This is a genomic window from Flectobacillus sp. BAB-3569 (genome assembly GCF_002270355.1).
Classification (GTDB): Bacteria; Bacteroidota; Bacteroidia; order Cytophagales; family Spirosomataceae; genus Flectobacillus; species Flectobacillus roseus.
Genome location: NZ_NJFZ01000005.1, coordinates 57,672 through 115,342, shown reverse-complemented (window position 1 = coordinate 115,342; position 57,671 = coordinate 57,672). Strand labels below are relative to the sequence as shown.

Annotated in this window: 46 protein-coding genes, 2 tRNA genes and 1 pseudogene (2 of these 49 cut by a window edge); 27 read left to right on the top strand and 22 right to left on the bottom strand. The window is 36.8% G+C overall.

The annotated features are described in order from the left end of the window. Both polA and BWI92_RS04265 read left to right on the top strand, forming a co-directional pair. On the top strand, window positions 1–1,876 hold the 3' portion of the coding sequence (polA, locus tag BWI92_RS04270) for a DNA polymerase I (protein ID WP_095160891.1). The gene continues 950 nt to the left of window position 1, outside the view; 1,876 of the gene's 2,826 nt are visible here — the last part of the coding sequence; its start codon lies beyond the left edge, outside the window; it ends in the stop codon at window positions 1,874–1,876. Between the two features lie 108 nt (window positions 1,877–1,984). Continuing rightward, the gene (locus BWI92_RS04265) at window positions 1,985–2,536 is read left to right on the top strand and encodes an REP-associated tyrosine transposase (RefSeq protein ID WP_095160890.1); all 552 of its coding nucleotides are present in this window, start codon (window positions 1,985–1,987) and stop codon (window positions 2,534–2,536) included. Between the two features lie 107 nt (window positions 2,537–2,643). Here BWI92_RS04265 and BWI92_RS04260 read toward each other — a convergent pair whose 3' ends face one another. Both BWI92_RS04260 and BWI92_RS04255 read right to left on the bottom strand, forming a co-directional pair. Beyond that, on the bottom strand, window positions 2,644–4,020 hold the full coding sequence (locus BWI92_RS04260) for a M20/M25/M40 family metallo-hydrolase (RefSeq protein ID WP_095161166.1): 1,377 nt from the start codon (window positions 4,018–4,020) through the stop codon (window positions 2,644–2,646). A gap of 54 nt (window positions 4,021–4,074) precedes the next feature. Continuing rightward, entirely contained in the window at window positions 4,075–4,902 is an 828-nt protein-coding gene (locus BWI92_RS04255; RefSeq protein WP_095160889.1) for a polysaccharide deacetylase family protein, read from the bottom strand. Window positions 4,903–4,974: 72 nt separating this feature from the next. Here BWI92_RS04255 and pgeF point away from each other — a divergent pair, with 72 nt between their 5' ends. Together pgeF and BWI92_RS27215 are read left to right on the top strand one after the other, a co-directional pair. Then, complete coding sequence (gene pgeF, locus BWI92_RS04250) at window positions 4,975–5,718, top strand: peptidoglycan editing factor PgeF (protein WP_095160888.1); 744 nt, start codon at window positions 4,975–4,977, stop codon at window positions 5,716–5,718. Window positions 5,719–6,138: 420 nt separating this feature from the next. Then, window positions 6,139–6,315, top strand: coding sequence for a hypothetical protein (locus tag BWI92_RS27215; protein ID WP_176464348.1), 177 nt, complete (start codon window positions 6,139–6,141; stop codon window positions 6,313–6,315). A 294-nt stretch (window positions 6,316–6,609) separates the two neighbouring features. On the opposite strand, the gene BWI92_RS04245 is transcribed toward BWI92_RS27215, so the two are convergent. From BWI92_RS04245 to BWI92_RS04225, 5 genes are all read right to left on the bottom strand, one after another. Continuing rightward, a complete protein-coding gene (locus BWI92_RS04245; RefSeq protein WP_095160887.1) occupies window positions 6,610–9,063 on the bottom strand; it encodes an outer membrane beta-barrel family protein in 2,454 nt (817 codons plus the stop codon). 425 nt (window positions 9,064–9,488) lie between these two features. Then, the gene (locus BWI92_RS04240; RefSeq protein WP_095160886.1) at window positions 9,489–10,247 is read right to left on the bottom strand and encodes a type III pantothenate kinase; all 759 of its coding nucleotides are present in this window, start codon (window positions 10,245–10,247) and stop codon (window positions 9,489–9,491) included. 156 nt (window positions 10,248–10,403) lie between these two features. Continuing rightward, complete coding sequence (nadE, locus tag BWI92_RS04235) at window positions 10,404–12,419, bottom strand: NAD(+) synthase (RefSeq protein ID WP_095160885.1); 2,016 nt, start codon at window positions 12,417–12,419, stop codon at window positions 10,404–10,406. A gap of 121 nt (window positions 12,420–12,540) precedes the next feature. Further along, the gene (locus BWI92_RS04230; RefSeq protein WP_095160884.1) at window positions 12,541–12,843 is read right to left on the bottom strand and encodes a hypothetical protein; all 303 of its coding nucleotides are present in this window, start codon (window positions 12,841–12,843) and stop codon (window positions 12,541–12,543) included. Between the two features lie 196 nt (window positions 12,844–13,039). After that, window positions 13,040–13,948: a VOC family protein gene (locus BWI92_RS04225; RefSeq protein WP_095160883.1), complete on the bottom strand. Its 909-nt coding sequence runs from the start codon at window positions 13,946–13,948 to the stop codon at window positions 13,040–13,042. Between the two features lie 1,043 nt (window positions 13,949–14,991). On the opposite strand from BWI92_RS04225, the gene BWI92_RS04220 reads away from it, so the two are divergent. The 3 genes and pseudogenes from BWI92_RS04220 to BWI92_RS04215 all read left to right on the top strand — a co-directional run bounded on the left by BWI92_RS04220 (window position 14,992) and on the right by BWI92_RS04215 (window position 19,109). Further along, window positions 14,992–17,277, top strand: a complete 2,286-nt coding sequence (locus BWI92_RS04220) for a two-component regulator propeller domain-containing protein (RefSeq protein ID WP_095160882.1) — start codon at window positions 14,992–14,994, stop codon at window positions 17,275–17,277. Next, window positions 17,250–17,759: pseudogene (locus tag BWI92_RS28055) on the top strand (histidine kinase dimerization/phospho-acceptor domain-containing protein); the annotation flags it as partial. The gene BWI92_RS04220 and the pseudogene BWI92_RS28055, both read left to right, overlap by 28 nt. Before the next feature lie 15 nt (window positions 17,760–17,774). Then, the gene (locus BWI92_RS04215; RefSeq protein WP_310588866.1) at window positions 17,775–19,109 is read left to right on the top strand and encodes a response regulator; all 1,335 of its coding nucleotides are present in this window, start codon (window positions 17,775–17,777) and stop codon (window positions 19,107–19,109) included. Window positions 19,110–19,165: 56 nt separating this feature from the next. On the opposite strand, the gene BWI92_RS04210 is transcribed toward BWI92_RS04215, so the two are convergent. Then, window positions 19,166–19,238 (bottom strand) — tRNA-Thr (locus BWI92_RS04210). Window positions 19,239–19,393: 155 nt separating this feature from the next. On the opposite strand from BWI92_RS04210, the gene BWI92_RS04205 reads away from it, so the two are divergent. Then, the gene (locus BWI92_RS04205) at window positions 19,394–20,152 is read left to right on the top strand and encodes a helix-turn-helix domain-containing protein (protein ID WP_095160880.1); all 759 of its coding nucleotides are present in this window, start codon (window positions 19,394–19,396) and stop codon (window positions 20,150–20,152) included. Window positions 20,153–20,195: 43 nt separating this feature from the next. Here BWI92_RS04205 and BWI92_RS04200 read toward each other — a convergent pair. From BWI92_RS04200 to BWI92_RS04180, 4 genes are all read right to left on the bottom strand, one after another. Then, window positions 20,196–20,268, bottom strand: a tRNA-Thr gene (locus BWI92_RS04200). Between the two features lie 245 nt (window positions 20,269–20,513). After that, entirely contained in the window at window positions 20,514–22,418 is a 1,905-nt protein-coding gene (locus tag BWI92_RS04190; RefSeq protein ID WP_095160878.1) for a DUF349 domain-containing protein, read from the bottom strand. A 317-nt stretch (window positions 22,419–22,735) separates the two neighbouring features. After that, complete coding sequence (locus tag BWI92_RS04185; protein ID WP_217903381.1) at window positions 22,736–24,127, bottom strand: methyltransferase RsmF C-terminal domain-like protein; 1,392 nt, start codon at window positions 24,125–24,127, stop codon at window positions 22,736–22,738. Window positions 24,128–24,271: 144 nt separating this feature from the next. Continuing rightward, the gene (locus tag BWI92_RS04180; protein ID WP_095160876.1) at window positions 24,272–25,594 is read right to left on the bottom strand and encodes a vanadium-dependent haloperoxidase; all 1,323 of its coding nucleotides are present in this window, start codon (window positions 25,592–25,594) and stop codon (window positions 24,272–24,274) included. A gap of 301 nt (window positions 25,595–25,895) precedes the next feature. Between BWI92_RS04180 and BWI92_RS04175 the strand changes: the two genes are divergently transcribed. Next, window positions 25,896–26,825, top strand: a complete 930-nt coding sequence (locus BWI92_RS04175) for an NAD(P)/FAD-dependent oxidoreductase (protein ID WP_095160875.1) — start codon at window positions 25,896–25,898, stop codon at window positions 26,823–26,825. A 56-nt stretch (window positions 26,826–26,881) separates the two neighbouring features. On the opposite strand, the gene BWI92_RS04170 is transcribed toward BWI92_RS04175, so the two are convergent. Then, the gene (locus tag BWI92_RS04170) at window positions 26,882–28,102 is read right to left on the bottom strand and encodes an NAD(P)/FAD-dependent oxidoreductase (RefSeq protein WP_095160874.1); all 1,221 of its coding nucleotides are present in this window, start codon (window positions 28,100–28,102) and stop codon (window positions 26,882–26,884) included. 610 nt (window positions 28,103–28,712) lie between these two features. Between BWI92_RS04170 and BWI92_RS04165 the strand changes: the two genes are divergently transcribed. The 9 genes from BWI92_RS04165 to BWI92_RS04125 all read left to right on the top strand — a co-directional run bounded on the left by BWI92_RS04165 (window position 28,713) and on the right by BWI92_RS04125 (window position 38,843). Further along, window positions 28,713–29,495, top strand: a complete 783-nt coding sequence (locus BWI92_RS04165) for an alpha/beta fold hydrolase (protein WP_095160873.1) — start codon at window positions 28,713–28,715, stop codon at window positions 29,493–29,495. A 125-nt stretch (window positions 29,496–29,620) separates the two neighbouring features. After that, window positions 29,621–30,286 carry a CBS domain-containing protein gene (locus BWI92_RS04160; protein WP_095160872.1) on the top strand — a complete coding sequence of 222 codons (666 nt, stop codon included), beginning with the start codon at window positions 29,621–29,623 and terminating at the stop codon, window positions 30,284–30,286. A gap of 200 nt (window positions 30,287–30,486) precedes the next feature. Continuing rightward, the gene (locus tag BWI92_RS04155; protein WP_095160871.1) at window positions 30,487–31,377 is read left to right on the top strand and encodes an NAD kinase; all 891 of its coding nucleotides are present in this window, start codon (window positions 30,487–30,489) and stop codon (window positions 31,375–31,377) included. A gap of 138 nt (window positions 31,378–31,515) precedes the next feature. After that, the gene (locus BWI92_RS04150) at window positions 31,516–32,562 is read left to right on the top strand and encodes a DUF6089 family protein (RefSeq protein WP_095160870.1); all 1,047 of its coding nucleotides are present in this window, start codon (window positions 31,516–31,518) and stop codon (window positions 32,560–32,562) included. A gap of 123 nt (window positions 32,563–32,685) precedes the next feature. Next, window positions 32,686–33,366, top strand: coding sequence for a DUF6089 family protein (locus tag BWI92_RS04145; RefSeq protein ID WP_095160869.1), 681 nt, complete (start codon window positions 32,686–32,688; stop codon window positions 33,364–33,366). A gap of 516 nt (window positions 33,367–33,882) precedes the next feature. After that, window positions 33,883–34,632, top strand: a complete 750-nt coding sequence (locus BWI92_RS04140) for an isoprenyl transferase (protein ID WP_095161165.1) — start codon at window positions 33,883–33,885, stop codon at window positions 34,630–34,632. Between the two features lie 83 nt (window positions 34,633–34,715). Further along, window positions 34,716–37,325, top strand: coding sequence for an outer membrane protein assembly factor BamA (bamA, locus tag BWI92_RS04135; RefSeq protein WP_095160868.1), 2,610 nt, complete (start codon window positions 34,716–34,718; stop codon window positions 37,323–37,325). Window positions 37,326–37,634: 309 nt separating this feature from the next. Next, on the top strand, window positions 37,635–38,249 hold the full coding sequence (locus BWI92_RS04130) for an OmpH family outer membrane protein (RefSeq protein ID WP_095160867.1): 615 nt from the start codon (window positions 37,635–37,637) through the stop codon (window positions 38,247–38,249). 18 nt (window positions 38,250–38,267) lie between these two features. Then, entirely contained in the window at window positions 38,268–38,843 is a 576-nt protein-coding gene (locus tag BWI92_RS04125) for an OmpH family outer membrane protein (protein WP_095160866.1), read from the top strand. A 311-nt stretch (window positions 38,844–39,154) separates the two neighbouring features. Here the strand turns inward: BWI92_RS04125 and BWI92_RS04120 are convergent, their stop codons facing one another. From BWI92_RS04120 to BWI92_RS04105, 4 genes are all read right to left on the bottom strand, one after another. After that, a complete protein-coding gene (locus BWI92_RS04120) occupies window positions 39,155–39,685 on the bottom strand; it encodes a GDSL-type esterase/lipase family protein (RefSeq protein ID WP_095160865.1) in 531 nt (176 codons plus the stop codon). A 104-nt stretch (window positions 39,686–39,789) separates the two neighbouring features. Next, window positions 39,790–40,344: an isoprenylcysteine carboxylmethyltransferase family protein gene (locus tag BWI92_RS04115; RefSeq protein WP_095160864.1), complete on the bottom strand. Its 555-nt coding sequence runs from the start codon at window positions 40,342–40,344 to the stop codon at window positions 39,790–39,792. Between the two features lie 18 nt (window positions 40,345–40,362). Further along, window positions 40,363–41,034 (bottom strand): lipoprotein signal peptidase, encoded by a 672-nt coding sequence (locus BWI92_RS04110; RefSeq protein WP_095160863.1) that lies wholly within the window; start codon window positions 41,032–41,034, stop codon window positions 40,363–40,365. Window positions 41,035–41,215: 181 nt separating this feature from the next. Next, on the bottom strand, window positions 41,216–42,424 hold the full coding sequence (locus BWI92_RS04105) for a proline dehydrogenase family protein (RefSeq protein WP_229242032.1): 1,209 nt from the start codon (window positions 42,422–42,424) through the stop codon (window positions 41,216–41,218). A 370-nt stretch (window positions 42,425–42,794) separates the two neighbouring features. Between BWI92_RS04105 and BWI92_RS04100 the strand changes: the two genes are divergently transcribed. The 3 genes from BWI92_RS04100 to BWI92_RS04090 all read left to right on the top strand — a co-directional run bounded on the left by BWI92_RS04100 (window position 42,795) and on the right by BWI92_RS04090 (window position 46,525). After that, a complete protein-coding gene (locus BWI92_RS04100) occupies window positions 42,795–43,889 on the top strand; it encodes a chorismate mutase (RefSeq protein ID WP_095160862.1) in 1,095 nt (364 codons plus the stop codon). A gap of 120 nt (window positions 43,890–44,009) precedes the next feature. Then, a complete protein-coding gene (locus tag BWI92_RS04095; protein WP_095160861.1) occupies window positions 44,010–45,260 on the top strand; it encodes a hypothetical protein in 1,251 nt (416 codons plus the stop codon). A 137-nt stretch (window positions 45,261–45,397) separates the two neighbouring features. After that, entirely contained in the window at window positions 45,398–46,525 is a 1,128-nt protein-coding gene (locus BWI92_RS04090; protein ID WP_095160860.1) for a transposase, read from the top strand. A 205-nt stretch (window positions 46,526–46,730) separates the two neighbouring features. On the opposite strand, the gene BWI92_RS04085 is transcribed toward BWI92_RS04090, so the two are convergent. Beyond that, a complete protein-coding gene (locus BWI92_RS04085; RefSeq protein ID WP_095160859.1) occupies window positions 46,731–47,525 on the bottom strand; it encodes a T9SS type A sorting domain-containing protein in 795 nt (264 codons plus the stop codon). An 828-nt stretch (window positions 47,526–48,353) separates the two neighbouring features. Between BWI92_RS04085 and BWI92_RS04080 the strand changes: the two genes are divergently transcribed. Continuing rightward, window positions 48,354–49,247: an OmpA family protein gene (locus BWI92_RS04080; RefSeq protein ID WP_095160858.1), complete on the top strand. Its 894-nt coding sequence runs from the start codon at window positions 48,354–48,356 to the stop codon at window positions 49,245–49,247. Between the two features lie 243 nt (window positions 49,248–49,490). Here BWI92_RS04080 and BWI92_RS04075 read toward each other — a convergent pair whose 3' ends face one another. From BWI92_RS04075 to BWI92_RS04065, 3 genes are all read right to left on the bottom strand, one after another. After that, window positions 49,491–50,390 (bottom strand): ROK family protein, encoded by a 900-nt coding sequence (locus BWI92_RS04075; RefSeq protein ID WP_095160857.1) that lies wholly within the window; start codon window positions 50,388–50,390, stop codon window positions 49,491–49,493. A gap of 117 nt (window positions 50,391–50,507) precedes the next feature. Beyond that, window positions 50,508–51,437 (bottom strand): ribosome small subunit-dependent GTPase A, encoded by a 930-nt coding sequence (gene rsgA / locus BWI92_RS04070; protein ID WP_095160856.1) that lies wholly within the window; start codon window positions 51,435–51,437, stop codon window positions 50,508–50,510. A 66-nt stretch (window positions 51,438–51,503) separates the two neighbouring features. Further along, window positions 51,504–52,787 carry a 3-deoxy-D-manno-octulosonic acid transferase gene (locus tag BWI92_RS04065; protein WP_095160855.1) on the bottom strand — a complete coding sequence of 428 codons (1,284 nt, stop codon included), beginning with the start codon at window positions 52,785–52,787 and terminating at the stop codon, window positions 51,504–51,506. A 171-nt stretch (window positions 52,788–52,958) separates the two neighbouring features. Between BWI92_RS04065 and ytxJ the strand changes: the two genes are divergently transcribed. Continuing rightward, a complete protein-coding gene (ytxJ, locus tag BWI92_RS04060) occupies window positions 52,959–53,294 on the top strand; it encodes a bacillithiol system redox-active protein YtxJ (RefSeq protein ID WP_095160854.1) in 336 nt (111 codons plus the stop codon). Between the two features lie 226 nt (window positions 53,295–53,520). Here the strand turns inward: ytxJ and BWI92_RS04055 are convergent, their stop codons facing one another. Next, window positions 53,521–53,934: an OsmC family protein gene (locus tag BWI92_RS04055; RefSeq protein ID WP_095161163.1), complete on the bottom strand. Its 414-nt coding sequence runs from the start codon at window positions 53,932–53,934 to the stop codon at window positions 53,521–53,523. A 229-nt stretch (window positions 53,935–54,163) separates the two neighbouring features. Between BWI92_RS04055 and BWI92_RS04050 the strand changes: the two genes are divergently transcribed. From BWI92_RS04050 to metK, 4 genes are all read left to right on the top strand, one after another. Next, complete coding sequence (locus BWI92_RS04050) at window positions 54,164–54,988, top strand: hypothetical protein (RefSeq protein WP_141234686.1); 825 nt, start codon at window positions 54,164–54,166, stop codon at window positions 54,986–54,988. A gap of 90 nt (window positions 54,989–55,078) precedes the next feature. Next, on the top strand, window positions 55,079–55,954 hold the full coding sequence (gene lipA, locus BWI92_RS04045; RefSeq protein ID WP_095160852.1) for a lipoyl synthase: 876 nt from the start codon (window positions 55,079–55,081) through the stop codon (window positions 55,952–55,954). A gap of 213 nt (window positions 55,955–56,167) precedes the next feature. Beyond that, window positions 56,168–57,394, top strand: coding sequence for a lycopene cyclase family protein (locus BWI92_RS04040; protein WP_095160851.1), 1,227 nt, complete (start codon window positions 56,168–56,170; stop codon window positions 57,392–57,394). A 215-nt stretch (window positions 57,395–57,609) separates the two neighbouring features. Further along, a protein-coding gene (gene metK / locus BWI92_RS04035; RefSeq protein ID WP_095160850.1) for a methionine adenosyltransferase crosses the window boundary here: on the top strand, window positions 57,610–57,671 show its start. The gene runs 1,198 nt beyond the window's last position; 62 of the gene's 1,260 nt are visible here — the first part of the coding sequence; it begins with the start codon at window positions 57,610–57,612; its stop codon lies beyond the right edge, outside the window.

The following is a 57,671-nucleotide window of genomic DNA, read 5'->3' as shown; positions in this document are numbered from 1 at the left end:
ATTCGGAGGATTAGTTTCGGAAAAACCTTTGGCTGTTACAGAAACTACGCTCGAATCTAAGCAAAATATCTATTCTACCATTCACCAGTACCATGCCGTAGATACCCCAGAGCTACGTCAAAACTTGGTACACTTCTTGAGTTTACAAGAGGCTATTTGTTTTGATACAGAGACGACCAGTGTTGATGCTGTGGAGGCAGAATTGGTAGGATTGGCATTTGCTTATCGTAAAGGAGAGGCATTTTATGTACCTGTACCAGCCGATCAAGCGCAGGCACAAGCGATTGTCGATGAGTTTCGTCCTGTTTTGGAAAATGAAAACATCGAAAAAATTGCCCAAAATATCAAATATGACTTGATGGTTTTGCAAAGATATGGTTTGACTGTAAGAGGTAAATTGTATGACACCATGTTGGCACATTATCTGATTGAGCCAGAAAAACGCCACAATATGGATATTTTGGCGGAAGATTATTTGAACTACACGCCTGTTTCGATTGAGGAATTGATTGGGAAAAAAGGAGCGAAGCAGGGCAATATGCGAGATGTAGAATTGGAAAAAATCAAAGAGTACGCAGCGGAGGATGCTGATATTACTTTGCAACTCAAAGATAGGCTACATCCGATTTTAGCTGAAAATGCTGGCGCAGTCAAATTGTTTGAAGAGGTAGAAATGCCTTTGACACAGGTTTTGGCTGATATCGAAATGGAAGGTGTACGTATTGATACCGAGTTTTTGGGTAATATGTCAAAAGAGCTGGAAACAGATATGCGTATTGTCCAAGATAGAGTTTTCGAATTGGCAGGGGTAGAGTTTAATATTGGTTCACCCAAACAATTAGGAGAGATTCTTTTCGAAAAACTCAAACTAGATCCTAAGGCTAAAAAGACCAAAACTGGTCAGTATATGACAGGGGAGGAGATTTTGTCTAAACTTGAATCAGAACACGAGATTGCAAAAAAGATTCTAGATTTTAGAGAATTACAAAAACTCAAGTCCACTTATGTAGACGCTTTGCCTCTGCTGGTTTCTCCAAGCACTGGGCGAATACATACGTCTTTCAATCAAGCTGTGGCGGTTACGGGTCGTTTGTCAAGTACCAATCCAAACTTGCAAAATATTCCAATTCGTACGCCTCGTGGTCGTGAGATTCGCAAAGCATTTATTCCTAGAAATGAAGAATTTTTGATTTTATCAGCCGATTATTCTCAGATAGAATTGCGTATCATGGCGGCTTTTGCACAAGACGAATCTATGATTGAAGCTTTTAATCAAGGTCGAGATATTCACGCAACTACGGCAGCAAAGGTCTTTAATGTAAGTTTGGATGAGGTAACTACTGATATGCGTCGTAAGGCCAAAACGGTAAACTTTGGTATTATCTATGGCGTTTCGGCATTTGGCTTATCACAACAAATTGCAATTTCAAGAACTGAGGCTAAAGAAATTATTGATAGTTACTGGAGAGAGTTTCCAGCCATAAAACAGTATATGGATTCAGCTGTAATTAAGGCTAGAGATACAGGTTATTGTGAGACGATTCTTGGTCGTAGAAGATATTTGAGAGACATCAATGCTCAGAATATGGTCGAAAGAGGTTTTGCAGAACGAAATGCCATCAATGCGCCAATTCAAGGTTCGGCAGCAGATATGATTAAAGTGGCGATGATTAAAGTGAATGACTTTATCAAAAAAGAAAAACTTCGTTCTCGCATGATTTTGACAGTGCATGACGAATTAGTATTCGATGCTCATCGCGATGAGTTGGATTTACTAAAAGAACGAGTAAATGACTTAATGATTCATGCCATAGATTTTCCAGTAAAAATGGAAACAGGCATGGGCGTTGGTCAAAACTGGCTAGAAGCGCATTAGAAAATATATGTCCCTACGCTGGTGCTGGATTCCTATCCAGCACCTATTTTTTCTAAGGATTCTATCCTAAAACTTAAAAAATAGTTTTACAACAAATCAAAAATTTCTATGTCTAGAAAATACAAGTTTATAGACCAATCGAGTCTATATTTTATCAGCACGGCAACAGTTTTTTGGGTAGATGTATTTACCAGAGAGGAATACAGCAATATCTTGATGGAAGGTCTATCTTTTTGTGTCAAGGAAAAAGACCTTGACATTTATGCCTATTGCTTGATGACCAATCATTTTCATGCTATTATCGGAACGAGAGGAATACCTATGGATAAAATTTTACGAGAATTAAAGCAATTTACCGCAAAACGTATTCTCTCAGCGATTGAAAACAATCCCTTTGAATCAAGAAAAAAATGGATGTTAAGGCTTTTCGAGTGGTCTGGAAAACGGACAGCAGGGAATGAAAAGTACCAGTTTTGGCAACATGATAATCATCCTGTTTGGCTGAATTCTTATGATGTGATAATGCAGAAATTGGATTATATACATCAAAATCCTGTGAAGGCTGGCTTTGTAGATAGGCCTGAAGATTGGCGGTATAGTTCGGCAAGGAATTATTATACGAAGGAACAAACCGTAATAGATGTTATTTTATTAGAATAACCAAGGATTGGAATCCTTGGAAAAAGTGGGTGCTGGATAGGAATCCAGCACCAGCACAAGGAATCCAGCACTAGCATACGGAATCCAGCACCCACAAAAGGTATTTCTTACAAACCGTATTTATCTAACAAGTAAATTAATGAAGCCATTGAAGCTGCACCAAGTTCTAATTCACGTTGGTTTACCGTATCAAACTTGTCATTTGAAGCATGGTGATACTCGAAATAACGCTGAGAATCTGGTTTGAAACCAATCAAGACTGTTCCTTGTGGACCCAATGGGCCGATGTCGACACCTCCGCTACCACGCTCGATTTCGTGTAAACCGTATGGAGCAAACAAAGATTTATATCCTTGGATTTTTTCTAGAACAGAAGCTGCCGCTCCTTGAATACCAAAGCCTTTTGGTGTAAAACCACCACTGTCGGATTCCAAGGCGAAGATATGTTTTTCGTTATTTTGCTTTGCTAACTCTGCGTATTTGATACCACCACGGTTACCATTTTCTTCATTCATAAAAAGAACAATACGGATAGTGCGCTTAGGTCTGATACCTAGTTCTTTGAACAATCGTAGCACTTCCATCGACTGAGCAATACCTGTACCATCGTCGTGTGCGCCTTGTGCAACATCCCAAGAGTCTAAGTGACCACCCACTACGATATATTCATCTGGCTTTTCAGAGCCTTTAATCTCAGCTACTACATTATGAGAAGGGGCATCGTCCAAAGTCTCACAGTTTTGTTTGAAGAAAAACTGTGTCTTAGGATTTTCCTTCAAGGTTTTGCTAAGCAACTCAGCCGCATTCGTTGAAATAGCTCCAGCTGGAATCAATGGAACACCTGTAGCGTACTGCATCGAGCCTGTATGAGGGTAGTCGTTCAATGTATTACTCAATGAACGTATAATTACACCGATAGCGCCAACTTTACTGGCTTCATTAGCTCCACTGCGACGTTGGTCGCCTGCACCACCGTAGGCTTCAAACGTGTTAATTTTAGTAGGATCCATTGGGCGATTGAAGAAAATGATTTTTCCTTCGCACTTTTCTTTTCCTAAAGCACGTAATTCTTGAAAGTTCTGAACTTCGATTACTTCAGCTTGAATCCCTTTTTTAGGTGTTGCAATTGAACCTCCTAATGCCAATAATGGAACTGTGATTTTTTGTTTGCCGACAACGATATAGGCCTCTTCTTTTGCACCGCGTTCCCAATGAGGAACCATCACATCTTGTAAGAATACACGGTCAGCTCCAGTCTGTTCGAGTACACTTTTGCCCCATTGTACAGCTTTGGCAGCATTGGCAGAACCTGCCAAACGACCACCAATTTGCGTAGTAAGTTGACGAAGCCACTCGTAAGACTGTCCGTGAGAAAGAGTCGCATCATATAATTTTTTAACGACAACCGAGTCCGCAGTTTGTGCCTGACTAAGCGTTGCCGACAGCAATAGTGTTGTGATGAAGGAGTATTTTTTTTCATGAATAAAGGTAATGTTTGTGTGTAAGACGAAGCCAAACACTTGTGGATTGAATTGTAATTACGGTTTATTGAATTGGCTTAATTCAGCCATTGTATAGGTTTTCAGACCTAATTTAGCACTTTCTGACAAAATATACGTCAAAAATTCGACTTCAAATCCATATTCTTGTCCTGTCTTCGCAGACTGAAATAGCGGTTTATGTCCAAAAAGCATAACAGCACTTTGGGTACTCTTTGCCTTTTTTAATACTTCTAGTATCTCTTTTTCTGAGAGTTCATTGCCGATATCAATCATTAGGGCGCTTACGCTTTTGGATTGATTAGGTCTAAAATAAATTTCATTAATCTCATCAATCTTTCGCTCAAATACCCAATTGCCAAGCTTTCTTTTTTTGAGAGAAACATCTCGTAATAAATTGAAATATTGGTAGAGTTTTTGGTCGAGCCACCAAAACTGCGAGCCTCCCGGATGAGCAAATGTTGTTGGAGTGTAGCCATGCTTTTTCATGGTATTTAAGGCAGGAAATATTTCGACCTTAAAATACTCTTTTATTGAATTGTGCCACACAAAAGGTATAGATTGGGTATGTATTGCACCATGACAAGCAATTTCATGCCCATCCTTGGATAACGCACCTAACATATTCCATTCTTCAGCGCTAAGGCTATCAGGCTGAGTCAAATAAAAGGTCACATGCGCATTATATTTCCTAAATAGAGGGCGTAATAAGTACCATTCTTTGATGAATCGGTCATCAAAGGAGAGCGCGATTCCAGCCTTAGGCATATTTTGTGGAAAGAGGTAGCCTCTGAATAGCCATAAACTGCTCATAGTTAGCGCCACTAATATTGCAATTATCCCTCTTTTTTGTCTTATAAATATCATTTATTGAAAGGTTGAAATGTACACTCGATATTCTTATAACTTTGTAGCGGGAAAAATTTAAACTTATAAAACATGTTCAGACGACCTGAAATTTTTGAGCAATTTACAAATTTAGTTGCTGCAGAAACCACCAGGCATGGTGGCATAAGCGAAAAACCTTATACTTCGCTCAATTTGGGCTTGTATAGTGGTGACAAAAAAGAAACAATTATTCAAAACCGCAGAATTTTGTATGATGCCTTAGGAATTGGAGAACGTAGAGTAGCACATTCTCGACAAACCCACAGCGATGAGGTGGTTGTGGCGACTAGAGGCAAAACATTTCAAGGGTATGATGCATTGGTTTCAAACAGAAAGGGTGTTTTTTTGAGTGTAACAGTAGCCGATTGTACACCAATTTTGATTTATGATCCTGTCAAACAGGCAGTAGGTGCGGTACATGCTGGTTGGCGCGGTACAGTCAGACAAATCACTGCAAAGGCACTTCAAAAAATGCAAGAAGAGTTTGGGACAAGACCCGAAAACTGTTTTGCCTATGTAGGTACTTGTATCGATGAAAAAAACTTTGAAGTTGGTATCGAAGTTGCAGACGAGTTTAAACCAGCTTTTAAACGGTTTGACGAAGAACGACAAAAGTATTTGATTGATCTAAAAAAGGCCAATCTTGCACAACTGTTAGACTGTGGTGTTCCGATCGAAAACATTCAGGTTTCTCCGTATTCTACGATTTTAAATAATGACGATTATTATTCTTTCCGAAAAGAAAAGGGTAATACTGGTCGATTTACTACCATCATAGGCATTCAGCCTGAATAACTTTCTCTTGACAATGACCTGAAGAATTTGAAATCAGGGTTAACTATTGTTGGATAAACTGCTTTATAGACATTCTTTTTCTGAAATTTATACAGATGGCTATCGAATTTTGTTTCGATAGCCATTTTTGATTTTGTGGAAATAAAAGATATTATTGACTTATTTGAAGTGTGTTTTCTTGGTAAAATTCAATAAAATTGTAGTAAATAAAGAACTTGTATTCGAAAAGTTATATATTTTAGGTTCTTTGAAACTTAATGCTTTAACTTTGTGTCATAATACCAAACGAGATAACACTGGTTTAGTTAAGGAGTGGTAAATGTTGCGTAATTTTTTGATTTACAGAAAATTGCATTCGTGTTATCTTTTGCAACCTTCCAAGATTGATTGGAAGACACTCTTCACTCAAATATATTCATTATGAAATACAACTTGTTATTGGCAGACTTAATTGTGAAGGAATCACAAAATGCCGCAGCTTCAAAAACTACAAAAAGTAGTGCAGAATCTGAAAAGAATAGTCGCAAATCGTTCTGGAAAGCTGTTTTAGCTTTTATGCTTCGTAACCAGAGCGCGACGATGTACCGCGTAAGCTAGCAAAAAGTATCTATGAAAAAACAAAAGCAACTCGGCAACCTCTTGATAAGTAAATGACTTGAGAACGGAAAGTAACCTCTCCAATCTCAAGTCTTTTTTGCTTATATCATAGGGACAAGGCAATAGGCACAAGGCAAAGAGTGTTAGAATGTTAATAACGACCACAGACATCCATTTTTCCTAAAGCCCACCGCCGAAAGTCGTTACCTGAAAGCCTCAAGTACAATCTTAAATTTTATTTTGCCCACTAACTTAATTTCACTTTACACTACTCATTCGCAACTTTGTACTTTATTAGTTTCCGCCATTCTTCACACGACTTTTTTCTTCGTCTAAGCCTGTTGAGCGGTTGCGAGCAGCTGACACTTTTGAGTTTCCAAAACGATAACTAAATGTCAAACGTACCTGACGACTGTCCCATGTATTGCTTGAAATAATATCAACCGAGCCATATTGTGTCGTTGCTGTAGCTTTGTTGGTAAAGAAAATATCTTGAACGTTCAATTTCAAAGTAGCCTTTTTGTCAAGCAATGTTTTCTGGATACCGAAGTTTATTGCACCTTGCGAGTTGATTTTGAAAATACTCCACAAACCACCAGAAACGTACCAGCCTCCTAATTCAAGTTTGTAATCTTTACCTAAGCTAAATGTATTATTCGAGTTGAAATAATAGTTGGTTGCCGACGGAACCACATTGATATTTTGAATAGCTCCTTGAACTTTTGTGTAATTCAAGTTAAATTCATTCACACTCATCCACCATTTTGTAATTGGCACTGGAGCCGAAATCGTCACACCGAAGTTATCTTGTTGTGCTAAGTTGTCTACCGTTTGGTAAGTAGCTCGAGTCGCATCATTTTGTTTCAAGATTTCTGACATAAAATCAGATGTATGACTGTAATTTACCGTTGTTGAAATAATACCCTTGTACGAGTGTGTCAGTTCAAATGAATTGGTCAATTGTGGACGCAAATAAGGGTTTCCAACTTGATAAGTATATGGGTCTAAGAAAAAGACAAATGGATTTAATTGGTCATAGCCTGGGCGGTCGATACGACGACTGTAGGTTACGCCTAATGTATGGTTCTTATTGGCTTCGTATTGCACAAATGCACTTGGAAACAATTTCAAATAATCACGTGTAAAAGTTGAATCTTTTAAGGTTTCATAACTCGTAGATTTGCCATCTGCAATCGTCCATTCCGCACGTAAACCTAATTGTGCACTAAACTTATTCCATTTGGTTTGATAGTTTAAATAAGCAGCATTGATGTTTTCTTTGTACACAAACTGATTGCTATTTCTTTTCAACAAATTCAAACCACCGCCTTCTAAATTTTCGTAAAACTTCAAATCGTTATCCGTAATCACATAACTAGCTTTTACTCCCATTCCCCATTTAGTAACTTTCGAAACTGGTAAGGTGTAATCTACTTTTAACGAATATTGGTTGATACCTGAAAGACTTTTATTTACCAAAGTAGAGTCAGAACGAAATTTGCTTGTCAAATCATTCCCATTAAAGTACTGTGTAATATAGTCATTGCTTGAACGATTGTCATAGTAGGCATAGTCCAAATCGACCGTCAACTCTCTACCAGTAGAATCGTAAGTATGTTTTAAGTTTAAATTAGTAGAGATATTCTTCCAAGGTTGCGATACATTATTTGCCGTAGGAATGGTCTGCGTAAGCTTATTGTTGACATACTTGGTTGTTACCGTCAAAGCTGAGTCTGCGCCCCAACTTCCCGATGAGCCATTGACCAAGATACCAATGGTTGTTTTGTCAGAAATAAAATAATCTACACCTGCTTTTAAAGAGTGATTATAACTAAAGCTCTTTCTTCTACCGTCGGCATGATACATTTCGTTTTGTGCTCTGAAATAACGGTAAATATCATTCGTATTTTCCTGACGACGTTCGTTCCAGCTATAGTTGCCATACGCATTTACCTTGCCATTACGATAGTTAAGGTTGATGCCAGCATTTTCACGAAGATATTTACCGTGACCAATACCTACGTTGGCTGAACCGTTCAAGCCCATATTGACATTTTTCTTCAACTTAATATTGATAATACCTGCCGTACCTGCTGCATCATATTTTGATGAAGGGTTAGTCATAATTTCGATTTGAGCCAATTGCTCAGCCGAAAGGTTACGCAAAAAGTTTGCTAAATCTTGACCTGATAAATAAGAAATTTTACCGTCAATCATAACTCGTACACCTTGTTTGCCTTTCAAACTAATGTTTCCATCTTTATCAATCATTACATTTGGAGAACGTTCTAATACCTCTAAGGCCGTTGAACCCGCCGCCATGATGCTGTTTTCGACATTGACTACAGTTTTATCAACCTGACGTTCGATAAATGGTTTTTGTGCCGACACCGTAACCTCACTAAGCTGTTTACTTTCTTCTACCAATACAATACTTGCCAAGTTGACATTTGTATTGCCATCTGAGATAATGATTTTTGGGGTAAAAAACTTCTTGTATCCCATTTGCGTCACACTTACAAGATATTCACCCGCATTTACGGATTCAAACTCAAAATGTCCGTTAGCATCGCCCAGTGCACCTTTTACCAAAGTACTATCCTTTGCTTTAAGTAAAGTTGCTGTTGGGAATTCTACAATTTTATGTTGGTTGTCGCTAACCGAGCCAGAAATTTTTCCTTTTACTTGTGCCATTCCCGCATAGCTTAATCCACAAGTAATGATTGCCGAAAGTATAAATCGTTTCATCTTTTGAAGTGTTTTATCATTGTATCGTGTCTCAAATAGGTTTAGAGGCACTTGAGGTAATGTGAATGTTTATATCTCTCCTTGAGATTTGATTCAAAGTTAATTGCTATGCAAGCTACTTTGCAATGCAAACTACCTGATTGGCTTCTCCAAATGATAAATGGTAAATTAAGCCAAGAAAGCATTTGGAAGAAAAAAATGACTTGTGAGAGAATTTGTAGATAGGATGCAGAAGGGCAATCAAAGGTTGCAGATGACGATACAAAAATTGTAAAAAAAGTTTATTGAGATAGATGAATTATGATAAGTGGTTGATTATGAGAAGTAAATCGAAAGGATTTTATGAAGATGGTAAGTGTACTCGTAGTAATTAGTAGAAGTTTTTACTTCAGGATGCCTATAGGAGTACATCCTGAAGCAATCTATTATAAAGAAGCAATAATCTTTAAACCATTTAGGGTAAGGGTTTTATCTACTTCATCAAATTCCGAACGTAGTGGGGTAAGGATAGAGGAAAGCCCCCCAGTAGCCAAGACTTTACACTCTTGTCCAACTTCTAGTTTGATTTGGTAAATCATTTCTTTGACCATTCCGACATATCCCCACAAAATCCCTGCTTGAATGGCATGAACGGTATTTGTCCCGATGGCTGATTCGGGCATAGAAAGAGGTACTTCGGGCAATTGTGCGGTATTAGAAAACAAAGATTTTACGGCTGTTTTGAGGCCTGGTGCAATTGAAACACCCAAAATTTTACCTTCGCCCGATACTACGGTAAAGGTAAGTGCTGTTCCAAAATCGACAACCAAGCAGGTTTGTTGGTAGGTATAATAGGCATATGTTGCGTTACAAACCAAATCGGTGCCTATTTCGTAAGGACTCAAAATTTCCATATTGAGCTTATCATACATTTCTGGACCGACCATCATGGGTTGAATACCAAACATGGTAACCGACATATCTTTGATGACGGCTCGTAAATCAGGTACAACACAGCTAACAATAATCTGATGGATATCGCTAAGTTTGAGCGAATTTTCTAAAAAAAGCAGACGAAGTTGTGCCTCATAATCTTGAGAACGTTGCGAAAAAGAAGAACTTATGCGAAACTGGTGAATCCATTGCTGGTCATCGTTTACACCAAAAACAATATCTGTATTGCCTATATCAATTGCTAAAAGCATAAAGTATATGACAGAAACTTTCTGTCAAAAAGCTTAAGAAATAATGAGAATAAGGTTAAAATCTTTTCTCAAAAGTACATATTATTTTATGGATTTTGGTATTTCTAAAAAGACAAGGAGGAGACTTTGTTTTAAATTCTCCTCCTTGTCAAATTTTTAGAATCCAATACGACTTCTTCTTTGTTTGCCTTTCGAATCGTTGGCATAGTCGTGCATATCGGCTAATTCTTTTTCAAAGCCACCCGATAAGATCGGGAATCTCAACCAACTGCGAGGGTCGAGATTGCGGTCGTCAACATGGAAGCTTGGTGCATAACGCTCGCGTTTCCATTGGTTACGACTCCACAAGCGGAAAAAACGGTCAATACTCATGACCAATTTTTCTTTGCTGTAAATACCTTCAAATTCCAGCTCCATCAACTCAAGACAATCTTTGGGTGATTTTTTATCTCTAAATGCTGCTGTTTCTATGGCATTCAATAGGTCATAAGGCATCAAATCTTCTTCGTCGATTTGTTTGGCCTCTAGAGGACGAAGCTCTGCGGTTGGTTGCAGATTGTTCATAGCATTCAAGCCTGGAAGTTTTACCTGTCCGTCCAGTCCTGTATGTTCCAACCAACGTAGCCAATGACGCAAGAAATGCTTGTCAATACCAGCAATTGGCGAAATAGAACCAGAAGTGTCGCCATCCATAGTGGCATATCCTACAGCTGCTTCCGAGCGGTTTGAGGTAGCTAATAACAAGGCGTTATTGATGTTTGCCAAAAGCCAAGCACTTGGGGCACGTACCCTCGCTTGAATATTTTGAAGTGCCAAATCATCCGTTTCCCATGAAAGGTTTCTCCCGATAGCCCCTTGAATCAAATCTTTATAGGTTTCTACCAAACCATTGATATTGATATCGTAAAAGGTCGTATTGAGTGATTCTGCCAGTGAACTTGCTGAAAAGCGTGTATCATTTGAGCTATTTTCTGTTCCTTGATAAATATTGGTTATCAAGGCCTTCGATAATTCTTGAACACTTTGACAATCTTGGATTTTCTTGATATGTCCCAATTTTTGTTTGAAGCCTTCTAGTCCTAGTTCAGCAACTCCTAGTTCAATCGCCAAATAACACAGACCTGTAATGGCCGAAGAGTCTGCCCCGCCCGAAAGTGATATTACCCAACCCGAAGAACGAGATTTGCGAAGATAGTCAAATAATGCTAAGGCAATAGCTCGTGCAAATTCTTCCTCTTTCTGAAAACCCTTTGCCTCCCAATGCTCCAATTCAAAACGTTGTTTGATTGGTTTGATAGGAGGGAAGTCGTATAGGAAAGGTACTTTTTGGGAAGTTCCCGAAAAAGTTAAGCGATTTTGAACTTGCTCTAAGCGAACTTTATCAAGGTCAATCACTGCTGGCGTCAAATAAAAATCACGATAGCTAAAGCGAGTACCCGAAACTAACATTTCACCTGCTTGTGCTACCATTGCATCGCCATCGAATATCGCACGACCAGCCTCATTACCTAACAGATTGGCGTAGATATAAGCAACGCCAAAGGCTCTTGAACCATCTTGAACAAGGCGTTCACGAGTTTGCGTTTTGAAAAAGGCAAAGTGCGAAGCTGTAGGATTTAGAATAATATCTACTCCTTGCAAATAAAGAGAGCGACCAGGACGGTTCGCAATCCAAGCATCTTCACATATTTCAAATCCTATTTTTACGCCACCAGCCTCAAAAATTAAATCTCCAACAGGATAACTAAATTCTCCGATAGCAAGCTCTGTACGCTGATTATCGGGCCAAGGCTGAAACCAACGCGTTTCGTAATGTAGACCGTTGTTAGCTAAATTCTTCTTACAAGCAAAACCACGAATTTGTTTATTAGCAATCAAACATGCGGCATTATACACACGGTTGTTGATAAGGATAGGTAATCCCACTGATACGATAATGCCAGAGGTTACTTCAACGATATCTTGAAGCATTTCGAGGGCAGTCTCGCAGGTACCAGAGGCATAAAACATATCCTCGCAACCATAGCCCGTAATACATAGCTCGGGCAAACATAAGATTGAAATCTCTTGACTTTTGGCTTCTTCGATACAGCCAATTATATTTCTTTTATTGCTTTCCCATGCCAAAGGAGTTTGGTTAACCACCCCAGCTGCAACTTTTATTAAATTCATAAATTTTCAGATAAGTAAATAGTGTAAGCATGGAGCCGTTGAGGCTATGCTTTGGTAGTTTTGTGATAAAACATAATCTTAGCTCAATCAAGTTCCTCGGTATGCCTGTCTGTATTATGCGCTAATTCTTTTTGTCAAAATCAACTCTTTCGCCAGGTAATAAATACTTGAATTTCTTTTTCCCTGTCTTCTTGTCTTTTTTACCATTGTATTTTTTCCCTCCGCCCAATCTACTCCAAGGCCAGTGTTTTTTGGTAGTAACCCAAGAAAATGCAGCACGAGGACGAAAATTGCCTCCTTCATGTCGATGTTCAGTACTGACTCTACATGTTTTTTCAGGGCATCTTCTTGCCCAAATACAGCCTGTAAGTAATTGGCAGGCTCCAAGGATTAACAAAAACAATATATATGCTCTTAGTTTCATATTGACGATACAAGTTGATTTAAGTTTACAAAATTAGTATTCTCTATTGAATCTAAGCTTTACCTGCACAAAATAGCAAATAAAAAGGTAGCCTTCGATGGAAGACTACCTTAAATTTTAACGATTACAAAATAGATATATTTAAGAGTAAGTAAGGAATATAATGTTGTTTGTAAGAAATTTCGAGAAAAGTTAATTATTGTCTTGAATATCTGCTGACAGCCATATCACCCAAATCAATGACTAAACCATCAGGGCTTAAGATTTGACCATTTGAAAAATGACTGTGTTTGTTGTCACGATACTGTGGTTGTGGCATATTTTTGAAATAATATCCTTTACCATTGATTGCATAAATACCTTGCTCGAAGTCGTTGAATAAGAATCCGAAATGTTCTTTTATCACACTAGCTTCGTTAGACGTATTCCCTTCGAATTGCGAAGGCTCCAACAACAAACCCTCTGGCTCTGCAAGAATAAAGTTTTGTCCACCGATTTGCACTTTGGCACACACGTCACTTACGTACTCGATGTCAGAAGCGCCCATGGTATCAGAATAAAAACCGATTGATTTTTTCAAATTTTCCACCACCAAGTGGATGTTTTCAATTTTACAAGCTGAAGCGCTCACATCTTCGCGTTGAACAAACAAAAATAACTGATTGTTGAAAGGCGAAGTGATCAATACTTCAGTAGTAGGTTCGTCAGGAAGCATTGATTTACTGAATTTGGTTGGATATCCAGCGGCTTTCAATTCTTTTGCCGTTCTTTTCAAATCAGAAGTAGCAACCACAATCCAAGCCAAGCCATAGCTATTGATACATGTGCCCCAGTTTTCTACGCTTTTGTTATAGTTACAAGTAGCATTAGGTTCTGGTTTTTCTTTTTTGAATACTCTGATAACGGGAGAGTTCGGCAATTCGAATTCATAAATGTTTTGATCATTGTTTGTCATCAAGTTTGCACCTAAAACTTCTTGAAAAAAGAACATTGCTTTAGGCTTTTCATCCTGATTGGCTAGCGCCAAGCTGAAATAATCCAACTTAACATTTTCTGATTGAGCAAAAACACGATTTGATAATAGAACAAGGGCAGCAAGAGCCATTAATGAGTTGCTAACCACCGCATTAGCAACTGCTTTTTTAACAAAGTAAGGAAATTGTTCATAATTATAATCTTTTAATGTGTTGCGATAAATATAGTGTGGAAATAATGTTAATAAGATTGTTGTATTTGCTTATTGCTTTTAGAAAATACGTATTTGGAATTGACTATTTGGTCGCTGGGCAAAAAACACCCATCATCGATATACCATAATCATATATACGACTATAAGTAAAAAAAAGATTAATTTTTCGTAAAAAAAGGGAATTTGGAAAAGACGAGATAATTAGTGGTAGTACTTTATCTTGCTCATTTAAAAGTATTACTTAATTATGCTTCTTGCTTTAAATTAATAATGCACTTTCCAAATGCTATAGAACATTGTAATACTTAACTAAAAGGACGGTTTATCTAGTGACTAGGTATTACAAGCTTACTTGTTTATAAAATTGTGACTACTTGAAGCTGACTTGAACAAATATAGTATCTATAAACGAACAATGCAAGAAAAAAATAAAAGAATTTTCCTGAAATAAGGGGAAAATTTATGATGTGCGTGGAATATCGGGTTGGTAAAATAATTTATAATTAAGTGTGTATAACTAAATATTTCTGTTTTTGTACAATTAGTTTTATTGTAAAACGCTGAAATTCAATATTTTAAATAAATGCTATTATAAGTTGTGTTATATATTTGTTATACTTTGATAAGTGTGGCACATTTTTGATAAAAGTAGAAAGTGTTGTTTAAATTTTTTGTGTTTGCATCAAGAACCCAAAAAAAGTGAAGTATGTTTTAAGAATCACTATTTTTTTTTACCTTTGAGTAAGAAAATTTTATATTTTTTAATATCCTGCCTAAGAACTCTTTCAATAAGAAAATTATTTTGAATTGCATTTATAATAATTTAGTCTCTAAGTCCTTGTCTTAAACATAGAAATCCATTTTAGAAAATCATAAAAGGCTGTAATTATACTTGCCAAAATAAACCATCAATCTAATTTGAGGGGAGTTTTACTATTGCTTCCCTGTCCTATTCAACTATGATTCGTGTAATTTGTATGTTGGTCTTGTGGCTATCATTGAGCAATGATTCTATTGCTCAAGCAATCAAGCCGTACTTTATTCATTATAGTACCAATCAAGGACTTTCTCAAAGTCAGGTTGGCGCTATTTTGAAAGACAAACAGGGCTTTATGTGGTTTGCTACACAAGAGGGTCTTAACAAATTTGACGGGTATACTTTTACCATCTATAAACATTATACCAACGACACCAATTCGCTTTCTGATAATAATATCTTTGATATCGTAGAGGATTCGCAGGGATATCTTTGGGTAGCTACAGGAAGAGGTCTTGATAAGTTTGATAAAACCACCGAAGTTTTTACCCACCATACAACAAAGCTACCCGACTTAAAAATTAGGGATTTATTTATCGACTCCAAGCAACATCTTTGGCTGGGAACTGTTGATGGGCTTTATTTATTTAATGGATCAAAGAATAACTTTAGTGTTTTTAAGCATCGAGATAATCAGTCTAATTCTCTAGCTGATAATTATGTGTACCGAATAGCGGAAGACGCTAAGGGAAACTTATGGATTGGGTGTAAAAATGGACTATCATTATTTAATCCTACCAACAAACGCTTTCGAAACTATTATCACCAAGATGGTAATCAACACTCGTTGTCCAACAATTGGGTCACAAGTGTATTAAAAGATAGCCATAATCGTATGTGGATTGGCACTAGAGGTGGAGGACTGAATTTGTACAACGAAACTTCTGATGATTTTAGGTCTTTTCTGCATAATGCCGATAACCCTAACAGTTTAGCTCATAATGACCTTCTATGTCTTCAAGAAGATGAAAAAAATAACATTTGGATTGGAACGGAAAATGGTGGATTGAGTGTATTGAAGCTCCCCAATTTTCAATTTACAACCTATAAATTTGATGCAAACGACCCAAATAGCCTAAGCAATAACTCAGTATATAGCATTTATCGTGATGATATTGGGAACATGTGGGTAGGTACGTGGTCGGGTGGTGTAAACTTCTTGCCCAAATTTGGTAGAAAATTTAAAAGCTACAAAAATCAAATTGGAAGCAATAGCCTAAACAACAATTTCGTCTTGTCGATTACAGGCGATGGGAAAGACCAAATATGGATTGGAACCGACGGAGGAGGAATCAATTATTTTAACCGTAAAACCCAAACTTTTGATTTTATCAAAAATAACCCTTCCAATCCCAATAGCCCCAAAACAGATTATGTGATTGCAGTGGATTATTTTAATTCTTCTATGTTGGCCTTGGGCTATCATAGAGGAGGTTTTGGTACGTATAACATCCAAACCAAAACATTTGAGAATTACTCGATTGATACACCCGACCCAAAATCTCGAATCAGTTCCTGGAGTGTAAATTCGGTTGTTAGAGATCATCAGCAAAATTTTTGGATTGGTACTTGGAATGGAGGCTTGTGCTTCATGAATGGACAGACGCATGAAGTAACGGCATTCAAACATGAACCTAATAACGCCAACTCTATTCCCAATAATAATATTAACATAGTTTTTGTAGATCGAGATGGACGTACTTGGATTGGAACCGAAACTGGTGCCGCAAGATACCTTCCTCATTCAAAATCATTTGCTCGATATATTCATCAGGTAAGCGACCCACAAAGTATTTCTAACGATTATATCACGTGCTTTGCTGATGGACCCAAGGGTTACCTTTGGGTAGGTACAAGTGGAGGCTTGAATTTATTGAATATTAAAACGGGGAAATTTAAAAGGTATTCGGAAACAGATGGATTCGCCAATAATGCCATTAAAAGTATAGTAATTGATAAAAAAGGAAACCTTTGGATTAGTTCTAATAAAGGATTAACGAGGTTTAACTATTATGAAAACGACGTTCGAAACTATTCCTTGGCTGATGGATTACAGAGCAATGAATTCAAAGCACGTGCTTCATTCATGACTCAAGATGGGGAAATATATTTTGGTGGTCCAAATGGCTTTAATAGCTTTTATCCTGACAGTATCAAGGATAATACCTTTGTCCCTCCTGTATATATCACTAATCTTTCAATTTTTAATACGCCGATAACAACAGGGTTTTCTAATCCCAATTTTCCAACGCATATCAATTCAGCTAAAAAAATCGTCCTAAATTATGACCAATCGGTATTTACCTTAGCATTTGCAGCCTTGAATTTTACCATTCCTGAAAAAACCAATATGCTTATAAGCTTGAAGGTTTTGACAAAAAATGGAATCATGTTGGGAGTAACCGTAGCGCAACCTATACCAACCTAAATCCTGGTACCTATTGGTTTAAGGTGAAAGCCTCTAACAATGATGGAATTTGGAATGCTGAGGGGGTAACCCTTGAGATAGTTATCCTTCCGCCATTTTGGATGACATGGTGGTTTAAAGTCTTGGTATTTGTTTTGGGAATAGGCATTATACTTTTGGTGTATTGGCTACGAGTGCGAACAATTCAAAACCAAAACGAGCGCCTAGAAAAAGAGGTTGTAGAAAGAACGATACAATTACAAAAGGTCACAGATGAAGAACATAAAGCCCGTTTGGAGGCAGAAAAAGCCAATAAAGCCAAAAGTATTTTCTTGGCTACTATGAGCCATGAAATTCGGACGCCTATGAATGGTGTAATAGGTATGACTGGCTTGCTATATGAAACCGATTTGTCGGAGGAACAAATTGGTTATGTTAGAACCATCAAGCAATGTGGTGAAGACTTACTGTCAGTTATTAATGATATTCTAGATTTTTCTAAAATTGAATCTGGAAATATGGAGCTGGAAGAGCGCATCTTTGATGTGAGAGCTTGTGTAGAAGAAATGCTAGACGTGTTTGCCTCAAAGGCTTCTGAAGCGCGTTTGGACTTGATGTATGAAATTGCCTACAATGTACCACAGCAGATTGTGGGCGATGAGCAACGTTTGCGTCAAGTACTACTTAATTTGGTGGGTAATGCTATTAAATTTACCTCAAAGGGGGAAATTTTGGTTAGAGTTCAGCTTCAACAACAGCATGAAGAATATGTAGATTTATTATTTGAAGTAATAGATACGGGTATCGGAATTCCAGAAGATAAACTTTCACGTTTATTCCGCGCATTTTCGCAAGTTGATTCTTCTACAACACGCAAGTACGGTGGAACTGGTTTGGGGCTTGTCATCAGCGAAAAACTTATTCGATTGATGGGTGGGGTGATTGGTGTAGAAAGTAAAGAAGGGGAGGGTAGTAACTTCCATTTTACGATTCACTCAAAAATTAGTAAAGAACCTATCCAATCGTATCGCTTGCTTCATGAAGTAAGTTTTGATAATAAACGAATATTGGTTATTGATGATAATCAAACCAATCTTAAAATTCTTAAGCAACAATTGAGCTCGTGGGGATTGGAGGTTGTTTTAGTGGAAAGAGCAGCTCAAGCTTTGACATTGTTAGCCGATGAAACTCTAATTTTTGATGCAATTATCACCGACCGCCAAATGCCTGGGATGGATGGCATCATGCTTGCCCAAAATATTCGTGAGCAAAGAAAAAATCTGCCAATTATCTTATTAACCTCTGTTACCGATGATACACATAAAAATCATAAGGATTTATTTGCTGCGGTACTCACTAAGCCTGTAAAACAGCATTTACTGAGTAAAACCCTTCTGATGATCTTGAAGAAGACTGAGAAAGCTCAAGAAGTAGCTAATATCACTCATCAGAGAAAATTATTTTCGGATTTTGCACAACAGTATCCATTAAATATCCTTGTGGCTGAGGACAACCCTATGAATCAATACTTGATTGGTAAAGTTTTGAACAAGTTAGGTTATCAACCTCAAATGGTCAATAATGGACTTGAAGCGCTATTGATGATTCAGGAGAAATTCTTTGATGTAATTTTTATGGATGTCCAAATGCCAGAAATGGATGGATACGAAGCATCTCTCAAAATTAGAGAACTACAGTCACAACAGCCAGTGATCATTGCTATGACAGCTAATTCAATCGATGAATGTCAAAAAGATATTGAAGACGCAGGAATGAATGATTACTTGAGCAAGCCTTTTAGCTTAGATTCAATTGTAAATATCTTGCAAAAGTGGTCAAAAGACCGTTCCTAGAAGAGATAATAGAAATCGATATAAAACAAAAAAGCTCGACATTTGTCGAGCTTTTGAGCCTTCTATCGGGATCGAACCAATGACCTACTGATTACAAGTCAGTTGCTCTACCAGCTGAGCTAAGAAGGCTTTTTTCAACGTTTGCGACTTGCTTGTCGTTTAACGTGATGCAAAATTAGTGTTTTCATATATGTCACACAAGTATTTTGATGATTTTTTTTTGAAAATTTTCCTACAAAGTACTTAAGTATTTCTTTTATAGTATTTTAGCGGTAAAAAAATAAATGAAATTTGAGATATTCCAACCTTCCGATACCTTAAAACCATATATCAAGCAATTTGTTGTTTCAGAAATGGAAGACGAATCAGAGTATAAGGTGTTGCCGTCTTTAGGTATAGTAGTAGGTTTTCAGTATAAAGGTAGTCTTGCCATTATTCAAGAAAGTCAAGCTTCGACTCTACTCTCAGCAGGGATTACAGGAATAGTAGATAGTTACAAAGTTTTTAAAAACTCGCCTAAGATTGGGACATTGCTAGTATTTTTTACAGAAATAGGATTAGCTCATTTTACAAAGCATCCAGCGAATGAACTTTTTAATCTGAGTATTGGCCTTGAATATATTTTCAAAAAATCCTTGGTTGATGAAATACAAGATCGTTTAAGCTCAGTTCAGACAGATATCCAAAGGGTACAGATAGTGGAGCAGTTCTTTATTACTCAACTACAACACATTCAAACGGACAAATTGATTGTGGAGTCCGTTCGAATGATTTATCAAAGTAAAGGTAGTATTCGTGTGAAAGAATTAAATGAGCGACTAAATATCAGCGCAAGTCCATTTGAAAAGCGTTTTCGAAAGCTTGTTGGAATCTCGCCTAAGAAATTTGCATCCATTGTGCGCTTCAATGTAGTACTCAATGCCTTAGGAGAGGCGAAGTCTCTTTCTGAAATTTGTTATGAAAATAACTTTTTTGACCAAGCTCACTTTATCAAGGATTTTAAGCAATTTACTGGTGAGACCCCCGACAAGATGAGGCATTAGAAAGGCTATAAAACAAAAAAGCTCGACATTTGTCGAGCTTTTGAGCCTTCTATCGGGATCGAACCAATGACCTACTGATTACAAGTCAGTTGCTCTACCAGCTGAGCTAAGAAGGCTTTTTTCAAAGATTTGCAGTACGTTTGTCGCTTATCGTGATACAAAATTAGTAGCTTGAATTGTAATATGCAAATGTTTTTGAGCGCAAAAATGAAAGTTTTTTGTAAGTTGTTCGTAATTTTTTGATAACAAGAATGTTACAAAAACCTTACAAATGATTTTTTTTGAAAAAATATGGAAGAGGTATCTACCAACAAAAATAGGATGCGAAACTCGCATCCTATTTTTGTTTTTTGTATAATAACTATTTCTCTGCTTCACGAATTACTTTCAACTGATGCTTGAAATGAGCTAAATCTTGTTCTGCTTTCTTGATTTTAGCTTCTACATCAACACGAAGTTTATCCGCATTTTTGGATTTTGCAAAGAACTCCAAGTTGTTTTTGTACAACGAGATGTCATTTTCAATTTGCTGAATCTTACGACGAATATCATTTTCTTTTTTACCCAATTCTCTTGGTGAAAAATCGCCTCTCGATTTCAAAATATCAACTTCTGTTTGAAGTGCTAGTTGTTCTCTTTCTTTACCAGAAAGTTTACCCATTGCACTCACATATTTGTTGATAGCAGAAATATAGCGTTTGCCAATCGACTGCATATCTTTCTTTGGTACGAAACCTATGCCTGCCCATTGAGCTTTGAAATCGGCTAGTTTTGAAGTCTCAGCGCCTTCAACTGCTTCAGCTTCGATTTGCTCACAAAGTGCAACTTTCTTCGCTAAATTTGCTTCAAACTCTTTCTCGATATTCTGGTTTTTGGCACGTTTTGCATCAAAGAAACTATCACAAGCTTTTTTGAAACGCTCATAGATATTGTCTTTATCTTTTTCAGGCACGTGACCTACTTCGCGGAACGATTTCTGCAACTGAATTACGCTATTTGTAGCATCTTGCGAATCATCACCAGAAGTCAAAAGCGCTTCTACTTGTTCAATGATAGCTACTTTTGCTTTCAAGTTTTCTTCACGCTTACCCTCTAACTGACGGAAAAACTCGCCTTTATTTTTGAAGAAGGTTTTGATATTACCCCAGAATTTGTCGCTAAGTTCTTTACCTTTTTCTTTAGGCATAAAACCTTTCACATTATTCCATTGGTCTTGTAAGGCCAAAAGGGCTTTTGTGCGCTCATTCCACTCAGAAATAGATTCTGTTGTAAAATTGGCGAAAGTTTCAACCAATTCTGCAATTGAAGATTTGAGTGTATAAACTTGTTCTGATTCTGCTTTTTGAGCTTCTAGTTGTTCACGGCGTTTGCCATAAATTACATCCAAAGCTTCTTTAACTCTTGTCCAGATTAGCTCGTTTTCTTCTTTTGGAGCTGGACCGATATGCTTATATTCTTCGAAAATAGCTACGGCTTCGTCCAAAACTTTACCAGTTACGGTATCAGATTTAGCTGCTTCAGCAATTTTTTCGATTTTAGAACAAAGTTCAATTTTGTGTTGAAGATTACGTTTTCTGTCTAACTCCAACAATTCGAAGTAGATACTTCTGTTGCTGTAAAAACGGTCAACTAAAGCATGATATGTTTGCCACAAAGTATTGTTATGAGGCGAGTTGATGTTACCTGCTGATTTCCATTCATCTTGAATTTTCTTGAATTCAGCAAAACCTGCTTTGATTTGAGCAGGATCAGTATTGTCTTCTCCTTCAACAATAGCTCTAAGGCGGTTAAGAAGCTCAGTTTTTTGACTAAAATTCTTGTCACGCTCTTTTTCTATTTGATTAAAATACTTTGCACGCTCTTCTTTAAGTGCCTTAAAGAGTTTGTCAAATTTTTCGATAGTTTCATCGAATTTAAACTCAAATCCATCTTCCGAGCCATCATTTGCCTCTTTGAATTTAGCAAGAGCTTCTGCACGTTCTGCTGTTTTGAACTGTTCAAAAAGCGGACGAACTTCCTTAAGAACATCTTCTGATTTGCGGAAAGCAGCTACCGAAGGTTGCTCTTTGACATCGTCAAGTAATTTTGACAATAGCTCAACAAAGTCATTTTTTTGGAAAGTAGAATAATCAACTGTGTGAACATCAGTTGTTTCAGCTTCAGTGTTTTCGGCCAATTCTAATACCTGTGCGGTAGTCGCGTCGATTTCCTCCTGAGGATTGGCAGCCTGTTGCTGTTTAATTTCGTTTGCTTCTTCGTTAACCATGCGATTCTTTTTACAGCTTATACACTAAATAGTAGTTTGAGGTGCATGCTTGTCTTGCGAGCTACTATCGAGTTTATTTACTGTGTGCTATTTTCAGTTTATAAACACTTAATTTTCAGATTTTTCGAAAAATATTATTAAAAATATTCTTTCAAATAACAATTGTTCAATTCTTCAAAATCTGATTTGCAGACATTACAATTTTAGTACAAAAATAGAAAAAATAGTTAGAGTATAAACGTATGATTTTTTTTTCGTTTACAAAACGCACTAGTTTTTCTGTTTTAAGGGGTATATGTGGGAGAATAATGCGAAATTTAGGGCAAACGGCTCAGAATACGTAATTCTTTGGGATAATAATTATTAAATCTGTTTCCTAGCGCTTTCCCCCAGCCCAAAATATGTTCTTCGTAAGCAATGCCACACCAGCCTCGCTGATTGGTATCAGGTACAAAATCATCTTTGCGAAGGTACGCAATTGCTTGTTCATAAGAAACATTCAAAATAGGTACTTGCTCAGATAGTATAGTCGAAAGGGCTAGTTCATGCTCTGGTATTAAATCTTTTGCCCCAATTTGGCCTAATAAAATCCCTGCCTTTTTGATATATAAATTACTCTGTAAAATCTTTAAATCACTCTCGTGCTCAGGATTGATCAGGTAAAAATTATCGTTTTTCTCAAACCACATATAATTTTCTAGGTCTGTAATCCATTGACTCAAAACACTTTTTTCATGTTTGAAACTTTTGGTACGTTGAGGCTTAATATGTGGACGATGAAAAGGTTTGTAATCTGATTTCGTTTTTTGGAATGCTGCCATGAAAAAACCTTCTCCTTTGGCTTGGTCAGGATAAAAACGATATCCTATGGCTTTATGTTCGGGTGACTCTGTGCGAACAATACCCCATTGTTGTATAGTATCAGTATCTTTTTTATCTAAAACTATATTTTTAGCCGAAAGGTTATCAACTACCCAATCCATGATAGTTTCGTTTTCTGCCTCGGAATACGAACAGGTCGAATACAATAAAATTCCGCCTTCTTTGAGTGAATCCCAGACATCGGCTAAAATACGTTGCTGACGCTGACTACACATAGCAACATTATCTAATGACCATTCAACTACCGCCTCAGGGTCACGACGGAAAAGCCCTGATCCTGAGCATGGTGCATCTACGACAATTAAGTCGAAGTAGCCACCTATTCTACTAAAATCTTTTGGGTCATTATTGGTTACATAGGTATTGGTCAAACCCCACTTACTCATATTGTCGACCAAAATGTTTGCACGACTTTTGATAACCTCATTACTAACTAGCAATGAATCAGGGCTAAGTAGGCTAGCCAAAAGGGTACTTTTGCCACCCGGAGCTGCACACAAATCCAAGACTCTCAAATCCTCGTCGAGGTCGACGCTTTGTTTGACAGCGTATTCCAAAAACATCGAACTTGCTTCTTGGACATAATACGTACCCGCATGGAAATAAGGATCAAAAGTAAATGCTGGACGAGCATTAAGGTAATAGCCATACTGATTCCAAAGTACAGGACTTTGAATATTCAAGTGGGCTGGGGGAGTATTTATTTTATCAGGATTGATTCTGATTGACGTTGGAGATTCTCCTAGTTCATGCGTTTTGATAAAAGAATCGGCTTGGTATCCAGTAACCTGACTAAGCGAATCTAGTAAAGCTTGAGGAAGGGACATTATTGGCTTTTATTTTAGAATCTACATCCTTTGGTGATGCAGATAGTCTTATTGGTGGATTTGCTCCCAGTTGTTGATAAGCAACGAAGTCCCAAATTTACGATGAAATTTGGGACTTCGTGAGATTTATACTGATAAACCATTTTATTTCTTGCGTGTCTTCACCTTGGTAATGACCCAACCTCCTACTTTTCGACCTTGTTCTAGACCTAAATCTAAAGCTGGACGGAAGTGAATACCTCCGTATAGTCGACTAATAGAAGCTTCTTCGGCGGCATCTTTATACGATTTGAAATTGCGCACTGGCAAACCGTACTGCATTTCAGAAGAATCGGCAAAAGCTACATTGTCTCCCAATACACTTGAAAGCGCAACAGAAGCAGCACCTGAAATTACAGAGTGCCCTGAAGTATATTCTGGGAAAGGAGGTGTTTGAAGAACTGGTTGCCAGTTTTTGTCTACCAATTCATTAATAACAGTTTCTGGACGAACCTTGATAGAACGATATTTTTCGTCCCAACAAGAAATAAATCCATCGAAAATTGCCATAGAAGTTAACAAGTAAGCTTCTGATGTTTGATAAATATCTGCTTTGAGTTGACGAGAGGTTTGTGTTACAATTGCCATCCAGTGACCACCAGGAGAAACCTTTTTTGTAGCAAACATCGCATGACCCGTAATATTCATTTTGAACGGATTACAATCCCAGAAATTGGCAATGTTTCTTTGCTCTTCAGTAAGGTTATTGATGGTATTGTATACATCCATTACCATATCATAATACTTACTACCTTTGGTCATATCGTATTCGTAAGGTCTTGGGGGCATAAATTGAGAAGAAGTATCTAAAGTAGCAGGACGGATTTTTGACCAATATGGCTCGGCTGCATCAATGTAGGCAGGAGGAGTTGGTACCCAAGTTCCTTTTTTCTGAGTTACGGTATAACGGAAACCACGAGTTTGCTTGTAATTATCACCTTTTGAGTAATTCATAATTGATGCTGCAATCGAATCTCCAAAGGCTATTGAACGCTCATAAACCTCACTTGGAATACCTGTTGCCTTATAGTCCTCTTCTAGTTTTTTCTCAAAGTCAACATAAATTTCTTGCGCAAAAGTCAAGTTTTTACCAATAGTCAGATAGGCACGTACAGCGGCAACAGGATAGGAGTATTCTTTGCCAGCTTCTGGTTTTGCTACTTTTTTGAACCCTTTCAATTGACCTACCATCGATTGATAATTGGTGTTTCCTGCAGCTAGTGCTTCATAAGCCGCTAGGGCTGAATACATATAAATACGACTTGATACAGGAGGCGCAAAAATGTCGTGAATGATGGATTCGGTAAGTTGGGATTGTGTTCTTCTTAAAAACTCTGGATTTGCCGCTGCTTGCTGCCAATTTTCATTACTTTTTTTACAGCTAAAAATCGCAGTAGCTAGCAATACAAAAAGGAATAGTCTTTTCATCTGAGAAGTATAGTTTTTGGTTAATGCAAAAATGGTTAACTAGTAGGTTCTTTTTGCAGTTTTCGAAATAGATTCTGTGTTTTATATATAATTGTTTACCAACAATGCTTGTATCGCCAAAGTTAATAAAATCTTTGAATGAATTAGGGCTATATCTGTCAGTATTCGAGCTGATTTTTATAACTATTTGATAAATTTTTGAAAAATTCAGAGAAAAAATAGCTTTTTAAGTACAAATCGAAGATTGTGCTAACAATTAGGAAGGAATGAGGTTTTGTTGTTAAATACCAATTTAAAGGATATGTCAAAACAAAAAATTCTTATTATCGGAGCAGGAATTGCTGGGCTTCGTGCAGGACAAGTTCTTGCGCAAGATTCATTTGCAGTTACGATTGTAGACAAGGGAAGGGGGGTAGGCGGTAGGATGGCTACCAGAAGATTTGCAGACACCAAAGCCGATCATGGTGCACAATACTTTTCGGTTAAGTCAGCAATTTTTCAAGAATTTATTGATGATGCTGTACAAAAGCAAGTAGTCAAATCTTGGAAAGTGACCGATAGAACTCATCTTCGTTATGTCTGTCCCGATGGCATGAACGCTCTTCCAAAATTTATGGCTCAAGGACTTGATGTAAAATTGACCGAGAAAATCGTGCGAATAGCCCATGGTATAGCTTTTGCAGAATCGGGAGAGCAATATGACTTTGATCAATTGATTATTTCGGCTCCAATCCCACAGGTTTTACAGCTGTTTGAAGATTCTGATATTTTGCTGGAAGAAGAGGAAAAAAATATTTTAAATTCTATTCAATACGACCCGTGTTGGGCGGTTATGGCAAAGCTCAAGTATTCAGATAGTACGATTACAGGGGGAAGAATTTTAGAAAATAGTCCTGTCTCATGGATAGTAGATAATGCTGAAAAGGGCTTGACAGAGCATCCAACCCTAACAATTCATGCTTCAGTAGATTATTCGCAGTCACACCTTGAAGAAAATGCTGAAAAAGTTGCTTCTGAATTAATCGCTTCTGTTTCGGATATGGTGAATGTTGAGCAGATAGATACCTATCAGATACATCGTTGGAGATATGCCTTGGCATCAAAGCGAGCTAGTGGCACTTTTCTGCAATTAAAAAATTATCCCATTTATATCGGTGGCGATGCTTTTGGTATTGGTAATGTAGAAGGTGCATTTTTGTCTGGACAAGCTATAGCTCAGGCGATTTGCTAAATATCGAAATCACAAACATGAGTCATTCCGAATGACTCATGTTTGTGATTTCGATATCATGAATTGCCGATTAATTCAGCCACTTTTCTTCCCGACATCATGGCTGCATTGAGTGATGGATAGCTGGTCCAGTCACCACATTGGTACAAATTTTCAGCTATTTTAAATTGAGGATTCAATACACTACCTGCAGGGAAGGAATTCAAAGATTCTTTTATCTCATATTTCTTCAAAAACTTCCATGAATCTACCTCTGCCCCAAACCAATCTTTTAATTCTATTCTCAATTGTTTTTCCCAAGATTCATCCGAAAGAGAAGGCGCATTTTGGGTAGAAACTGATACCAACGCTTTTCCTTCAGGGGCATAATGTGGAGCTATATCGCTAGGTACGCACAAGTTATGGATTAAACCCTTTCTGTTTGGATTCAACGCCAACATAGGTTTGTCTAAAGGCGACTTAGGAGCTTCAAAATAACTACAAATAGTACTGTTGAACTGAGTAGGTAAAGGTTTACCCAACAACTGTGCAGCTTGATAACTATCAGTAGCAATCACGATTTGATTTGCCACAATATATTCACCATCAGAAAGTACCACTGTATTTCCCTGAATTTTACTCACCTTAGTATTCAAGCGAATAGTATTTGCGGGTAATTTTGACGCTATCTGTTTGGAGATTTGCTGCATCCCAGTGGCAGGAATGGTAGCTTCGCCATCATAGAATTTCCCAAAAATATATTTGAAAAAAGAAGCGGAGGTTTTCAGTTCATTTTCTAGGAAAACGCCTCCGAAGAAGGGCTTGAAAAAATCGGAAATAAACTTTTCTGAAAATCCATAAGCTTGTAAAAACGCTAATGTCGACTCCGTAGGTCTTTCCATAATTTCCTCATCAAGTCCTTGTGCTTCCCAACTAAGTCGTGCAACACGGAGTTTGTCGGCAAAAGTACCCACCGAAGAAAATAGTGAAGGTAGTAGCTCGCTAGGCTCCTTAAATGGATTAGCGAGTGTGCTAAATCCCTGCTCAGTTTTGATGAGTGCGCCAGACTTAAACTCCTTCAAATCGAGTGCTTCAAAATTTAATAATTGTTGTGCTTCGGGATATGATGTTAATAAAATTTGAAAACCTCTATCTAGTAAAAATCCATTTTCTGTATCTGTTCTTACTCGCCCTCCTATATCATCTGAGGCCTCTAAAATGCGAGTTTCAATACCCTTAGAATGTAGGTAAGAAGCGCAACTTAAACCAGCAATTCCTGCTCCTATAATGAGTACCATATACTTCGTTTTTATGTCTTTGTTTAAAATTTAAGTACGAAATAACCTATTTTGTTTAAAAAATATTAAACAAAAATTATCTCCCTGACAAAAATCTGTTTTTGAGTGTGTTTGTTAGCTGTATGACAAAATAAAGGAAAATTGTATTATTTTTATATGTCTATTTTTTTTGATTTTAAGTGTAAAATACTGAATTATTAATTTTTCATAAAATGAATAAAATCATCTATATTTGATTTGTAAATTTAAGTATTTGATTTTTAACCAATTATAGTTTTTTGATGCCTTTTTTTACGATATTTTTTGAAAAGAATTTTGAACACAGGTAGTAAAAACTAGGATTATTTTAGATATTTTTTGTTATTTTGCATAGAGATAATTCACTTCTAAAATTGAACAAAACCATTGTAAGGTTCACCCAGAAGATGATTTTATGAATATCGATGCAATGATTATTTTTTAGAAAAAAGTATAAAAGTCTATTCTTTTTATAGATTATATTCTGCTAGTTTTTATTCAGAAAATTATTGAATTTGTCCAAAAACTAATCGAACCATGAGATTGAATAATATACACTTTATTCAGTCGAAATTTCAAACCTCAAATAGTTATGAACTACCAGATTCACGAAGGAAACGGATATAAATATATTGACGAAGGACAAGGTGAAACCTTGATGTTATTGCATGGACTTTTCGGTGCATTGAGCAACTGGGAGGGAGTTATCGAAGGCTTTAAAAAAGACTATCGTGTAATTATTCCAATGATGCCAATTTACACCATGCCTATTACTAAGGCAGGCTGTGAAGGATTAACAGAATTCATTGAAGGATTTGTTAGTTGGAAAGGTCTTGATAATCTAACTCTTTTAGGCAATTCGTTGGGCGGTCATGTGGGATTGATTTTTACCTTGAGAAATCCTACAAAAGTAAAAAGATTAGTATTGACAGGTAGCTCTGGGCTATTCGAAAATGGCATGGGTGGTTCATATCCTAAGCGTGGAAGTTACGAATACATTAAAGAGCGTGTAGAATATACATTTTATGAGCCTCAAACGGCCACCAAGGAACTAATTGACGAAGTTTTTGATATTACTAATAGCGCACAGAAAGTAATTCGCATTATTGCCATCGCAAAATCGGCTCAAAGAAACAATATGGCCAAAGAAGTGGTTAATATCAAAGTGCCGACTTTGTTGGTTTGGGGACTTAATGATACCATTACTCCACCTCAGGTAGGACATGAGTTTAATCGATTGATTGAAAACTCAGAATTACACTTCATCGACAAGTGTTGCCACGCTCCAATGATGGAACGTCCTGAAGAGTTTAACAAAATATTGAGTACTTGGTTAGAAAAAACGCCCATCACACAGTTAGAATTGGCGTGTTAGCAAGCAAATATTTGACTTATCGAATTGGGAAGTTGCCATTAAATCATTAATTTTAGAAAATAGAGAACAATAAGAAGGTCATTTCTTGAGTTCTGCTATTGAGAACAACTTACCACTTTATTACAATGCTTGCAAAAGATATAATAAATCATGTTTTACCCATTCTGAAATCCAGTGACACTGTTGGAGACGCTTTGGGGTGGATGGAGGATTATAAGGTTGGGCAATTAGCAATTGTAGAAGATACCGAATACAGAGGATTGATAAGTCAAGATATACTGATAGATGCTGATGAATCATTGCCGATGGTGGCTTTGCAGCCTGAGTGTCCAGATGTTTTTGTTTTAGAAAACCAACACCTTTACGAGGTATTGGCTCAATCTCAAAAATTTGACTTAGAGGTAATTGCAGTACTTGACCACGAACATCATTTTGTGGGAACCATACTTGTAAATGAACTTCTTAATGAGCTTACTAAAAAGTTAGGTTCACAAGAACTAGGTGCTATCATCGAAATTGCCATAAGTAATCGTGACTATTCGCTTTCCGAAATCAGTCGGCTGATTGAGGCAAATGATACCAAAGTTATCAGTAGCTATTATACAAGCGGCGATGAATCGTCGAACTATAGAGATATTTTAACGCTCAAGCTTAATCGGAGAGATATATCACCAGTGGTGGCGACTCTCGAACGCTTTGAATATCATATAATTGGAGCATATGCTTTTGAGCCAATTGTAACACCTGACAAAGAGCGATTCGATATGCTGATGAGATATTTGGACTTGTAATAAAATTTTGAAAACCCATAAGAACTCACTAAATCTTATGGGTTTTATTATTTCTTGCAAAATCAAGCCTTAAATTTGCCTTTTCCAAAATGAATCTCTTCTTTTGTTTATGGGAGCAAAGAACAAAATTCAAATTCATTGAATTTTGTCGAATAGCCCATTTTGTTTGATTTTACAGTAATATAAGAATTTGTAGTAGAATGAAAATAGCCATTCATGGGCGTAATTTCAACGATTCCGTAAAGCCATTTGTACAAACAATGTTTGATACCCTCGATGCCAAAGGGGTATCGTTGCAAATCTCTGAATCGTATCATAAATTTCTCCAAGAAAAAGGAATTGTTTACAATTCAACCTCGATATATACCTCTCAAAAAGACCTAGCTGATGCCCAGTTTGTTTTTAGCTTGGGCGGCGATGGTACTTTGCTAGATGCTGTTACCCACGTAGGTGATTATGAAATACCAATTTTGGGTATCAATACGGGTCGTCTCGGTTTTTTAGCGACGATCTCACCTGATAAAATTCAAGAAAGTCTGGATGAGCTGTTCAACGAGCATTATAGTCTCGATAAACGCACACTGGTAAGCATCAGTACACAGTTGAATGGAAAACCTATTGATATATTTGATGGTTTAAATTTTGGACTCAATGAACTGGGTATCATGAAAACAGATACCTCTTCTATGATTGTGGTAAAGGCGTATCTTAATGGTGAATATCTCAATGCTTATTGGGCTGATGGCTTGATTATTGCCACTGCTACGGGTTCGACGGGTTATAATTTGAGTGTCGGAGGACCTTTGGTAATGCCAAGTTCCGATATTTTTGTAATAGCACCGATGAGTCCACACAACCTTAACGTAAGACCATTGGTAGTGACTACCGATTCAATCTTAGATTTTGAGGTAGAGAGTAGAAGTGCCAATTACCTAATTTCACTTGATGCAAGGTCGAAGGTTGTGGATGGAAATGTAAAAATCAGGATGGAAAGAGAAAAATTTAAGGCTAATTTGTTGAAATTATCCAATACCAATTTTCTCAATACGCTAAGAAGTAAATTAAATTGGGGACTTGATATCCGCAACTAAAAAGCCAACTCGATAATAAACGTTTCAAAAAATTAGTCAGCATACCAAAAGCAAAATATTAACGTTTATTAACATATATTTACCTTAATAATCGCAAATTATCACGCTGTCAAACCAGAAGTTATTCAGACCCGACTTATGAAAAAAAATATTGCACTAGTGTTTTTCTTGATGTTAGGTGTGTTTGGTTTCCATGAGAGTCATGCTCAATTCAAGTTTTCGAACTTATTCGGAAGCAAAGATCAGCCAAAGAAAAGAAAGACATTCGAGGCTTATTCGTCAGTGAGCATTGGTGTAGGATCATCACACTATTATGGAGAGCTATCGCCGTACAACCGCTTTTTACAGTCAACCATCAATGGCGTTCGCTGGAATGCCTCATTTAATTTCACCCGTCAGTTGTCTCCACAATTTGGCTTAAGATTTGGCCTGACATGGGCTCGGATTTTTGGTGATGATAATTACATGGATGGTGTTCCTGGCTTTGAGGCAAACTTTATGCGTAATCTCCATTTTCGTAATGACATCAAAGAATTCTCGATTGTTGGACAATATGATTTTGTAAGAACAGCCAAAGGTTCTGCGCGTCGTGCGGCGGTTATTCCTTATATTTTTGGGGGAGTAGCAGTATTTGCGCATGATCCAATGGCAAAACCTGACAAGACTTTATTTCCTGATCAAAGTGATTGGGTACGCCTACAACCTCTTCATACCGAAGGGCAGGGTTTACCGGGGTATGCTCAACCTTATTCTTTAATCAGCGTTTCGGCACCACTTGGAATTGGCGTTAGATATAAGCTCAACCATAATTTTGACTTAGGACTTGAAATTGGATATAGATTTACGATGACCGATTATCTTGATGACGTTGGTGGATTTTATGCAGATCCAGCAGATTTAGGCACACAGAGTGCATTGTCTGTTGCGATGGCCAATCGTACTTTAGAACGAACAGCAGCCTATTCGGGTAAAGATCGTACCAATGGTGTGATTAATTATCTAACCTCTATAGGTGTTTACAATCCAGTTTCAGGGGTTGATCCATTTACCTATTCGTCGGTACCAGGTTTTTCAGACCGTACTGATGCTCGAGGTAATAGCAAATATAAGGACTCTTACATGCTTACTTCTGTGAAGTTGATTTATTATATTCCAACTAAAATAAAGTGTCCTCCACTTCGTTAGTGATTATAAAAAATTGGTATAATTTTTACTTATAAAGGTAATTTAAAATACGCTACAAGCCTAAAAGTCAGGATTTAATGCCTGACTTTTTTGTTCCTTAGAAAACTACTTTTCCATTATTTTATGACCAACTTGAGAGTTTATGTGTTGATTTTCGCTATTGCCAGTGTATACACTACGCAATTGTGGGCTCAAAAAATTGAAATTGGCGCAGGATTAGGGGCAATGAACTACAAAGGTGATATTTCTCCAGATTTACAAATAGGCACGGCAAAGCTGGGGGGTAATTTGTTTTTTCGCTATAATCTCAAAAAAGATTTATCATTTCGAGCAAGTGCTTTGATGGGTAGTATCGCTGGCGATGACAAAAATAGTAGTGACCCATTTAATCAGCAAAGAGGAAAGAACTTTTCAACTACCATCAATGAATTGAGCTTGACGGCAGAATATAATTTTTTTAACTATCAGTATCATCGCTATCATAAAGATTGGTCTCCTTATGTTTTTGGAGGTGTTGGTTTTATGAAATTCTCACCAAGAGATAACCCCACGGCAGATTATAAACAAAATCAGATTGTTTTACCTTTTGGTGTGGGTATCAAGTACAACATTAAAGGACCTTGGGATTTGAATTTTGAGTTTGGAACAAGAAAGACCTTTACCGATTATTTGGATAATTTGGGAGGGAATGACCCCACATTACCTAAAACACAACAAAACGATTATTCTAAAGGCGATATGTATTATTATACAAGTTTGACGCTGAGTTTTAAATTCATCAAAATTTATTGTCCTCCTAATTAAGTAGTAATAGTGCACAATATATGATTTAGCACTAGACAACAGGCACAAGGCAAAGAGTTTTAGCCTGTTTTCTAGTAACTACAGATATGTTTTCCCGAATGCCAATAGCTGAAAGCCGATACCTGAAAGCCAGAAAGTTGAATGTTATTAGCCCGCTAACTTAAATTGAATTACTTCTGAGAGGAAACAACAGGTAGCTTGTTTAAGCCTCAAAATATGATATCAATAATAGCGCTCATTTAGGTAATACTAAATGGGCGCTTTTGATTTTTATGGACTAAAGATCATTTGAAGAGCCTAATATGACTTCCTGTCATTTTGAATAGGGGGTTTATTTCGTTAAATTTGCAATAATCTTAATAGATTCATGTAAATTAGAGGCTTTTAGGGCATTTTAGGATAGAATAGAGCTAGAGTTGAAAGCTTTTTGAAACCATCAAATTGGTTCAAAAACTAGCAAATGAGCGTAGAATAAGCCCTTATGAATCCAACTGTTTGTTAAAAAGTGTTAAATCAGTGAAAGAACAATTAGACCGAGACAATCTACCAAAACACATAGCCGTTATCATGGACGGAAATGGCCGTTGGGCCAAGCAAAAAGGCTTTACTGATAGAATTTTTGGACATCGTAATGCCCTTAAAGCAGTAAAAGACGTGATAGAAGGCTGTGGCGAATTAGGGGTAAAATATTTAACGCTTTACGCTTTTTCTACCGAAAACTGGAACAGACCTAAAGCGGAGGTAGATGGTTTGATGAATTTGCTTGTAAAAACGATCAAAGAAGAAGTACCAACCATGCACAAAAACAATGTGCGCTTGGATACCATCGGCGATACAAGTGCTTTGCCTGATTATTCACGTAGAGAATTGTTGTCAGCTATTGAGGATACCAAAAATAATACAGGCTTAACAGTAATTTTGGCCTTGAGTTACAGTGGTAAATGGGATATTGTTAATGCGGCTAAAAAATTAGCCCAACAAGTGAAAGAAGGTACGATTGATCTTGAAGACATTAATGAATCAGTTTTTGAGCTTTCACTTGATACTAAAGGCATCCCGAATCCAGACTTAATGATTCGCACAGGTGGCGATCACCGTATCAGTAACTTTATGCTTTGGCAACTAGCTTATGCGGAACTCTACATCTTTGAGGATCTTTTCTGGCCAGATTTCCGCCGCGAGCACCTCCATATTGCTATTGGCGATTATCAGGCAAGAGAAAGAAGATTTGGCCGAACATCCGAACAGATTACAAAAAGTATATAAAACAAAGAGCGTGTCACAGAATAGTTAGCCAAAGGTATGCTACACACAACATACCTCTAATTATGACTAACAAAAACTATACAATGAAGAAATATTCCTTTCTGTTTTGCTTAACCCTTCTTTCATTTATTACGCAAGCTCAGTTGAGATTTGGTGGTATGGGGCGTCCTGCAACTCCGGCTCAAACAGAGCTTAACTATGCTTCACCTCAAGAGTATGAAATTGCGGATATCGTGGTAGCGGGTTCTAAATTTTACGATGGCAACTCGATGATTACCCTTTCAGGTCTTCGTGTTGGCGATAAAATCAAAGTGCCTGGAGATGCTATTTCCTCGGCTATTAAGAAATTGATGGATCAAGGTATCCTTGAAGAAGTAGAGGTACAAGCTGCTAAAATTGAGGGTGATAAAATTTGGTTGGTTATTCACCTAAAAGAACGTCCACGTCTTTTCAGAATCGAATATAATGGTATCAGAAAAGGAGAACAGGAAACACTTTCTGATAAAATCAAGACCTATAAAGGGAAAATCATCACAGCTACAGTAAAGAAAAATATTGAGCTGGCGATCAAAAAGCATTACCAAGAAAAAGGGTACCTGAATATTGGGATCAAAATTGCTGAAAGAACAGATACTTTGCGTGGTAACAATGCTACCATGAAGATTTATATCAAGAAAGGTGATAAAGTGAAAATTTCAAAAATTGAGTTTGATGGTGTGTCAGAAATGAAACTTAGCACCCTAAAACGCAAATTGAAAGGTACGAAGGAGAAGAAATTTTGGAGAATATTTACGCCTTCAAAATATGTTCCAAAGAAATTTGAAGAAGATAAAGGTAAGTTGATTGAGTACTACAACAAAAAAGGGTATCGTGATGCTCAAATTTTGAAAGACTCAGTGTTTAAGGATAGTGACAAAACTGTAAAGGTGATTTTCAGAATGGAAGAAGGTCGTCAATATCACTACCGTAATATTTTCTGGGAGGGTAACTACATTTATCCTGACTCAGTATTGACTGAAATCTTAGGGGTTAAAAAAGGTGATATCTACAATACAGAAGATTTGGAAAAACGCTTGAATGGGAAGCCTCAAGAAGACGTAAGTTCAGCTTACATGGACAATGGTTATTTGTATTTCCAATGTGAGCCAGTTGAAACTGCTGTAGTTGGTGACTCAATTGATATTACATTCCGTATTACAGAAGGTAAACAAGCTACGATCAACAAAGTAATTGTAAATGGTAATACCAAAACTTCTGACCACGTAGTTATGCGTGAGATTAGAACATTGCCAGGACAAAAATTCAATAAGTCAGCGATTATTCGTACAGTACGTGAATTATCAACAATTGGATACTTCAACCCTGAAAAGATTACACCAAACCCGATTCCAAAAGCGGACGGTACGGTAGACATTGAATACAACGTAGAAGAAAAACCTTCTGATCAGATTGAATTGTCTGGTGGTTGGGGTGGTTATATCGGATTCGTAGGTACGTTGGGTGTAACTTTCAATAACTTCTCTGCCAAAAATATTGGTAACTGGGAATCTTGGAAGCCACTTCCTTCAGGTGATGGACAAAAACTATCAGTTCGTTTCCAAGCCAATGGTGTTGCTTATCAAAACTATTCATTGTCATTCACAGAACCTTGGTTAGGTGGTAAAAAGCCAAACTCATTCTCGGTGACTTTGAGCCGTAACATTTCATATCCTTACAAGATTCAGCAATACAACTATTTGTCGAATCCTTATGCTTATGGCGGTTATGGTTATGGATACGGCTATGGATACGGTACAGGATTATCATCTTCTACTTTGACAACAGCACAACAAGATAGTGCAACAAATGCACAAAATAATGCTCACTTCAACAGTACAAGTTTATCATTTAGCTTAGGAAAGCGTTTGAAATGGCCTGATGACTATTTCTCATTGAGTAACTCACTTTCGTTATCATTGATTGATATTGCAGGCTTAGGTTCAAGTTATTTTGGATACCCAGAAGGAAAATCATTATCAATTGCTTTTGTGACAAACTTGTCTCGTAATAGTATTGATAACCCAACTTTCCCTCGTTACGGATCTAGTTTCTCATTAACAGCATCCTTAACACCTCCTTATTCATTAATAAGTGGTAATGTTAATAGTACATTAATTGAATACCATAAATGGATGTTTGATGCCAGTTGGTTTACTGCAATCACAAATAAATTGGTGTTTCACATGCGAACCCACTTAGGTTTCTTGGGAAGTTACAATCCTAAAAAAGATATCTCTGTATTTGAGCGTTTTGACGTAGGTGGATCGGGCATGATGACTGGCTTTGCGATTGCTAGCCGTGACATTATTGGTTTGAGAGGTTATAAAGATCGTATCTTAGGTTCGCAAGGTACAGTACCAAATGGTGGGGTAGCTTACAATAAGTTTGTAATGGAAATGCGTTACCCAGTATCGCTTAACCCATCGGCAACCATTTTCTTATTAGCTTTTGCTGAAGGAGGTAACAACTTTGCCAACTATCAAGAATACAACCCATTCAAGTTATATAAATCTGCGGGTCTTGGTGCTCGTATCTTCATGCCAGCGTTTGGTATGATTGGTATCGATTATGGTTGGTCATTTGATAAAGTTCCTGGTGTGTCAGATTTTGGTCGCCAAGCCTTTACTTTCTCAATCGGTCAACAAATCCGATAGTTTATTGACACTTCGCAAAGGGTAATAGGAATTCTTGTTCTTATTACCCTTTGTTTCTGTAAAGGATAGAATCAATGGTTTCTGGAGGAGTTTTATTCGTAGTAATTTTAGACTTGGCAAATTCAGTATATATTTGTTAAGCATTTGTTAATCTCTGAGTTTAGAGAATTCAAGATTCAATATTACGAAGAGCCTCGTCGTTAATGTTCTACCAAATGCTAGTCAGGAACTGTAGATGCCATCTCAATTGATACATTTATAAGCACATACAGAACCTTCCTTAGTTTTAACTAAATAACCCTTATCACCGTGAATAAGCAGATTTTTTTACTAATTTTGGTTTTCTTTAGTGCTTGTATGAGTAGCTTCGGACAAAAGATTGGCTATATCGATACAGAGTATATTACTTCCAAAATGCCTGAATATCAAAAGGCACAAGAAGATATAGAAAAACTCACGACTAAATGGGTGAAGGAGATTTCTGAGAAAAATGAGGAAGTTGCCAAACTTGAAAAAGCGTATCGTGCCGAAGAAGTATTGCTTACAGAGGAAATGCGCCAGCAGAGACTCCGTACGATTACTGATAAAGATAAAGAGGTAAAAGAACTCCAAAATCGAGTATTTGGATTGAATGGAGAGCTTTTTAAGAAGAAACAAGAAATCATGCGTCCTATTTTGGACCAGATTGTGAAGGCTACAGAAAAAATCGTTAAACTAAAAAGACTTGATTTTATCTTTGATAAAGCATCTGATAGTTTGGTAATGATTTATACAAACCCTACCCATGACTATACCGATTATGTGATGGAAGAATTGGGTATCTCTGTTGAACAGTTAAAGGAAAAAGAAAAAGAAGAACAAAACAATGCCAAAGAGGAGCCAGCAGGAAACTCAAAAGCGAAAACAAACAAAAAAACTAATTAACAAATCAAAATGACAAAAATGAAGAACAAATTTTTTATCGCCTTGTTTGCTATTGTGGCATTGGCTACCTCTAACGTAAATGCACAAACAAAAATTGGTTACATTAGCTTAGATTACGTATTGAACCAATTACCAGAAGCAAAACAAGTAGAAGCTGAATTGAAAACTACGCAAACTCAATATGAAAACTTGTTGCAAGGTAAAATCAAAGATTTTCAAGCTAAATATGCTGATTACGAAAAAAATCAAGCTACAATGAATGACGTAATCAAAGCTGACAAAGAGAAAAACTTGCAAAACCTTCAAAATGAGATTGAAGAATTCCGTCAGTCATCAGCTACTTCTTTACAAAAGAAACAAGCTCAGTTGTTGCAACCATTGTTGAAAAAAATCGAAGACAATATGCACGTTGTAGCTAAAGAAAATGCTTACACGTACGTATTCAACTACGATGCAGGTCAAGGTACAACACCAATCGTGTTGCACGCTCCAGACGATGCTAACATCTCTGATTTAGTATTGAAGAAAATGGGTGTTACTCCTAAGCCAGTAACTGCAGCTCCAGCTCCAGCGCCAGCAGCTCCAAAGAAATAATCATTGATTCAATGATATGAGTTATTCTGAACTTCGGAATTAAACTTATTTTTCAATCACTCATCAAAAAAGCGGTCGAAAAACAATTTTCGACCGCTTTTTTTGATGCTAAAATATAAGGCATTGCGTCTCTACTCGTGATACATAAATTTAAAAATAATTACTCATTCTCTCAATCACAATTTTCTGAACTAGTAATATGAGCTAATTAACAGAAAAATTAATGATATATCTGTGGTATGCTTTGATAGTATCCATCTAATAAGGAGTGAAATCCAATAACCGATATACTATTAACTAATAACGTCCATTTACTCAACAGTAATTAATTCTAACAACATTTCAGCCCAAACTTGGTAAGCATTTTTTTGCAAATGAACGCCATCAGTACTGTAGGCACTCAATAAAAAACCATTTTCACTTAGTTTTGAATTTATATCGCAGAATGAGATTTTTTCTTGATTACAGAGCTTTAATAAACCTTCATTGAGCACTTTAACCTTTCGATTGATTTCTGCCTGATTTTCGGTATATATGCAGCTATTAATGATAAGTCGGATATACTGCTTCTTGGACTGCTGAATAAAAAACGCATAGTTCTCTAAGATATGATCTACAGGCACTCCCGAAAATAAATCATTGATTCCACCATTTAGGATAACAAGCTTTGTTTTCTCGGGAAACCCTTTACCAATATTCCATCTTATTTGTTGCGTAATTGCTCCTCCGTAAGCTTGATTACTAATGTCAAGCCTTCCCAACCATTTGCTCCAATTTTCTTGAGCTAGGATTGAGTCTCCAAGAATAAGAATTATGGCATTTTCTGGAAATAACTTTTGCATAAACTTATCAGAATACTTTCTTAAAAGACAAAAAAAGCTGCTACAAACAGAAGGTTGAGCAGCAAAGATATTTTGAGAGCAAGTTTCATTTTTGAGTAGACTTCCTACAATTTTGGAATTAACATAGGAACTTCCTTTTGGTATTTTTCATAAGTTTTACCAAAAATCTGAACCAACTTTTTTTCTTCAAAATATATTCCAATACGAATATAAGCAGTCAATGCCAATGCCATGGCTAGGTTGTTGGCTGTACCCGTGATGCCAAATACTCCCCAAACAATAACGAGGGTACTTAAATAAAGCGGATGCCTAACAACACTCATAATACCATCGGTAATCAACTGAGCAGGAGCTTCTGCTTGTATGCCTAAAAATGCTTTTAAATCGTATTGTTTGAATGAAATAAACAGCATATAGACTCCTAAACTAATCATCAATCCTCCAAAAATATTGTTAGCCGTGCTTGCAGGCATTAACAATTGAGAGGGTGTTGTGAGTTGAAAATACAGGATTGGAATCATCAGTACGAGCGAAAGTATCGTATAGGCCAATCTGTAGTAGGGAAAGCTGATTTTATTCTTCACTTCATTGGACGCTAAGGCAGAATGAAGCGTTCCATACACAATCCATAATATGCCAATGATAATCTCTATTTTCATATTTTTATCAATTTATAGCTATTCTTGAGAAGATACAGATTCATTTGTATCAGCAGCATTCATGTCTACATCCACAGAAGGTGCTACTGGTGCAGGTTTAGGCTCCAAAGAGGCAAAAAAAGTATTTTGCCAAATCATTATAGCCATTACACCACAGAAGATTGCTGCATCTGCAAAATTGAATATCGGCGTTGAATACCAACTTCCTCCCCAAATTGGAACCCATTCTGGAATCCATCCTTGGTAGAAGTCAAAGAAAAACATATCGATTACTTGTCCATGAAACCAAGGGGTAGGAGAGTCATACGGAGCATTGTGTAAGGCTACACCATAAAATGTACTGTCTATTACGTTTCCAATTGCTCCACCCAAAATAGCTGCAATACTCCAAAGCAAACCTTCATGAGCGTTCTTTTTAGCAAGTTTTGTTAGATAATAACCAATACCAACCATGGCAAAAACTCTGAAAAGACTCAATACAATTTTGCTATATCCTTTTGGAAGAAAGTCAAGTGTAATACCAAAGGCCATTCCTTTATTGAGTACATAGTGAAGCTTCACAAAATCGCCAATGATAGGAACTTCGTTGCCTTCATATTTCAAAAAATGATAAATAGCAAGCTTAATAATTTGGTCGATGACGATAAGTAAGAAAGTAAGCCAAAAATATTTGTATGGGGAACGAAACATTTTGTTTAGAATTTTGCCACACCCAAACTCTCACAAGTCCATGAGCTAGGTGGCAGTTAGTACATTAAATGGTTAAACAAACCTTAGGTTTGCTTTTGAATCACAAAGGTACAAAATAAAAACGCCACGATGACAAAATAGCTCGTGGCGTTTTTATTTTTATTCTTTAGTAAATCGTCAACTATCTTTTCTGACGACGTACCATTTCTTTCTTAATCAAAGTAAACTCACGGCTTGCTTGTCCCGCCACTGAAGTATTTTCAGCAGCACGACGGAACAAATAAGGCATAACAGCTTCTACTGGGCCATAAGGTACATATTTAGCAACATTGTAGCCAGCATGAGCAAGGTTATAAGAAATGTTGTCGGACATACCTAATAACTGCGCAAAATAGAAATGCTTGTCTTTGGCATCAATTCCGTTCTTTTCCATGAGTTGTGCCAAATACTTGCAGCTGTATTCGTTGTGAGTACCCACACAAATCGAAATAGCATCACGATTTGTTACAGCGTATTCAACGGCTAAATTGAAATCTTTATCCGTGTTTTCTTTAGTTTCATGAACAGGCTCACAGTAATTACCTTCATGAGCACGTTGTCTTTCTTTTTCCATGTATGCACCACGCACAAGCTTTACCCCTAACAAATAGCCGTTTTTACGAGCAGTTTCGGTCGCAGCTTTCAAGTTCTCTAGCATATCTTTACGATACATTTGGAAAGTGTTGTACACTATACATTCTTGCTTGTTAAAATGAGCCATCATGTCGTAAGTTAGCGCGTCAATAGCATCTTGAATCCAAGATTCTTCAGCATCTACAAAAATACGAACATGTAATTCAGCAGCTTTACTGCACAAATCATACATTCTTTGGTGAACTCTTTCAAATGCAGAAGATTCTTCGGCAGTCAATGGGACTTCACTTTGTACTTTTTCAAGTAATTCAGTACTACTAATGCCTGTTACTTTGAAAACTGCGAAGGGAATAGCACTATTATTCTGCGCTTTTTCAATAGTTTTGAGGATTTCTTCTTTTGTAAGCTCAAAACTAGATTCACTATCTTCTCCCTCCACGGAATAGTCCAAAATTGTGCCAATCTTAGCTTTGTCCAAATTTTCTATTGCCTTATTGCATTCTTGCAATGTTTCGCCTCCACAAAACTGTTCGAATACAGTAGATTTAATCAGTTTTTTGATAGGAAAATGAAGAAAAATGAACAGTTTGATAAAAAAAGTTCCTAACTTTACAAGCCAGTTCTGATTCATACTTGCAAAGATGAGATACATCTTCTTCAATTGTAAATCAGATTTGTCTGAAAATGCGATAGACATGTCCTCAAAGGATATTTTATCGGCCTTCATCATCGGTTGTGAAATGGATGTTTTAGTCATGTTCAAAGACGAAAAATCGACTAATATGTTGTTAGATGGTGATCAAGTTTTCAAATAATGTTTTAATTAAAAACCCGTTAGTATCACATTGTTAAGTAGTGTGTTAATTGCTTAAAATTAATTAAAACGTGCAAATATAGTATATTAGAATAATACAAAAATACATTGGGGTAGGATTTTTTTATTAATCCCTTGTTTGGTTAGAATTTGCAGTTCTTTTGGTGTTAGAACTGGAACCTATCTGGACTCAATTAGATTGTCATTCTGAAGCAAAGATACTAGTAATCTTTGAAGTTGAGTGATGCTTCGTTGATATCCTAGTGTATCGTGTAAGTTTATATTTTTTTACTTGAATTAATACTGTTTGCCAATGAACGCAAATTTAGACGTAGTGCCGATGCAGGAATGGATTAATACTGACGGCAAACCCTTAATTATTGCAGGTCCTTGTTCTGCTGAAACAGAAGAGCAAGTACTTGAAACAGCCAGCCGTATCAAAGCGGAAGGCTATGCACACATCATGCGTGCAGGTGTATGGAAGCCACGTACTCGTCCAGGTAGTTTTGAAGGCATGGGAGAACCAGCTTTACAATGGTTAGCTGAAGCAAAAAAACAAACTGGATTACCGTTAGCAATTGAGGTAGCAAATCCTGAACATATTGAGTTAGCATTGAAATATGGTGTTGATGTATTGTGGATTGGAGCAAGAACAACTGTAAACCCATTCAACGTACAAGATCTAGCTGATGCACTGAAAGGTGTTGATATTCCAGTATTAGTGAAAAACCCAGTTAACCCAGACTTAGCGCTTTGGGTTGGTGCTTTTGAACGTTTACAAGGTGCTGGTATTAAGAAAATCGGTGCAATCCACCGTGGTTTCTCTAATGCTCAGGAAACAAAATATCGTAACTCTCCAATGTGGCAAATGGCCGTTGAGATGAAACGTTTGTTCCCACAATTACCAATGATTGGTGACCCGTCGCACATGGCAGGTAAGCGTTCGTTGTTGATGGAATTGTCACAACGTATTCTTGACTTGAACTACGATGGTATGATTATCGAAACTCACCGCGATCCAGATAAAGCTTGGTCTGATGCTTCTCAGCAATTGACTCCTGAAGCTTTAGGCGAAATGTTGCGTGAGCTTGAGGTTCGTAAAGCAAACTACGGCGTTGAATTTACTGACGAATTAGCTGGCTTGCGTGCTAAAATCGATAACATCGACCGTGAGTTGATGGAAGTTTTGGCTGCTCGTATGGCAGTAGTTGAGAAATTGGGCGAATACAAACGTGATAACAGCGTTGCCGTATTGCAATTAGATCGTTGGAAACAAGTACATGCTGACCGTGCAAAACAAGCTTCTGGCTTAGGTTTGTACCCTGAATTTGTTGAAGAATTATTCAAACTTGTTCACTTGGAGTCTATCAGAAAACAAACTGAAGTTATGCACTCTTCTTTGGCATAATCTCACTCTGAGCAATAAATAAAAAAAGTGGTTGTCAAAATATGGCAACCACTTTTTTTGCATTGATTATATCGGGGAAAACCTCTATTTTGCCTCTTACACATAATACCCATATAGTCTATGAAAAAAGCCCTACTTATTCTGTTTAATTTTCTGCTTTTTAGCCATTTACTGACGGCACAAACTCCTAAAGCTGACGATAGTAACGGTGTTTTTTGGAAACCTATCGTTGAAATGGACGATAAACTTTATCCTTCCTATGTGCTTGCCAATGTCAATCGTAATTATTTGAAAGATAATGATACGCCTCAAGACAAGAAAACATATTTTGGCGATAGTGAAGGGCAATTTGGGATAGAAATTACCTATCTAAAATTGGGACCCGCCAATGTGAAATTGGTAGTTGAATGCCCCAAAATAATGGAAACAAGCTCCTTTTCGGTATACTTAAATGGTAAAAGTACGAAATATCAAATTTTTCCAGAAATAGCCTACAAATGGGATGTTCTTAGTAATATCTCACAGCCTTTTCCTGTCAATGTCAACTACTATGTGTATGTCAATGATGTATTAAAGGAAAAACAAACCAAAATTGTAACAGTCAGAAGTATCAATGATTGTCCGTATATTTTTATACATAGACAAAAAGTGATACATGATATGAATTTTATGTATGCGGCCTATGTCAATGAAAATCATCCTATTATTACGAATCAGCTTATGCCCGAAATTATGCGCACAGGAATTGTGAATAGTATCACGGGATATCAGACTAACGATAGGCTGGAGGTACTTAGACAGGTATTTGCTGTTTGGAATGTGTTGAGACAGCGAGGAGTAAAGTATAGTTCTTTAGTATCGTCCAATAATGAACCTGCCCAAAAATATCCTTTGGTAGTTCATCAATTTGTACGAAGACCAAGCGAATCACTAGCTTCTCAACAAGCTAATTGTGTAGATGGGACGGTACTATTTGCTTCTATTTTGTATAGAATGGGAATTCATCCATTGATTGTGACAACTCCCAATCATTGTTGGTTGGGGTTTTATATGAATGCCCAACATACCGATACCATGTTTTTGGAGACTACCATGATGGGCAGTCATATTTCATCTGATCAGCTTGAAACGGCAAAGGGACTTGATGTATATAGTCTCATTCTAGATCGACTGTATCCAGATTCTTACAAAACTTTTTTGCTGGCTGTAAAAGTTGGATTTTCAAATTATTCAAAAGATAAAAATAAATTTTTAGTAGACTCGAAAGTAACGTTTTTACCAGAAAATGCAGATATCGAACATTTACAATATCAGATTTTCGAAATAGAACGATACAGAAGAGAAGGGCTTTTGCCGATAATATCTAATTAACTAAAAGGAAGTTATCATTCAATAGCATGTTAGTCGTTGTAATGCACTAATAATCAGAAAGATACGGCCGGAATGTACTGCAGATTCTGATTACTGGACAAAAAGAATAAAAGCGAGAAAAAAGTTGTTATGAATGTGTGAAAACCCAACAACAACTTTTAGTCTCGCTTTTGGACAAATTTAAGACTGATTTACCGAAAAGCCAACAAACATTGTTAAAAACTTTGTTTGTTATCATCTGTAGTATTATTGTTAAGGAAAATGTTAATCTCAACAAACTTAAAAATCAAGTTGGTGTGATTGCAGATAAAAATCAAACCTTAGCCAATTCTCATTATCGTCGCTTAACTCGTTTTTTTGATGCTCTATTTTGCAAGCATCAGCTTTGGAAAATGATTCTTAAAACGGTAATACAACAATTGGTTTCGACCTTAGACAAGCGCAAGATGTCGAAGTATTTACTACTTGACGGTACATCTTGGGAGTTTGGAAAGACCAAGTTTCACTTTTTGACATTAAGTATTGTTTATCAAGGTATTATCGTTCCTATTTTCTTTATAAATTTAGCTAAAAAAGGATGTTCTGACCACTTGGAACGTAAGCGTTTACTTCTCATGGCAAACTGCTTATATCCCTTAAAAGGGATGACTTTAATAGCAGACCGAGAGTACATAGGTCGTCAATGGTTTAGTGACTTAATCGAACAATTTGAGCTTAACTTTGTCATTCGAATCTCAGAAACAGATTATAAATTAGACCTTCAAAATCAAGGTAAGTCTTATGCACAACTACTTAAGAAAGCCAGAAAAGGTAAACTTGTTGAACAAACACTCACGCTAGGAAATCAAACCTTAAGAATGATTGCTACGAGGAATCAAACACCTGAAAAACAGGATGATTCTTTAATTATTCTTATCACAAATTTGCCTCTGAAAAAACAAAAAATTCTTTCCATCTATAAACTCAGATGGCAAATTGAGTGCATGTTTAAGTGCCTCAAAAGCAATGGGTTTAATGTAGAAATGATAGCTTTCAAAGACAAGAAAAAGATTCGATTAATATTTTGCATTGTTATTGCCTGTTATGTTTTATGTGTCAGTGAGGGACTCAAAAACTTCAAAAAAATCACTGTCAGACAAAAATATGAATCTATTTTTAGAAAGGGATATAGCCTCATTTCTAAACATTGTCAACAATTGGTACTTTTTCTAGAATGGTGCCTTGAAAAATATAATACTAATAAAATTAGACCTAAACCCGCATAAAACAATTTTGTCCAGTAATCAGCTGCAGATTATTAATGTGATCTTTCCTGTTGCTTATATCTTAGTCATTATTCAGCAGTAGAGACGCAATCATTTCGTCTCTACTGCCAGAATACAATTTTTAAATTAATCACTCATTCATTCAATCGCTAAATCACTAAATTAGGGATGATTCATGTTTTTTTAGTATCTATTTTAGTAAATTTTATTCATGTCTCACTACTAGTTTTTCTACTACTGGACTACCTACATTCTGACTAACACGAACGAAATACATGCCTGAGCGAAGATTTTCTACAGAAATAGTAATATCATTTTGATTACCTGCCAAAGCTTCCTGTTGATAAACCGTTCCATCCATACCAATCACTGCTAGTTCATTAGCACGTGCTGATACTTCTGGGCTAAGGTTTACTTTTGCGTAATTGGTAGTAGGGTTTGGATATAACTGAAGACTCATAGCTCTAACACTTTCTTGAGCAACGACTTTGATATCCGCTAAAGCCATAGAGGCATTGTTAGTATGTGCTACAAATCGAATATTCTGAGTACCTCTTGGTAAATCACTAATATTGAAAGACAAATTTTGCCAAGCGCTGTTTGATTCGATAAAAAGAACATCTTTTGATGTTAAGAGTTTTCCGTATACATCATACGCTTGATAGCTAAATCCAGCGTTGTCCGATAAAGTTTTAACTTGAAGATTAACCGCATAATTACCATTATCATTATTCACACGATAGTCAAACCAAGCGCTGAAGTGATTGGCAAAGCTCTGCGGGTTTAGGACTAAAGTATTTTTTCCTAATTCGCTTCTAAATTGGGTAGATTGAGCTGGTGTAGCTTTCCAATTTAGAGCTTCTATTCGTTGGCCAACTAGATTGAATGATGTTATTAGTGAAATAATGGTGATAACTGCAGAATGTGCGATTTTTTTGGTACGATTATTGCAATAATATTCACCAAAGACGCAAATTTGTCCGATTGGAATGGCGTACATGCAGATACACCATTTCCTGTGCTTTGACGAGCAAAGCTTACCAGTAAGTTTGTCATAAGTAGGAGTGGGCAAAAATGTTTTACAGGTAATAGTTTGTTTTAAGGGCAACTATTACACTGCACAGAATAATTATTCAATGAAGACCGTGCAGGGTCACATCGACTAAGCATTCTGAAAAATTATTCCATACTCAGCTAGTGCATTCAATTTGAGTGTGCAGCCCAAAATAATGTGCTAGTTGAGTTAATTTTTTGTCCGATGTGCAGTCGAACAAAATATTGTTATGGTTTTTGTGCAGAAAACCATAATTAACAAATATATCAAAAGCGTTTGATAATGAAATAACCTTGTAATCAGTTATTTGTGAATATTTCAAAACTGAAGCCAAAATACTTAAAAATAAGTATTTTGGCTTCTTTGTTTTATGGCTGTTTAACCAATATGTCGCAAGCCGTGTATTGATAAGTTGAGAGGTATGGAAGAGTAAAAATGCACCTGTATCAATCCTTTTTTAGTTGTCAAGGGTATGGTTTAGCAAAATTTAAGGTATTTTTAATCTACCGAAAACTCATGCAAGAATCATAGCTGGTAGAAATTAAATCTTAGAAAATTATTAAAATATACTACTGTAAATGAGGTAGTTATCAGTAGATGGAGTTGAAAAGTGCAATTGCTTTTCTGTTTTTGCTGAGTTTTTCCGAAATTTGTACTTAAAATAAAAATACAATAAAAGCAGGTCAAAGATGGTTAGAAACTTAGAAAACGTTTTGTAACTTTATTCGACCTTAAAAAAGCATTGCTTTTGTACAATTAACATCAATTTTTATCATGAAAAAATTAGTTCTTTTTATTGCGCTACTACCTCTAGTATCGTCTTGCGTAAGCAAGAAAAAGTTTGCTGAGGCGCAGGCTAAGCTTGTAGAACTTGAAAAAAGCAGAGACGAAGCTCTTGCTAAAATTAAATCTGACGCTGCTGATTGCGACAAAAGAGTAGGTGACTTGCGCGCTGACTTGCAATCAAAAGACAATGATTTGAATGCAAAAACTAAACAAGTGAAGGATTTGACTGATCAAGTTGATTACTTGAAAAAGACAAACACAAACTTGTTAGATCGTTTATCTGATTTATCAGTTGTTAGTAAGTCTGGTGCTGAGAGCATTAAGAAGTCTTTGGATGCTTTGAACGATCAAAGCAAGTATATCCAAAACTTGAACTCTTCTATCCAACGCAAAGACTCTATCAACTTGGCATTGGTAATGAGCTTGAAACGTTCATTGGCTGATGTTAATGATGATGATGTAACTGTTGAAGTGAAGAAAGGTGTTGTTTACATCTCTATCTCTGACAAAATGTTGTTCCGTTCAGGTTCATCAGAAATCAACGCGAAAGCTGAAGCTGTGTTAGAGAAAGTTGCTAAAGTTGTAAACGATCATAAAGAACTTGACATCTTAGTAGAAGGCCACACTGATAGTGTACCTATCTCTACTGAATGTGTGAAAGATAACTGGGATTTGAGTGCTAAACGCGCTACTTCTGTTGTTCGTTTGTTGCAATCTAAATTTAGCGTTGCTCCTGAGCGTATGACTGCTGGTGGTCGTTCGGAATACTCTCCGAAAGAAAACAATGACAATTCTGCAGGTCGTAAGTTGAACCGTAGAACTGAAATTATCGTAACTCCTAAATTGGATCAATTCTTCCAATTGTTGACTAACGGTAAATAATCTTAGTAGCTATGTAAAAAGGGTTGGAAGTAATTCCAACCCTTTTTTGTTTTTATAAGGTAATAAGCTTAAGTAATAATGCTGAATAAGATTGAATTGTTGAGCTTTCGGCAAAATGTTTGAAACATATTTAAACTTTTAGCCTATTGCGGTAAAATTTAATTAACAATATGTCTGTTGTACACTTTGGTAGTTGTAAGTGCTTTCAAATAACAGATATACGATTAACAAATAACTTCCTGATTACAAAAGTGCCGCACCAAATACCCCAGCGCTATCGCCTAACAAGGGTTTTACGATGGGTGTTGTAATTTTTTTATCATTGAAAATATATTTCTTGATGCGCTCATATCCTTCTGTGTAAAGCAAGTCGATATTTCCTACACCACCACCAATCACAATCAAGTTAGGGTCTAATACATTGGTTAATGTAGAGATAGCACGACCAAAATATTCAAGTAGTCTTTCAATAGTAGCAGTAGCAACTGGGTCGATACCTGCCTCATGACGTTCAAGAATCTCTTTGAGTTTTAAGGGAGTTTCTGCATTATCAGCATAATACTTCTCTAATGCTGGTCCTGCAATGACCTTTTCAACACAACCTGATTTGCCACAATAACATGGTTCTCCGTTTTCTTCCAAGATATTATGACCCCATTCGCCACCAATACCATGTTGACCACCAATTACTTTACCATGAACCACTAGTCCACCGCCGACACCTGTCCCCATGATGACACCAAATACCACCTCAGCATCAGGATAGTCTTTACCAGCGCCCATTAAGGCCTCTGCAAGTGCGAAACAGTTGGCATCATTGGCAAGTTTGACAGGTATGCCCAATACTGCTTCGAGATCCTTATTCATAGGATTTCCATTCATGCAAACCGTATTACAGTTTTTCATGGTTTTTGTGGCAGGATCAAGTACTCCAGGCGTGGCAAAACCAATTTTCTGAGGTCTTTCGCCAAGTTCATCGGCTACTAAATCGACTAATTTTTTGATTTGAGAAATAATATGCTCATATCCTTTGTCTGCTTCGGTCGGAATCCTCTTACGAATCAACACATTCATATTATCGCTGCTCTCTAATACAGCACATTCGATTTTGGTTCCGCCCAAATCAATACCCCAAAGTTTCATTTTCTTAAATTTGTTAGAATAATTAGTTTAGATAGAAATTGAGTAATAGTTATTGTCAAGAGCTAAGTAGGAGTACAAACTCACAATTCAACCATATTACTTAGGTAGCTCTTTTGCTTATCTTCTGTTGTCGTCGTCGTCCATCATTGACAGATAACTCATATAGCGACTTGCCGCTATTTTGCCCTCTCCAACAGCTTCGATTACAGCACATTTGGGTTCATTGATATGCTGGCAATTATTGAATTTACATTCTCCCATAAGCGCTCTCATTTCTGGGAAGAAATGAGAAAGTTCTTCTTTTTCAATATCGATTAAGCCCAATTCTTTGATACCTGGCGTATCAATAATAAAAGAGTTATCTGCCAATTCGAACATCGTGGCAAAAGTGGTAGTATGAACTCCTTTGTTGGCAAAATTGGAAATCTCTGAGGTTTTTAAGTCCAAATGTGGAGCAATCTTATTGACTAAAGTTGATTTTCCTACACCCGAATGACCTGAAACTAAGGAAATTTTATCTTTTAATAAATCTCTAAATCCGTCTATCCCAATGTTTTCTGGTACAGACGTGAAGATACACGGATAGCCAATTTCTTCGTACATGGCTGCCATGTCGGCGAGCTCATCTTTTTCCTCCTCAGAAAGTAAATCTACTTTATTGAAAACAATTGTTACAGGAATTCTGAATGATTCTGCCGAAACTAAAAAACGGTCAATAAAGCCCTGTGACGTTCTAGGATAATTGAGCGTAGCAATGATAACCGCTTGGTCAAGATTGGCAGCCAAAATATGTCCTTGAGCAGTTTTGTGTACCGATTTACGAATGATATAATTTTCTCTTTGTTCAATTTCGTAGATAATCACCGTATTTTCAACGGTATCTTCGATAGTGAACATTACTCTGTCGCCTACAGCGAGTGGGTTTGAAGTTTGAAGTCCTTTGATTTTGAACTTCCCCTTCAAACGACCTTTCCAGACGTGCTTGTCTGAGTCGGCCATTACCTCGTACCATGAGCCAGTTGAGCGTATGACTAATCCTCTGTGCATATATTAAATCGTAAGAAAAGTAATGCATTCGAAACGTATTTCTTCTTGCAATCACTTTTCAGTGAGTCACTTATTCGTTGTTTGAATAAGATTTTTTACAAAATTGATAATGGTTTGAGTGCTTCCAATATTACTTTTAACATAGGTTAAAATTTTGTCAGAAACCTCTTTTCGTTTGTTGAAATCTTGATATAAACTGGTGAAAATACTTTCAAAAGTTTGAGTGTTATCAATTACCTGAGCACCTCCAATGGCAATCAAATCCATGGCCTCTTGGAATTTGGTATAAACCTTATTTCCAAAAAAGATAGGGAGTCCAAAAGTGGCTGCCTCCAAGGTATTATGTAAACCTTTACCATAAGCTCCTCCAATCCAAGCATAATCGGCGTATTGATAAAGCGATGAAAGCATACCAATATTATCGATAAATAGTATTTCGGCGTTGTTTAGTTCTTTACCATTCAGAGCTTCAGAATAGCGAATACTTGGCTTTTTGAGCTGTTTTTGCCATTGTGCGATTTCTTCTGGATGAATTTCGTGAGGTGCAATGATTACCTTTAATGGATGTGCAAAACTATTGATAAAAGGACAAATTACGTCAAAATCTTGTTGCCAGCACGAGCCAACAATTAAAGTTTGTGTATCGTTCTTAAACTGCTCTGCGATAGGAATTACTCTTTTGTTTTGGGCAATTTGAGCAACTCGGTCAAAGCGGGTATCACCTGCAATACTTACATTTTCTTGAATTTGAATACCAGCTAAAAGAGATGCCGACTTTTCGTTTTGGACAAAAATATGAGTTAATAATCGCAGAATACTACGATTAAATTCACCATAAGATTTAAAGTAAACCTGATTTTCTCTAAATATAGTCGAAAATGAAATACTGGGAATATTGGCTTGTTTGAGACAATTCAGATAGTTATACCAAAACTCATACTTTACAAAAAATGCCACCGTAGGGTTGATAAGTTCCACAAAACGTTTGGCATTACTTGGAGTATCTGCTGGAAGATAGCAAATAATATCTGCGCCTTCGTAGTTTTTCCTAATCTCGTATCCAGAAGGGGAGAAGAAGGTTAGTAATATGTGATGATTGGGAAATTCTTTTTTGTAAGCTTCGATCACAGGACGACCTTGCTCGAATTCACCCAAACTTGCACAATGAAACCATGCAATAGAAAGTGGGCTTTGTGATTTTTGACGAGCTTGTGTTAGTTGATATTCGAGTTTTTCGAAAAGTCCTTCTCGACCCTTGAGCCATAGCTGAGCCTTTTGATTGAAAGGACTTACCAGACGAATTAGCCATTGATACAGCTCAATCGATAAATTATATAGTACTTTTGCCAATGCGTTTTAGAATTGTATCATGAAATTTGAATCAAATTTACTAGTATTTCGTTTAGCAATAAAACAATTCTAAAAGACAAACAACAAAAATACCATAATCATTGATAGAAAAATGATAATTAGGTCATAGATAGGTTATCATTTTGGTATCTGTAACACATATTTTACCCCATGAACTGGAATCAATTAACCACAGTAGAGCAATTACAATCCATTAAAGAAGAGTCATTTAATCAACCAGTGTTGATTTTTAAACATAGTACTCGTTGTTCAATTTCATCTACAGCCTTAAGTCGTGTTGAGCGTAATTGGAAACAAGAAGCCGTTGGTGAATTAAAGCCTTATTATTTGGATTTGATTGCGAATAGACCCGTATCAAATGCCATCGTAGAGGAATTTGGGGTAGAGCATCAGTCGCCACAAGTGATTCTAATCAAGGATGGAGCAAGTGTGTATGATGCTTCGCATTTTGATATTCGTTTTGAAGAAATTGCAGAAACAGTTTAACGATTTCGGATTGGAGATTAGGGCTTAAATAGCTTTTGGGTTCAATCTTTGCAAATCGCTGACATCAGAAATTATAAAGGCTACCTTATGCAAATAGGTAGCCTTTATAGTTTTTATCCTAAAAATATTTGGGTAAAATTGATGAATTTCTTTAAAAATTAGGCAAGTATGCCCTAAGAATACTTTCTAATAACGGATACACTGCTAACAAATAACATCCATTTACCTATAGCCACTGAATATCAATTACTTGTTCGACATCAGGATGAAGGCTCAATGAAACTGGACATTTGTGTGCTGTATTTTCTAATTTTTTAATATGTGCATCGTCCAAGGCAACATTTGTCTTCATTTTCAGGTTAATCTCTAAGCGAGCGATTCTGCGCGGAGGAGTTTGAGACATGATTTTGGTAACCTCAACTTCCGAGCCAGCTAATTCAATACCGTCTCTTTGTGCAACGATTGCCATTGTTGTAAGCATACAAGTACCTGTGGCAGTAGCTACCAAGTCGGTAGGAGAAAATGCCTCGCCCTTGCCCATGTTATCTGTAGGTGCATCGGTAATGAGCTGATTGCCTGATTGTAAGTGAGTAGACTCTGTGCGAAGTTCTCCAAGGTAAGTTGTTTTTACTGTGGGCATATTAATAGAGTTGTTATAATGATTGTAAGAAAAAGGTAATTTTAATTGAAAATAACCAAGCTCCAAAATAAATTGCTTTATATTTCGTATTGCTTAAGAAGCATTGGCTTTTGTTTTTCTTGAATACAAAGGTCAATATTTGTATTACCGAAATTTCCTGTTTACTTTTCCTAAAATTACTCAAAAACCTTGATTTTTGGTGATTTTAGGTTAAAATGAAAAGTTTATCGTGAAAAAAACTACCCAATATTTAGCAATGAGTTTACTGTTGATGACTTGGTCAAATTTGTCTCAAGCACAACGTAGAAATACTCCTGCCAACACAACAACTACAACAACAAAGTCTGCTGCTCCTAACCGTGCGCCCGCTACTAAGCCTAAAAAGGAGGTAGATGAAGAAAATTTTAACTCAATTTTCTCAGTGGGTATCACCACCAACACCAATTCAGGGTTGTTAGGAGGATTTATGGTACGTAAAGAAATCGTTATTGACAACGGTGCGGCGCGTAGACAGATGCATTATTTCAACTTAGAATTGGTGAATGTAGATAATTACCAAGAAAGTACACTTCATGCAGGAGGTAATGGCTCAGGATATGCTTATGGCAAAAAGAACTATTTGTTTGCTTTGCGTCCGCAGTATGGCCGTGAAATAAGCTTATTTAGAAAATCTTCAGATGGAGGTATCAATGTGAATGGGTTCATCGCTGCTGGCCCAACGCTTGGTTTTTTGAAGCCGTATTACGTAGATGTATATTACGGAAGAGGCTATTTGGTAAGCGAACCTTACGATCCCAATGTTCATTCTATCAACAATATTGCTGGAAGTGGAGGCTTTTTTAAAGGATTGGGTAATATGAAATTTACACCGGGTATCAATATCAAAGCTGGTTTGAATTTTGAATTGGATGCTTTTCGTCAAAGCAATATTAGTTTAGAAGTAGGTTTCTTAGCGGATATCTATAGCAAAAAAGTAGAAATTATGGCACTTTCTGATAATCAAAGTGTCTTTACTTCGGGATATTTGACAATTTTCTTCGGGGGTAAAAAGTAAGTTCGTATTTTTGCACATTGTTGAATCAAAAATAGGGTAGAGTTTGTTAGAAGTATAGATCACTTTTTCAACATACCTCAATTTATTGTAATGATAGAACTTCCAGTAGTAGCTACTAGTGCTACCAAGCATAACAAAAAACCAGATTGGTTGAGAGTAAAATTGCCAATCGGTAAAGAATACGCAAAAGTTCGTAGTATTGTCGACGAATATAAGCTACATACCATCTGTCAATCAGGGAATTGTCCAAACATGGGCGAGTGTTGGGGAGCAGGTACAGCAACCTTTATGATTTTGGGTAATGTTTGTACTCGTTCTTGTACATTTTGTGCGGTGGCTACTGGTCGTCCAAACGAATATGATGCTGATGAGCCACGTCGTGTAGCTGAAGCTATTAAGTTGATGGGAGTAAAGCACGCTGTTATTACTTCAGTAAACCGTGACGAATTGAAAGACCGTGGTGCCGAAATTTGGTATCAAACGGTGGTCCAAGTAAAACAAGAGTCTCCAACGACTACGATCGAAACACTTATTCCAGATACAAAAGGTAATTGGGATGCCCTATACCGAATGATTGAAGGCGGTCAAGAGGTTGTTTCTCACAATATGGAAACAGTTGAGCGCTTGTATCGTAATGTTCGTCCTCAGGCAAAATATGCACGTAGTTTGGAACAAACTAAACGTACCAAAGAATTTGGTAAACGTACCAAAACTGGTATCATGTTGGGTCTTGGCGAAACCAAAGAAGAGGTATTTAAAGCGATGGACGATTTAGTGGAAAATGGCTTAGACGTTTTGACTTTAGGACAATACCTTCAACCAACCAAAATGCACCATGAGGTAATTGAGTGGATTCACCCAGATACTTTTGCCATGTACAAAGAAGAAGGTTTGAAAAGAGGTATCCAATATGTGGAGTCGGGTGCATTGGTGCGTTCAAGCTACCATGCAGAAAGACATATCTAAGTATTAGTGCTGAATTATGAATTTTGAGTTTAAATTTTAGCATTTTACGACCTTTTTTGAACAACATACTTCATTTTTGATGGTTCAAGAATTAGATAAAATAGAAAAGCTTTACCTTTAGGTAAGGCTTTTTTTATTCATACTCCTGCTAGGCAGTCAAGAAATATCTAAACAAAGTAACCTTCTTCATGTTACTAAAAGAAAAAGTTATCTATGAGTACAGCATCAGAATCCTATTCGTCAACATATGATTTCATTATAGCAGGTGGAGGCTTGGCGGGTTTGTCGTTGGCATATTATCTATCTCAATCGAGTTTAGAAAACGCTAAGATTCTAATTATTGATCAGTCTGAAAAAAAGGAAAATGACAAAACTTGGTGTTTTTGGGAAGCTCAGCCAACGGCTTTTGACGAAATAGTTAGACAAAAATGGAATGGTGTTTGGTTTCACGGAAGTAGAAATTTTAGCCAGTTTTTACCCATAGATGAATACCAATATAAACTAATCAGAAGTGCTGATTTCTACCAGTTTATCTATAAGGCTATTTCTCGAAAAGATAATATTAGCTTTTTGATTGACAGTGTATTGTCTGTAGAAAAAGATATTGATAATAGACCTCAAGTTAAAACAACACAAGGTATTTTTAAAGCCTCCCAAATAGTTTTTGATAGCACATCTCGTTCGTCATACGATGATCCTCGATATAGTCAAATGCTCCAGCATTTCAAAGGTTGGGTTATCGAAACCGATGCGCCAGCCTTTGATGAAACTAAGCCGACCATGTTTGATTTTAGTGTAGAACAGAACGATGAATGCCGATTCGTATATGTACTACCATATAGCCCTACCAAAGCCTTGGTTGAATTCACGATTTTTTCTGATAATTTATTAGAAGATTCTGTTTATGATGATGAGCTAAAAAGTTATATCTCACAACGGTTAAAAATTACTAATTATCGCATTGAAGAAGTCGAAAAAGGGATAATTCCGATGTCTGATGAGCCTTGTATTCAAATACCCGACGATGGCATTGTGCACATAGGTACTGCGGGGGGCTATGTAAAGGCGTCGACAGGATATAGTTTTACTCGGACACAACGTATTATAAAGAACCTCGTTCGAGATTTGGAGCGAGCAAAAGGTAATTTTGATTCTTTTGAAAAGGAAAAAAAGGCATGGCGGAAAGGTACATATATTCCCAATTGGAAAGCCTTATTAGATAGTATTTTGCTAGACGTAATGCTCAAAAATCGCCATTCGTCAAAGGATATTTTCACTCGTTTGTTTAGTAAAAACCGACCAGCCCAAATTTTGAAGTTTTTGGACGAAGATACAAGTCTATTAGAAGACTTGGCTATAATGCACACTGTTCCGATAATTCCCTTCTTGAAATCGGCATTTGTAGTGATATTTAGAAAAATATGGTTATTTTTAAGATAATTTATCTATAATCTAGTAGTCAACTAAGCTAAATTGTCATTTAAAAATATTAGTTGTAGTTTTGTAATACAATTCTGACCCTTGGCTGTAAGCACTGAGCTAGATACAAGAATTCTGAGAGTTTTTCCTCTTATTTTTGTCGATAATTTCGCTAGTAAGCTTTTGTGCTTGGGTCGAATATTTCCATAGAATTTCAAAAAAAATTAATTGTAGAAATGGCATATCTTTTCACCTCTGAGTCAGTTTCTGAAGGACACCCAGATAAAGTTGCTGACCA

Coding starts and splice junctions, on each gene's coding strand:
- ytxJ (WP_095160854.1), top strand. CDS start 52,959: ATGAACTGGAATCAATTAACCACAGTAGAGCAATTACAATCCATTAAA.
- BWI92_RS04265 (WP_095160890.1), top strand. CDS start 1,985: ATGTCTAGAAAATACAAGTTTATAGACCAATCGAGTCTATATTTTATC.
- BWI92_RS04150 (WP_095160870.1), top strand. CDS start 31,516: ATGAAAAAAAATATTGCACTAGTGTTTTTCTTGATGTTAGGTGTGTTT.
- BWI92_RS04170 (WP_095160874.1), bottom strand. CDS start 28,102: ATGGTACTCATTATAGGAGCAGGAATTGCTGGTTTAAGTTGCGCTTCT.
- BWI92_RS04100 (WP_095160862.1), top strand. CDS start 42,795: ATGAACGCAAATTTAGACGTAGTGCCGATGCAGGAATGGATTAATACT.
- BWI92_RS04120 (WP_095160865.1), bottom strand. CDS start 39,685: ATGCAAAAGTTATTTCCAGAAAATGCCATAATTCTTATTCTTGGAGAC.
- BWI92_RS04180 (WP_095160876.1), bottom strand. CDS start 25,594: ATGAAAAGACTATTCCTTTTTGTATTGCTAGCTACTGCGATTTTTAGC.
- BWI92_RS04240 (WP_095160886.1), bottom strand. CDS start 10,247: ATGCTTTTAGCAATTGATATAGGCAATACAGATATTGTTTTTGGTGTA.
- BWI92_RS04230 (WP_095160884.1), bottom strand. CDS start 12,843: ATGAAACTAAGAGCATATATATTGTTTTTGTTAATCCTTGGAGCCTGC.
- BWI92_RS04160 (WP_095160872.1), top strand. CDS start 29,621: ATGCTTGCAAAAGATATAATAAATCATGTTTTACCCATTCTGAAATCC.
- BWI92_RS04080 (WP_095160858.1), top strand. CDS start 48,354: ATGAAAAAATTAGTTCTTTTTATTGCGCTACTACCTCTAGTATCGTCT.
- BWI92_RS04145 (WP_095160869.1), top strand. CDS start 32,686: ATGACCAACTTGAGAGTTTATGTGTTGATTTTCGCTATTGCCAGTGTA.
- pgeF (WP_095160888.1), top strand. CDS start 4,975: ATGTTCAGACGACCTGAAATTTTTGAGCAATTTACAAATTTAGTTGCT.
- rsgA (WP_095160856.1), bottom strand. CDS start 51,437: ATGCACAGAGGATTAGTCATACGCTCAACTGGCTCATGGTACGAGGTA.
- BWI92_RS04110 (WP_095160863.1), bottom strand. CDS start 41,034: ATGTTTCGTTCCCCATACAAATATTTTTGGCTTACTTTCTTACTTATC.
- BWI92_RS04155 (WP_095160871.1), top strand. CDS start 30,487: ATGAAAATAGCCATTCATGGGCGTAATTTCAACGATTCCGTAAAGCCA.
- BWI92_RS04175 (WP_095160875.1), top strand. CDS start 25,896: ATGTCAAAACAAAAAATTCTTATTATCGGAGCAGGAATTGCTGGGCTT.
- BWI92_RS04055 (WP_095161163.1), bottom strand. CDS start 53,934: ATGCCCACAGTAAAAACAACTTACCTTGGAGAACTTCGCACAGAGTCT.
- BWI92_RS04205 (WP_095160880.1), top strand. CDS start 19,394: ATGAAATTTGAGATATTCCAACCTTCCGATACCTTAAAACCATATATC.
- BWI92_RS04075 (WP_095160857.1), bottom strand. CDS start 50,390: ATGAAACTTTGGGGTATTGATTTGGGCGGAACCAAAATCGAATGTGCT.
- BWI92_RS04215 (WP_310588866.1), top strand. CDS start 17,775: ATGGAGCTGGAAGAGCGCATCTTTGATGTGAGAGCTTGTGTAGAAGAA.
- BWI92_RS04190 (WP_095160878.1), bottom strand. CDS start 22,418: ATGGTTAACGAAGAAGCAAACGAAATTAAACAGCAACAGGCTGCCAAT.
- bamA (WP_095160868.1), top strand. CDS start 34,716: ATGAAGAAATATTCCTTTCTGTTTTGCTTAACCCTTCTTTCATTTATT.
- BWI92_RS04095 (WP_095160861.1), top strand. CDS start 44,010: ATGAAAAAAGCCCTACTTATTCTGTTTAATTTTCTGCTTTTTAGCCAT.
- BWI92_RS04225 (WP_095160883.1), bottom strand. CDS start 13,948: ATGGCTCTTGCTGCCCTTGTTCTATTATCAAATCGTGTTTTTGCTCAA.
- BWI92_RS04185 (WP_217903381.1), bottom strand. CDS start 24,127: ATGTCCCTTCCTCAAGCTTTACTAGATTCGCTTAGTCAGGTTACTGGA.
- lipA (WP_095160852.1), top strand. CDS start 55,079: ATGATAGAACTTCCAGTAGTAGCTACTAGTGCTACCAAGCATAACAAA.
- nadE (WP_095160885.1), bottom strand. CDS start 12,419: ATGAATTTAATAAAAGTTGCAGCTGGGGTGGTTAACCAAACTCCTTTG.
- BWI92_RS04105 (WP_229242032.1), bottom strand. CDS start 42,424: ATGACTAAAACATCCATTTCACAACCGATGATGAAGGCCGATAAAATA.
- BWI92_RS04220 (WP_095160882.1), top strand. CDS start 14,992: ATGATTCGTGTAATTTGTATGTTGGTCTTGTGGCTATCATTGAGCAAT.
- BWI92_RS04115 (WP_095160864.1), bottom strand. CDS start 40,344: ATGAAAATAGAGATTATCATTGGCATATTATGGATTGTGTATGGAACG.
- BWI92_RS27215 (WP_176464348.1), top strand. CDS start 6,139: ATGAAATACAACTTGTTATTGGCAGACTTAATTGTGAAGGAATCACAA.
- BWI92_RS04085 (WP_095160859.1), bottom strand. CDS start 47,525: ATGTACGCCATTCCAATCGGACAAATTTGCGTCTTTGGTGAATATTAT.
- BWI92_RS04255 (WP_095160889.1), bottom strand. CDS start 4,902: ATGATATTTATAAGACAAAAAAGAGGGATAATTGCAATATTAGTGGCG.
- BWI92_RS04165 (WP_095160873.1), top strand. CDS start 28,713: ATGAACTACCAGATTCACGAAGGAAACGGATATAAATATATTGACGAA.
- BWI92_RS04245 (WP_095160887.1), bottom strand. CDS start 9,063: ATGAAACGATTTATACTTTCGGCAATCATTACTTGTGGATTAAGCTAT.
- BWI92_RS04125 (WP_095160866.1), top strand. CDS start 38,268: ATGAAGAACAAATTTTTTATCGCCTTGTTTGCTATTGTGGCATTGGCT.
- BWI92_RS04040 (WP_095160851.1), top strand. CDS start 56,168: ATGAGTACAGCATCAGAATCCTATTCGTCAACATATGATTTCATTATA.